This is a genomic window from Actinomyces sp. W5033 (genome assembly GCF_051303165.1).
Genome location: NZ_JBPPGD010000011.1, coordinates 3,646 through 59,371, shown reverse-complemented (window position 1 = coordinate 59,371; position 55,726 = coordinate 3,646). Strand labels below are relative to the sequence as shown.

Sequence of the window (55,726 nt, the reverse complement as noted above, 5' to 3'; positions counted from 1 at the left end):
CACCCGTCCCGACGACGAGCGCCAGTCGCGCTCCCTGCACGGGCTGTCGCGCACGCTCATCGCCAACATGGTCGTCGGCGTCACCGAGGGCTACACCAAGAACCTCGAGATCGTCGGCACCGGTTACCGCGCCGCCCAGAAGGGCACCGGCATCGAGCTGTCTCTCGGCTTCTCGCACACGGTCGTCGTCGAGGCCCCCGAGGGCATCACGCTCACCGTCAACGGCAACCTCAAGATCGCCGTCTTTGGCATCTCGAAGGAGCAGGTTGGCGAGGTCGCCGCGAACATCCGCAAGATCCGTCCGCCGGAGCCCTACAAGGGCAAGGGCGTGCGCTACGCCGGCGAGAACGTGCGCCGCAAGGTCGGAAAGGCTGGTAAGTGACCATGGCTTACGCGATCAAGAGGGGCAAGTCCAAGACCATCGCCCGCAAGATCCGCCACCAGCGTGTGCGCAAGCGCGTCAACGGCACCCCCGAGCGCCCCCGCCTCGTCGTCACCCGCTCCAACCGCCACATGGTGGCGCAGGTCATCGACGACACCATCGGCCACACCCTGTGCTCGGCCAGCACCCTCGAGGAGGCCGTCAAGGGCGTCGAGGGTCACAAGGTCGGCGCCGCCCGCAAGGTCGGCGAGCTCGTCGCCGAGCGCGCCAAGGCCCTGGGCATCGAGGCGGTCGTCTTCGACCGCGGCGGCAACAAGTACCACGGCCGTGTCGCGGCCGTTGCGGAGGGCGCCCGCGAGGGCGGCCTGAAGCTCTGACCCGGACGAAAGCTAAGGAGAATCTGATGGCTGCACCGCAGCGAGACAGGTCCGCGTCGTCCGACGGCTCGGCCCGCAACGGCGAGAACCGCGGCGAGGGCCGCGGGCGTCGTGACCGCAACAACGACCGCCGCGACCGCAACAACGGCCGCGGCAATGACGACAGGTACATCGAGCGCGTCGTCACCATCAACCGCGTGTCCAAGGTCGTCAAGGGCGGCCGCCGCTTCACCTTCACGGCGCTCGTCGTCGTCGGTGACGGCGAGGGCACGGTCGGCGTCGGCTACGGCAAGGCGAAGGAAGTTCCCGCCGCCATCGCCAAGGCCGTCGAGGTCGCGAAGAAGAACTTCTTCCACGTCCCGATGATCCGCCGCACCATCCCGCACCTGGTCCAGGGCGACGACTCCGCCGGAGTCGTCCTCCTGCGCCCCGCCTCCCCCGGTACCGGTGTTATCGCTGGAGGCCCCGTGCGCGCCGTGCTGGACTGCGCCGGCATCCACGACATCCTGTCGAAGTCCCTCGGCTCCTCGAACGCGATCAACATCGTCCACGCGACGGTGGACGCGCTCAAGAAGCTCGAGCAGCCGGAGGGCGTTGCCGCCCGCCGAGGCCTGCCCCTGGAGGCCGTGGCGCCGCAGTCCATGCTGCGCGCCCGCGCCGAGGGCGAGGCCGACAGGCGCGCCGAGGCTGAGAAGAAGGAGGCCGAGAAGGCCGCTGAAGGAGTTGAGGCGTGATGGCTGAGACCACCACCAAGCAGCTCAAGGTGACCCAGGTCCGCTCCGGCATCGGTGGCACCCACCGCCAGCGCGAGACCCTGCGCTCCCTCGGCCTGCGCAAGATCCGCCAGTCCGTCGTGCGTGAGGACAGCCCCACTGTGCGCGGCATGATCGCCACGGTGGCGCACCTCGTCACCGTTGAGGAGGCCTGAGAAGATGGCTGACACCAAGAACAGCGAGGAGAAGGTGCAGGTCGTCAAGCTGCACCACCTGCGTCCGGCTCCTGGCTCGAAGAAGGCCAAGACCCGCGTCGGCCGCGGTGAGGGCTCCAAGGGCAAGACCGCCGGCCGCGGCACCAAGGGCACCAAGGCCCGCTACCAGGTCAAGGCCGGCTTCGAGGGCGGCCAGATGCCGCTGCACATGCGCCTGCCCAAGCTCCGTGGCTTCCGCAACCCCAACCGTGTGGAGTTCCAGCCCGTGAACGTCGGCCGCATCGCCGAGCTGTTCCCGCAGGGTGGCACCGTCACGGTCGAGGACCTCGTCGCCAAGGGCGCCGTCCGCGGCGGCCAGCTCGTCAAGGTCCTGGGCACCGGCGACGTCACGGTCAGGCTCGAGCTCACCGTGGACGCCTGGTCCGCCTCCGCCAAGGAGAAGATCGAGGCTGCCGGCGGCACCCTCAGCACCCGCTGAGACACCGCCAGCGCGTATCCCCCGTAGGCCCTTGCCACCAGCCCGCCTGGTGGCAAGGGCCTACGGCCGTCAGGCACCCCACGTGACCGATCCCCACCGCCGTGGCGCCCTCGCCAGGTTCAGGGCCGTGGCCGCGCGCGGTAGGGTACGCACGGTGCCCAACCAGGCACCGGACCTCACCGCGGCCCCGTGTGTGCCGTGCCACGGGCCCTGCGACAGGCCCGTGCCCAGCAGCGACAACAGGAGTACGAGTGCTCAGTGCGTTCATGCAGGCGTTCCGCACGCCCGACCTCAGGGGAAAGCTCCTCTTCACCCTGGGCATCATGGCCCTGTTCCGGCTCGGCTCCGTGCTGCCGACCCCAGGTGTGGACATCGGCAACGTCCAGGTGTGCGTCGGCCAGAGCCAGGATGCGGGCCTGCTGGGCCTTATCAACGTCTTCTCCGGAGGGGCGCTGCTCCAGCTGAGTGTCTTCGCGCTGGGCATCATGCCCTACATCACGGCCTCCATCATCATCCAGCTCCTGCGCGTGGTCATCCCGCGCTTCGAGGAGCTGCACAAGGAGGGGCAGGCCGGCAACGCCACCCTCACGCAGTACACGCGCTACCTCACCATCGGCCTGGGAGTCCTGCAGTCCTCCACAATCGTGGCCACGGCGGCCTCAAACACCCTGTTCCCCACGTGCACGGTCTCGGTGATCCCCAACCACTCGCCCCTCGACCTCGCCCTCATGATTCTCACGATGACGGCGGGCACGGGCCTGATCATGTGGCTGGGTGAGCTCATCACCGAGCGCGGCATCGGCAACGGCATGTCCCTGCTCATCTTCACCTCCATCGTGGCCCGCATGCCGCAGAACCTCTTGTCGATCATCGGCACGAACAACGGCGTCGCCAAGTTCCTCACGGTGCTGGCCGTCATCCTCCTGGCCACCCTCGCCGTCGTCTTCATCGAGCAGGCCTCGCGCCGCATCCCCGTGCAGTACGCCAAGCGCATGGTCGGGCGCCGCCAGTACGGCGGGTCCACCACCTACATCCCGATCAAGATCAACACCGCAGGCGTCATCCCCGTCATCTTCGCCTCCTCCATCCTGGCCATGCCCCAGCTCGTCGCCCAGTTCGGCAACCAGCAGTCGCGGTGGGTGCGCTGGGTCATGGACAACTTCTCCCAGACGGACACCGTCTACCTCGTCGGCTACGGCCTGCTCATCCTCTTCTTCGCCTTCTTCTACACGGCCATCACCTTCAACCCCGAGGAGATCGCCGACAACATGAGGAAGTACGGCGGCTTCATCCCCGGCATCCGGGCGGGGGAGCCCACCGTTCGCTACCTCACCCACGTCATCAACCGGGTGACCACCGCAGGCTCCGTGTACCTGCTCGCCCTGGCCCTGCTTCCGACCGCTGCGGTCATCTGGCTCGGCCTGTCCCACAACCTGCCGTTCGGCGGCACGACGATCCTCATCATGGTGGGGGTCGGCCTCCAGACGGTCAAGGAGATCAACTCCCAGCTCCAGCAGCGCCACTACGAAGGGTTCCTCTCATGAGCGCACGTATGGTCCTCCTCGGCCCCCCCGGGGCCGGCAAGGGCACCCAGGCTGCCCGCATCGCCGAGCGCCTGGGCATTCCCGCCATCTCCACCGGTGACATCTTCCGCGCCAACGTCGCCGGCGCCACCGAGCTCGGCACCCTCGCCAAGTCCTACATGGACAAGGGCGAGTACGTCCCCGACTCAGTCACCAACGCCATGGTCAAGGACCGCATCGGCCAGGACGACGCCGCCCAGGGCTTCCTCCTGGACGGCTACCCGCGCACCGAGGCCCAGGTCCACGAGCTCGAGGACATGCTCGCCAGCGACGGCCTCGCCCTCGACGTCGTCCTCGAGATCACGGCCGACTCCGAGGTGGTCGTCGCCCGGCTGCTCAAGCGCGCCACCGAGCAGAACCGTGCCGACGACACCGAGGAGGTCATCCGCCGCCGCCTCGAGGTCTACGCCGAGCAGACCCAGCCGCTGGCCGCGATCTACGCGGACAAGGGGCTGCTCGTGAGCGTGGACGGCATCGGCGCTCTCGACGAGGTCACCGACCGCATCATGACCGCTCTCGCCAAGGCCGGCGTGAGCGCCTGAGGCACCACCTCGGCGGGCCACCCCCACCTGCGGGTGGCCCGCCGTCCGCCTCACGCCCGGCAGCGACAGCCGTACCCGCTGGAAGGACCCCACCGTGATCGGACGCGAGCAGATCCAGATCAAGACCCCGGACCAGGTGCGCCACATGCGCCGCGCCGGGCTCGTCGTCGCCGACGTCCACGCCGCCCTGCGTGAGGCCGTGCGACCCGGCGTCACCACCGCAGAGCTTGACGCCGTGTGCGCCGAGGTCATCTCCCGCGCCGGGGCTCACTCGAACTTCCTCGGCTACTACGGCTACCCGGCCACCGTGTGCACCTGCGTCAACGACGAGGTGGTCCACGCGATCCCGGGTGAGCGGGTCCTCGCTGAGGGCGACCTCATCACCTTCGACTGCGGCGCCTACGTCCTGGACGAGGACGGCACCCAGTGGCACGGCGACGCAGCCTTCACCACCGTCGTCGGCGGGCGCTACGCCACCGACAGCGACCGCGTGCTGGACACCACCACCCGCAACGCCCTGTGGGCGGCGATCGCCGCCGTCGCCCGCGCGGCAGCCGGCGTCACGACCGGCCGCGGCACCCGCCTCAACGCCATCGGTGACGCCGTCGAGGAGGTCGTGGAGGCCACCGCCCAGGAGCACGGACACCGCCTGGGCATCCTCGAGGAGTACGTCGGCCACGGCATCGGCACGGCCATGCACATGGCGCCCGACGTGCTCAACTACTCCGTCAGGCGCAAGGGGCCCAGGCTGCGAGCGGGCATGGTCCTGGCCATCGAGCCCATGCTCACCGCCGGCTCGCCGAGGGTGCGCGAGCTCGACGACGGCTGGACGGTTGTCACCGAGGACGGCTCCAGGGCGGCGCAGTGGGAGCACACGGTGGCCGTCGTCCCCGGCGGCGTGTGGGTCCTCACCGCGCCCGACGGCGGTGTCGAGGGCCTGAGCGCCTACGGCATCGAGCCCAAGCCGCTGCGCTGAGCAGCGCTGGCCCCGGCGCCGGCCACCTCCAGCGCGCCACTACGCTTCGCCCCATGGAGGACACCACCCTCGCCCCCCTCGTGCCACCCGTCAGGGTCGTGCCCGCCCCGCGCAGCCTCGAGCTGCGCCCCGCCGGCTTCACGCTGCGTCGGAGCACGCCGTTGCTGTGCCAGGAGGGCGCCGAGGAGGCCGCCGGGATGCTGGCCCTGAGGCTGCGGACCGGCCTGGGCTGGAGCGGCGGCGTCGAGCCCCTGCCACAGGCGCACGAGCCCAGCGGACCCGCCGGCGCGCTCGTGCTCCTGCTCGACGCTCAGGCGGGGCTCGGGCCGGAGGGCTACACGCTCGACTGCGCGCCCACGGGCGTCGTGCTGCGCGCCCAGACCCGAGTCGGCCTGCTCAACGCCGTGCGCACGCTCCTGCAGCTGCTGCCGCCACGCGTCATGGACCCAGGCGGGGCGGCGTGGGGCCCCGCCGACGCCGAGGAGCTCGCCCTGGTGCCCGGCGCCCGGGTCGAGGACGCCCCGTGCTGGGCGCACCGCGGCGTCATGATCGACGTCGCCCGCAGCTTCCTGGACGTGGACGAGCTGCTGCGCGTCGTCGAGACCGTCAGCCTGCTGAAGATCAACGTCCTGCACCTGCACCTCGTCGATGACCAGGGCTGGCGCCTGGAGATCACCAACGAGGGCCGGGCCGCGCACGACCCCCACGACTACACCCTGCTCACGCAGGTCTCGGGGCGCACGGCTGTCACCCAGAGCGCCTGGTCCGGCCGGGCAGGGCGCCCGGGCTGGTACACGCAGGAGGACTACCGCAGGATCGTGTCCTTCTGCCGCTCGCGGGGGGTCGAGCTCATCCCCGAGATCGACGTGCCCGGCCACGTGGGCGCCGCCCTGCACGCCCTGCCCGGCCTGTGCACCCCGGGCAGCTCCCACGAGAGCGTCCCCCAGGCGCCCACCGCCCCGGCGGACGGCAGCATCATCGTCGGCTTCTCCTACCTCGACCCCCACGCCCCGGCCACGCGCGCCTTCATCCGCCACGTCCTCACCCAGGTGATGGACCTCGACCCCGAGGGCAGGCGCGTGCACCTGGGCGGCGACGAGCCCTGGGCGATGGCCGAGCGCTACGGCATGGGGCCGGGCTCCGCCTACGCCGAGCTGCTGAGCTGGGCCTGCGAGGTCGTGCGCGAGCGCGGGCGCGTGCCCGTGGGCTGGAACGAGGCGTGGTCCGCCCAGGGCGGTGACCAGGACCCCCTGGGCGGCGCCACGCCGATGCAGCTGCAGCTGTGGGACGTGCGCGGAGAGGAGGCGGCCGCCGGCCAGCGCCGGGCAGCCGAGCAGGGGGCCCGCTTCATCATGTCGCCGTGCACGCACGCCTACCTCGACATGGCCTGGGACGAGCAGGCCCCCCTGGGGCTGGACTGGGCCGGGGTGCTGGACCTGCGTGCCGCCCGCGACTGGGACCCGGCGTCGCTCGTCGAGGGCGTGGGCCGCTCCTGCGTCGAGGGCGTCGAGGCGACGCTGTGGGCGGAGACCGCCCGGGGCGTGGAGGACGTCGAGATGCTGCTGCTGCCCCGCCTGCTCGGCACGGCCGAGGTGGGCTGGAGCCCGGGCCTGCCCGTGGGCGAGGCGGAGCACGCCCGGGCCATGGAGGACTTCCTGGGCCGCTGCGCCGCCCACGGTGCGCGTATGCGCGCCGCCGGGACCTGCTTCGTCCTCCTGCCCGAGGTGCCGTGGCGCCAGGCCGGCCCGCAGTGGGGGCAGCTCGTCGCCGAGCAGGAGGAGACGCGACGCTCCAGCGCCGGACGCGCCGGCCGGGCCTGAGCACGCCGGCCGGGTCCGGCCTGTGGCCGGAAACACCGTCACTGTGCCGGATCTCGCGTAGTGGCCCCCGTGGCCCTGCCGTATTGTTAAGGGCCGGTGCGCCCTACGGTCCTGCACACGGCACCTGCTGGGAGCAGGGGCACAGGGCGCGTCGTCCGACGGCGACGTCGTCGGAGGAACTTGAGCGAGCAAGCACCGACGGAGGAACATGGCTAAGAAGGATGGCGTCATCGAGGTCGAGGGATCGGTCGTCGAGGCCCTTCCGAACGCGATGTTCCGGGTGGAGCTGAGCAACGGGCACGTCGTGCTCGCGCACATCTCCGGCAAGATGCGGCAGCACTACATCCGCATCCTCCCCGAGGACCGCGTGGTCGTGGAGCTGAGCCCCTACGACCTCACGCGCGGTCGCATCGTCTACCGGTACAAGTGACAGTCCTCCCCGCACGGGGATGACGGAGGAACATCATGAAGGTCAAGCCGAGCGTCAAGAAGATCTGTGACAGCTGCAAGGTGATCCGTCGCCACGGCCGCGTCATGGTCATCTGCGAGAACCCGCGGCACAAGCAGCGCCAGGGCTGAGCCCAGGCGCTGACGGCCGCCGTCGGGGCGGCCACCCACAAGCACCCACCCCAGCTCGCCGACGGTGAGCAACCCCCGGTTCCTGGAGGCCGGGGCCGCCGCGACCGCGGCGGGGGAGGTGGGCGACGACCTCCGGGAGCACACAGGAGAACCACACCGTGGCACGTATTTCAGGTGTTGACCTGCCTCGCGAGAAGCGGGTTGAGGTCGCCCTTACGTACATCTTCGGGATCGGCCGCACCCGTGCGGACGAGACCCTCGCGGCGACGGGCGTCAACCCCGACACCCGCGTCAAGGACCTCACCGAGGACGAGCTCGTCCTGCTGCGCAACCACATCGACGCGAGCTACCAGGTGGAGGGCGACCTGCGCCGCGAGGTCCAGGCTGACATCCGCCGCAAGATCGAGATCGGCTGCTACCAGGGCCTGCGCCACCGCCGTCACCTGCCGGTGCACGGCCAGCGCACCAAGACCAACGCGCGCACCCGCAAGGGCCCCAAGCGCACCGTGGCCGGTAAGAAGAAGGCCAAGTAAGCAGCAGTCCATGAGCGCGGGCACGGCTGCCCGCCATGGAACGACGACCTAGATCGAAGAAGGAAACATGCCTCCCAAGAGCCGCACCGCCGTGCGCAAGACGCGTCGCAAGGACCGCAAGAACGTCACCCACGGCCACGCCTACATCAAGTCCACCTTCAACAACACCATCGTGTCCCTCACGGACCCGCACGGTGCCGTCATCGCCTGGGCCTCCTCCGGCCAGGTCGGCTTCAAGGGCTCGCGCAAGTCAACGCCCTACGCCGCCCAGCTCGCCGCCGAGGCCGCCGCGCGTCGCGCGCAGGAGCACGGCATGAAGAAGATCGACGTCTTCGTCAAGGGCCCCGGCCCGGGCCGCGAGACCGCGATCCGCTCCCTCCAGGCCGCCGGCCTTGAGGTCGGCTCCATCTCCGACGTCACGCCCCAGGCCCACAACGGCTGCCGCCCGCCCAAGCGCCGCCACGTCTGAGACGACTGAGGCCGACGGCGTCCGTGCCCCCGGGCCCGCGACGCCGTCGGCTCCTCACACCCGCCCCTGGTAGGCGGGCACGGACGGGCCGGCTCCTGGAGACCACCGTCCACATCCCGCAGGATCGGCGTCATATAGCGGGCGCCGCCACGAAAGGAAACCACGTGCTCATCGCACAGCGACCCACCCTCTCCGAGGAGGTCATCGAGGAGGACCGCCGCTCGCGGTTCGTCCTGGAGCCTCTTGAGCCCGGCTTCGGCTACACCCTCGGTAACTCCCTGCGCCGCACGCTGCTGTCGTCCATCCCGGGCGCCGCCGTGACCAGCGTGCGCATCGACGGGGTCCCCCACGAGTTCCGCACCATCGCCGGGATCAAGGAGGATGTCGCCCAGATCATCCTCAATATCAAGGAGATCGTGCTCTCGAGCGAGAACGACGAGCCGGTCGTCATGTACCTGCGCAAGTCCGGCCCGGGCGTCGTCACCGCCGGTGACGTCACCCCGCCCGCCGGCGTGGAGATCCACAACCCCGACCTCGTCATCGCCACCCTCAACGAGAAGGGCAAGCTCGAGATCGAGCTGACGGTCGAGCGCGGGCGCGGCTACGTCTCCGCGGCGCAGAACAAGGACCCGAACGCGGAGATCTCCCGCATCCCCGTGGACTCCATCTACTCGCCGGTCAAGAAGGTCTCCTACGCGGTCGAGGCCACCCGTGTCGAGCAGCGCACGGACTTCGACCGCCTCGTGGTGGACGTCGAGACCAAGGCCTCGATCACCCCTCGTGACGCGCTCGCCTCCGCCGGCAAGACGCTCGTCGAGCTCTTCGGCCTGGCCCGTGAGCTCAACGTCGAGGCCGAGGGCATCGAGGTCGGCCCCTCGCCGATGGACCAGGCCCTCCAGCAGGACCTCGCCCTCATGATCGACGAGCTCGACCTGCAGGCCCGCTCGTCCAACGCGCTCAAGCGCGAGGGCATCCTCACCGTCGGCGAGCTCGTCGCGCGCAGCGAGGCGGACCTGCTCGACATCCGCAACTTCGGTGCCAAGTCGATCTCCGAGATCAAGCTGAAGCTGGCCGAGCTGGGTCTGTCCCTCAAGGGCTCCCCGGCCGACTACATCGCGGACGACGACTACACCAACCCCACGTTCAGCGACGAGCAGGCCTGAGCCGCGCCTCCCCGCTCGCCATTCACCTAGGAGACAACAATGCCTCGCCCCACCAAGGGTCCCCGCCTGGGCGGCTCCGCCCAGCACGAGCGCCACATGCTGGCCAACCTCGCCACGCAGCTCTTCATCCACGAGTCGATCACGACGACGGAGGCCCGCGCCCGCCGCCTGCGCCCCTACGCCGAGAAGCTCATCACCAAGGGCAAGCGCGGCGACCTGCACGCCCGCCGCACGGTCCTGCGCAAGGTGACGGACAAGTTCGCCGTCTACCGTCTCTTCGAGGAGATCGCCCCCAAGCTCGAGGGCCGCGAGGGCGGTTACACCCGCATCGTCAAGGTCGCGCCTCGCAAGGGTGACAACGCGCCCATGGCCGTCATCTCCCTCGTCCTCGAGCCGGTCGCCAAGAAGGAGGTCGTGGCCGACGCCGTGGCCACCGCCAAGCGCGCCGCCGAGAAGGCTGTGGACAGCGCCGCCCAGGCCCCGGCCGAGCAGGCCGCCGTCGAGTACGCCGGCGCCGTCCGCCTTGCGGAGGGCTCCACCGAGGCCCCCGACGCCGACCACCAGGTCAAGGGCAACGAGGACTCGATGAAGTACCACGTCCCCGGCTCGCGCTGGTACGACGCCACCGTCGCCGAGGTGTGGTTCGCCTCCGCCGAGGACGCTGAGGCCGCGGGCTTCGCCCCTGCCGGCGGTGCCGCCGCCCAGAAGGTCGAGGGCTGAGCCCTCGAACAGGTCTGGCCTGCACGGCTGCGGGGACTGTCGCCACCGGGTGACGGGCCCCGCAGCCGTGTCAGTGAACCACGCTCTCAGCGCAGGACGAGGTCGAGGACCTCGCACACGGCCCGGGCCACCTGCCGGGGCGCGTCCTGGGCCATGAGGTGCCCGGAGCGAGGCACCCGGCGCACCACGAGCCGGCCGAAGGCCTGCTCGGCGGCCGCAAGGCGACGTCGTGAGGCGTAAGGGGGTGCCTGGAGCAGGACAGTGGGCACCTGCACCGCGAGGCGGTCCTGTGAGCGCACCCGCAGCAGGTCCTCCTGTTGGGCCGAGTAGGCCAGGGACTCCGCCGCGCCACCGGTGAGTGCGCGGGCGCTCCACGTGTCCGCCCAGGCGGGAGCGTCCAGGGCCTGGGGACGCGAGACCTGGCGTCGCATGCCGGCCCTTACCAGCGTGGCGACCACCCGGTGCGCCGCCGGCACAGCCAGAAGGCGGCGCACCGCCCCGAGGGCGAGGCCGGCCAGGGGTGCCCGGCCCCCGACGGCGCCGACCGCCAACGGGGGCACCAGCGCAGGCCGGAGCGCGAGGGAGGGGTCTACGAGGACGATCCCGTCAACGAGGTCGGGACGACGGCGTGCGAGCAGCTCGGCCTCGAAGGCCGCCATCGAGTGGGCCACGAGAATGGTTGGGGCGCCGTCGGCCACCCCCAGGTCCTCCAGCAGGCGAGCGAGGACGGCGGCCTGGACGTCGAGTGACGGCAGCCCGGAGCAGCGGGTCCCCAGGCGCCCCTGCCGGTCGATGAGGACGTGCCACCCGGGCAGGTGCGTGAGGACCGGCTCCCAGAAGGCCGAGCCCAGGCCTGCGCCCGCCAGGAGCACAAGGGTGGGCACGCGGCTCGCGCCAGGCCCCGGTGCGTCCGGGCCGGCCTGGGCAGAGGGCGGGTGCCCGCCGGCCAACCGGGCCCCGGGCGGGTGGGGCGCCCCGGGGGCCGGCAGGCGCCTGGCGGTGACGCCGGCGCGGCGCGCCCAGTGGCCCTGCCGCGCGGTGTACTGCTGCGCGGTGTGCTGCCGCCCGGTGTGCTGCCAGCGCCGGCCGACGGCGCCCGAGCCCTCCCCGCGCCGGCCGGCAGCGGCCTCATGCTCGAAGGCGGGCACCGGCGTCGTCACCCCTGTCAAGCCGGAGGGCGAGCACAGCCCCCACCATCGAGGACAGCAGCACCTGCCCCACCTGCGGCCACCACTGGCTGCCGGGGGACAGCGCCGCCAGCACCAGGGTGAGCACGTCCAGCAGGCCGAGCCCCACCGCCGCCACGAGCGCGCCGCCCACCTGTGGCCGCGGCGCCCCCATCTCCCGCAGCGCCAGCACCAGCAGCACGAGGGCACCGAGGAAACCGGTCCCCACCACGCCCGAGGCAAGCGTGTGCAGCGCCGCGGCGAGCCCCGTGTCCTGGCACGTGACGTCCATGCTCGGGGAGCAGGGCATGTTGCCCAGGGCGTCGGCCACCGTGCCCACCCCGGCGGCCGCCAGGGCGAGGGCCAGCAGCGTGGACCAGCGGCCGAGCAGGTCCCGCCACCCGCGCCTGCCCAGGGCGGCCACGGCCGCCAGCAGGAGGCCGGCGAGCAGGTCGCCCCCGCGGAAGACCCACTGCCAGGGCTGGTCGTCGGCCGCGAGCTCGGACAGGTACCCGGGCAGCGGGCCGCCGGCCCACAGCAGGGGGGCCAGCACCCACGTGTTGTAGGACAGCAGCACGGCAGCGGCCAGCAGGCGCCTCATCGTGAGGGCCTGACGAGCGGGAAGGCGATGGTCTCGCGGATCGACGCGCCCGTGAGCATCATGACGAGACGGTCCAGGCCGAGCCCCAGCCCGCCTGCGGGCGCCATGCCGTGCTCCAGGGCCTCGAGGAAGGCCTCGTCGAGCTCCATCGCCTCAGAGTCACCGCTGGCGGCCGCCAGCGACTGGGCCGTCAGCCTCTGCCTCTGGATCACCGGGTCCACGAGCTCGGAGTAGGCGGTGCCGACCTCCGAGCCGAAGATGATGAGGTCCCAGCGCTCGGCCAGGGCAGGGTCCTGGCGGTGAGGACGGGTCAGCGGCGAGGTCTGGGAGGGGAAGTCGCTGAAGAAGGTCGGCTGCACGGTGCTGGACTCCGCCAGGTGCTCGTAGAGCTCCTGGACCAGGGTGCCCCACCCCCAAGAGGGCTCGTGGCGCAGGCCCAGGCGCTCGGCGTGGGAGCGCAGCACGGCGACGGGGGTGGAGGTCGTCACCTGCTCACCCAGCCCGTGGGAGACGGCGTCGCACACGCTCACGGTGCGCCACGGCAGCGCCAGGTCCACCTCGTGCTCGACCCCGCCCACGGTGCCGCGCACGAGGGTGGTCCCCAGCGCCTCCGTCGCGGCCGAGACCACAAGGTCCTGGACCACCGTCTTCATCACCTCGTAGTCGGCGTAAGCCTGGTAGGCCTCCAGCATCGTGAACTCAGGGTTGTGGGTGGAGTCCGCCCCCTCGTTGCGAAAGCTCCTTCCGATCTCGAAGACGCGGTCCATGCCGCCCACGACGAGCCGCTTGAGGTAGAGCTCGGGAGCGATCCGCAGGTACAGGTCAAGGTCGTAGGCGTTGATGTGGGTGCGGAAGGGGCGCGCGTTCGCCCCGCCGTGCACCGGCTGGAGCATCGGTGTCTCCACCTCGAGGTAGCCGCGCCCGAGCAGCCGGCCGCGCACGGCCTGCACGGCCCGGGAGCGGGCCTCGACCAGCCGTCGCTGGCGCGCGGACGTGATGAGCGCCAGGTGGCGCTGGCGCACAAGCGCCTCCGGGTCGGTCAGGCCGCGGTGCTTGTCCGGCAGGGGGCGCAGGGACTTGGAGGTCATGACCCAGCCCGTGGCCAGGAGGCTGGCGGTGCCGGTGCGTGACCTGCCGGGCACACCGGTGACGGCCACCTGGTCCCCGACGCGCACGAGACGCCGGAACCGGGCCAGGGCCTGCGGGGCCTGGTCGCGCTCCAGGAGCACCTGCACCTGCCCGCCCCAGTCGCGCAGGTCCGCAAACAGCACACCGCCGTGGTCGCGCAGCCCCATGACGCGCCCGGCGACGGTCCGCTCGCCCGCGCCGTCGAGCGCCTGGGCGCAGCCGGCCGTGACGGCGGTGCTCGCCGGGTAGGGGTCCACCCCCTGGGAGAGCATCCGCTCGCGGCAGGCGGCGCGCTCGCGCATCTCGTGGGGCAGGCGCACGGCCGGGCCGGGCTCGGGAACGGCACGGGTGAGGGCCAGCATGCGGGCGCTGTCGGCGTCGCTCAGGCGCTGCTGGGGCCACTGCTCGCCGCACAGGCGGCCTGGGGGGCGTAGGAAGCCCTCGGCGACGGCGATGGCCGTCGAGACGCGGGCGAGGTCGCCGGCGTCGGCGTAGCAGATCATGCGCGGCACCCAGTCGGGCTCGTAGCGGGAGTTGGAGCGGTACAGGGACTCCAGCTGCCACCAGCGCGAGGCCGCCAGGAGCACCTTGCGGCGCGCGCGCTGGATCGGACCGGCCCCCAGCCGCTCGCCCTGGGCGAAGACGTCGCGGAAGACGGCGAAGTTGAGCGAGACCCGCGCGACGGACAGGGAGACGGCCTCGGCCATGAGGGTGCTCACCATGAGCTCGGTGACGCCGTGGTCTGCCTCGGGGTGGCGGCGCATGACGTCCAGGCTCAGCCCGTCGGCGCCCCAGGGCACGAAGGACAGCAGCGCAGCCACCCGCCCCCGCTCGTCGCCCTCGGGGAACAGGGCCTCGACGAGGACGGACTCGCCGTCGGAGGGGTCGTCGAGGCCACGGCCCAGCGCCATGGAGAAACCGCGCTCCGCCTCGCCGTTGAGCCAGGCGGTTGCCAGGGAGCTGAGGCCGGCCAGCTCCTCGGCTGGGATGGAGCGGTGGCGCCGCACCCGCGCGGTGTACCCGGCGCCGGAGGCGTGGCGCACGGCCTGACGGACCTCCGTGAGGTCGTTGAGACGGAAGCGCGAGGGGCGCAGGACGGCCTCGTCGCCCACGCGCAGGGCGTGCATCCCGGCCTGCACCCAGGCGCGCGCGCCAGCCTCGGAGGCGCCGATGACGGCGGGAGTCAGCCCGTAGGACACGCAGTGACGGCAGAAGGCGGAGACAGTGGCGGGCCAGGTGGCCGGGTCCCCCAGGGGGTCGCCGGAGACGAGGGCGACGCCGAGGCTGGGGCGGTAGGAGACGGCGCCGTGCTCGGTGAGCAGGACGGACTTGTCACGGCGGGTGGCGAAGTAGCCGAGCGAGTCCTGGGGGTGGGCCGCCAGGAGCGTGCGCACGCGCTCCTCCTCCTCGACGCTCATGCGCGCGGCCAGCCGCTGGGAGCGCAGCAGGGTGGCCACGCCCGCCAGGAAGGACAGGGCCCAGCCCAGGCCGAGGAGACTGAAGGGCCAGTCGGAGAACTGCCGGACGAGGTCGATGAGGGGGCTGAGGTCAGCCGACAGGAGCAGGGCGGTGAGGACCGAGGGGTGGATGAGTGCGACGACGAGGACGGTCAGCGCGGTGCTGGCGCCGATGCCGAGAGTGGTGACCGTCAGCGCCCGGCGCAGGTTGCCGGGCCGCATGCGCACCCGGTAGGCGTCACGGTCGCGCAGGAGCACGGCGATGAGCACGACCAGCACGAGGATGTTGAAGCCGAGCGCCGCCAGCTCCTGGCGAGAGACCTCCACCTCGGGGATGACGGCCAGCGAGACGGCGGCCAGGACGAAGGCCACGATGCTGAGCACGGCCAGGACGGTGGTGGACACCCAGGCGACCCGGGTGTGGCGCGACAGGGCCGAGCCGAGGATGAGGATGACGACGGCGGTGAACCAGTCGAGCACCGGCAGCGGGACGAACCATGTCAGGGCGAAGGCGCTCAGCGCGCTCAGGCCGGGGACCGGGTACAGGACGGTGGACACCAGCGCCACCAGCCCGACCGTCATGACGGCACGGGGCAGCAGGACAGGGCTCCGGGACGTCCCGAGGGTGCTGGTCCGGAAGGAGCGGGCACGTGTCATGAGCGCATCATGACAGCATCCTGAGCCCGGTCGGATCCCCCGCACAGAGGAGGCCGGCTCCTCCCGGGGTAGGGGAGGAGCCAGGGTGGGCTCAGGGTGCGTCTCAGGGGCGGGCCAGGTCCCAGCAGCGTGCCCCGCCCGTCATCCCGGCCTCATTGGGCACGACCACGACGTCCTCGCCCATGGCTGCGAGCTGCGAGGCGAGAATCCGCCGGGAGTTGCCTCCCCCGAGGTAGAGGCGGTCCCACAGGTACATGGGGCGCAGGGCGTCAACGACGCGCCGCACCCTGCGGGACCAGTGGGCGTCGCCCAGGCGCAGGCGCTCGTGCTCACCGATGTAGTCGTCGTAGGTCAGGCCCCAGCGGATCGGGCCCTGGGAGATCTCCACGTGGGGGGCGAGCACGCCGTTGTCGAAGACCGCGTTGCCCAGCCCGGTGCCGAGCGTGATGGTCATCTCGTGGCCGTGGCCGGTGACGACGCCGGCCGCGGCGACCTCGGCGTCGTTGAGGACGAGGACCGGGCGCCCCAGGCGCTGGGTGAGGGCCGTGCCCATGTCGAAGCGCCGCCACATCTCGACCAGCTCGGGCAGCACCCGCGAGCGGGGGCCGTCGCGGGTGATGTAGTGGGGGGTGGCGACGACGATGCCGTGGCGGATCATGCCGGGCATCCCGACCGTCACACGATCGGCCTGTGGCAGCTGGGCGGCGAGATCGGCGATGGTGTCCACCAGTGCCTGCGGCGGCAGGGGGTAGGGCGTTGGGGTCCGCACGGCCCGGGAGATCATCGCGCCCTCGGGGGACAGCACGGAGGACTTGATACCGCCCCCGCCACAGTCGACGGACAGGGTCGTGGGACTGCTCATGGCGGCAGGCTACCGGCGGGCGTGGTCGAATAGCGTCATGCTCACCGATGCGACGCCGGCTCACGCGCCCGCTGACTGTGTGCGCCTGAGGCTCGACCTCGCCTACGACGGCGCCGGCTTCAGCGGCTGGGCCGCCCAGCCCGGCCTGCGCACGGTCGAGGGCGAGCTCACCCAGGCCCTTGAGACCGTGCTGCGCGTGCCCGTGAGGCTGACCGTCGCCGGCCGCACCGACGCCGGCGTCCACGCCGCCGCCCAGTGCGTCCACCTTGACGTGCCCATGGCCGCGTGGCGGGCCGTGCCCGGTCGCTCGGGACGCCGCCCGCAGGACGCCCTGCTCACCCGCCTCGCCGGGGTCCTCGCCCGCCAGGCGCGCCTGGCCGCCGACGCCGGGATCACCGGGCCGGTCCCACGCGGAGCCAGTGACCTCGTCGTCACCGGCGCGCGCGTGGCGCCCGAGGGCTTCGACGCCCGCTTCTCCGCCCTCAGCCGCCGCTACGTCTACCGCGTCGCCGACGGCGGCCCCGGCGGCGCCCCGCGCAGCGCCACCCGCCGGGGCCAGGTGCTGTGGCTGCCCGAGGAGCTGGACGTCGAGGCCATGGACCGCAGCGCCCAAGCCCTCCTGGGTGAGCACGACTTCCTGTCCTACTGCCGCCCGCGCCAGGGGGCCACGACGGTGCGAACCCTGCACCGGCTGCAGTGGCGCCGGCCGCTTGACGGGCCCGACGCCGGGCTCGTGATGCTGAGCGTGGTGGCGGACGCCTTCTGCCACTCCATGGTGCGCTCCCTGGTCGGGGCGGGCCTCGCCGTCGGGCGTGGCAGCAGGGGTGAGGACTGGCCCGGCGCGCTGCTCAGGCGCCGCTCGCGTGACGGCGCCGCCCCGGTGGCCCCCGCCCACGGGCTCACCCTGGAGGAGGTCGTCTACCCGCAGGACGACGCCCTCGCCGAGCAGGCGCGGCGCTCGCGGGTGCTGCGCCGCCCGCCCACCGAGGACTGCGGCTGCTAGCCGCCCTCGCCGGGCGCTCGCGGGTGCGGGGCGAGGGCGGGCGCTGGGCCCGTCGTGGCGCAGGCCGGCCCCAGCGTGTCGGGTCTCACCCTCGCGGCGGCGCCAGTTCTTTTGACCCTCCTTCCGGGGCCCCGGTATGGTGGGCGAACGTCGTGCAGCACGCATGTGCGCGTCCGCGGTGCCGTCCCACTCGCCCCGGATCGCCAGTGCTCCGACCCCTCACCTGACCATGGTGGTCTCGTCGGGCCGCGAGAGCTTCAACGCGCTGCCCGGTGACCCACTCGCCAAGAGAAACGAAGGCAACGCCCGTGCGCACGTACACACCGAAGCCCGGCGACGTCGAGAAGAACTGGTACGTCATCGACGCCACCGACGTCGTCCTCGGCCGCCTCGCGGCCCAGGCCGCGACCCTGCTCCGTGGGAAGCACAAGCCCCAGTTCGCGCCCCACGCGGACTGCGGCGACTACGTCGTCATCATCAACGCCGACAAGGTCGCCCTCACCAACGGCAAGGCTGACAAGAAGTTCGCCCACCGTCACTCCGGCCACCCGGGTGGCCTCACCTCCGTCTCGTACCGCGAGCTGCTCGCGACGCGCCCGGAGCTCGCCGTCGAGAAGGCCGTCAAGGGCATGGTGCCGCACACCACCCTCGGCCGCCAGCAGCTGAAGAAGCTCAAGGTCTACCGAGGCGCCGAGCACCCGCACGCCTCGCAGAACCCCCAGGCTTTCGAGATCACCCAGGTCGCCCAGTAAGCGCTCCAGCGCCCGGCACCCCGCGACAAGCAAAGGACACATCGTGGCTGAGACCACTGTCGATATCGACGCGCTGGACGAGGACAACGCCCCCTCCAGCTACACCACCGAGACCGCTGGCGCCTCCGAGGGCCGCGGGCAGTCCATCACCGCCCCCGGTGCTGGCCTGGGCCGCCGCAAGGAGGCTGTCGCCCGCGTCCGCCTCGTCCCCGGCACCGGCCAGTGGACGCTCAACGGCCGCACGCTCGAGGACTACTTCCCCAACAAGCTGCACCAGCAGCTCGTGCGCGCCCCCTTCACCGTCCTCGACCTCGAGGGCCGCTTCGACGTCGTCGCCCGCATCCACGGCGGTGGCGTCTCCGGCCAGGCCGGCGCCCTGCGCCTGGGCATCGCCCGCGCCCTCAACGAGATCGACCGTGAGGCCAACCGCCCGACCCTGAAGAAGGCCGGCTTCCTCACCCGTGACGCCCGCATCGTCGAGCGCAAGAAGGCCGGTCTGCACAAGGCCCGCCGCGCCCCGCAGTACTCCAAGCGCTGACCCGGCGCCCGCGCCGTCCGCTGCGACGCCGTGGCAGGTCCCGGGCCTGGCCGGGGCGGCGTGGGAGGATGGCACACGTCCCACGACCCCCATTCGGAAGGACTGACTGACATGGCACGACTCTTCGGCACGGACGGTGTGCGAGGCCTCGCCAACGACCTGCTCACCCCCGCCCTCGCCGTTCAGCTCGGTGAGGCCGCCGCACAGGTCCTCACCCGCGGGGCACCCGCCTCCTCCCGCTCGCGCACCGGCCGCTTCCGTGCCATCGTCGGCCGCGACACCCGCGCCTCGGGCGAGTTCCTCGACCACGCGATCAGCGCGGGCCTGGCCTCCTCGGGCATCGACGTCACCCGGGTGGGCGTCCTGCCCACCCCGGCCATCGCGCACCTGACCGCCACGCAGGACATCGAGCTCGGCGTCATGATCTCCGCCTCCCACAACCCGTTCCAGGACAACGGGATCAAGTTCTTCGCCCGCGGCGGCTACAAGCTCGAGGACGCCGTCGAGGACCAGATCGAGGCTCTGCTCGGCCGCACCGACGCCCCGCCGGTGGGCGCCGGCGTCGGCCGTGTCATCAAGGGTGAGACGGTGGCGGACCAGACCTACATCAACCACCTCGTGGACTCCGCCGCCACGGACCTGTCGGGCCTGAGGATCGTCGTCGACGCCTCCAACGGAGCCGCCTCGGCTGTCGGCCCCGCCGCCCTTCGCGCCGCCGGGGCCGAGGTCATCGTCATCAACGCCTCCCCGGACGGGCTCAACATCAACGCGGCCTGCGGCTCCACCCACCCCGAGCAGCTGCAGAACTACGTCACCAGCGTCGGGGCTGACATGGGCTTCGCCTACGACGGCGACGCCGACCGCTGCCTCGCCGTCGACTCCGAGGGCCGGCTCGTGGACGGCGACCAGATCATGGGCCTGCTCGCGGTGGGCATGAAGGCCGACGGCGTCCTGGCCTCGGACACGCTCGTCGTCACCGTCATGAGCAACCTCGGGCTGCTGCTGGCCATGCGCAAGCACGGCATCCGCACGGTGCAGACCGGCGTCGGCGACCGTTACGTGCTGGAGAGGATGCTCCAGGGCGGCTACACCCTCGGCGGTGAGCAGTCCGGCCACGTCATCGACACGCTGCACGCGACCACCGGTGACGGGGTGCTCACCTCCCTGCGCGTGGCAGCGCGTGTCAAGCGCTCGGGCAAGAGCCTGGCCGAGCTGGCGAGCGTTGTGGAGCGCCTGCCGCAGACCCTCATCAACGTCAAGGGGGTGGACAAGGCGGCCGCGCACACGAACAACGCCGTGCACAAGGCCGTCGCCGAGGCGGAGGAGCGCCTGGGGACGACAGGCCGTGTGCTGCTGCGCCCCTCCGGCACCGAGCCGCTGGTGCGTGTCATGGTCGAGGCCGCGACCCAGGCCGAGGCGGACGCCGTCGCCTCCGGGCTCGCCGAGGTCGTCAAGGACAACCTCTCGCTCGCCTGAGCCGCCCCGCCGTCGCCCGGCCCCGCCGTCGCCCTCGAACTCCTCGGTTTGCGCTCGAAAGTACGGCGAATCACCGTACGCTCGCGCGCAAACCGAGGAGGTGGGCGGGTGGCGGGGCTCAGTGGTGTCCACGCAGCGGACATCACAGCCCGCGCAGTGGTCGTGCCTTGCGGTGACCCCTGGAATCCTGCGGTTCTCTTCCGGAGCCAGTGGCTGACTGGTGGCTGATGTCCGTGCTGTGGACACCGGTGCGTGCTGCGCTGTCCCCGACCACGGCCTGCGGGCCTCAAGCACTGACCTCGGACCGGGTTCGGGCCCGGCTGCGAGGTGTCCCGGCTGCGAGCCGCGCCCGCTCAGGCCTTGCGCAGGAGCACCCGCTGCACGTGGTGGTCCGGCCCCTTGTGGAGCACGAGCGTGGCCCGCGGGCGCGTCGGCGCAATGTTCTCGCGCAGGTTCGCGAGGTTGACCGACTCCCACACCTCGTTGGCCGCCGCCACCGCCACGTCGTCGGGGACGGACGCGAAGGGGCGGAAGTACGACGTCGGGTCGTGGAAGGCCGTGCGCTTGAGCGTGAGGAAACGGTCGAGGTACCAGCGGCGGATGTCCTCGGGGTCGGCGTCGACGTAGATCGAGAAGTCGATGAAGTCGCTCACCGCCAGGGCCGACCCTCCGGGGACAGGGGTGTCACGGCCCCGCGTGTGGACGCGGCGCGCCGGCTGCAGGACGTTGAGGCCCTCAAGCACGAGGACGTCGGGGCGCTCCACCACCGTCCTCTCCCCGGGCACGACGTCGTAGACCTGGTGGGAGTAGACCGGGGCCTCCACCCGCGGCGCCCCGGACTTGACCGCCATGATGAAATCCAGCAGCGCCCGGCGGTCGTAGGACTCGGGGAAGCCCTTGCGCGCCGTCAGTCCCCGCTGCTCAAGCACCGCGTTGGGCAGCAGGAAGCCGTCCGTGGTCACGAGCGAGACCCGCGGCGTCTGCGGGAAACGGGCCAGCAGGTGCGCGATGAGGCGGGCGGTCGTGGACTTGCCGACGGCGACCGACCCAGCCACCGCCACGACGAAGGGAGTCGGGCTCTCGTCCACACCCAGGAAGTCCGCGGTGAGGCGGCCGCGCTCGCGGGTCGAGGCGATGTAGGTCTCCAGCAGGGCGGTCAGTGGCCTGTAGACGACGTCGACCTCGGGCAGGTCGATGGGGTCACCCAGGCCGCGCAGCTTCTCGACGTCGGCCTGCGTCAGCGGCAGGGGAGCCGAGGCCGCCAGGGCCCGCCACTGCTCACGGTCGAGCTCGATATAGGGAGAGGCACTGCTCACGGGCACAGTCTGACGCATTGTCAGCACCGTGATGGGCCGGACGGTGCGTCCGGGGACCGCGGCCGCACAAGGTCACACGGCCACATTCTGACCACCCCCTAGCCGCAGCGGGCCGGACAGTGCTTCGCTGGGTGTCCATGTGCGGAATCGTTGGCCACACCGGCCCCCTGACAGCCTCCGACCGTAGCCTCACCGTCCTCATGGACGGCCTGAGCCGCCTGGAGTACCGGGGCTATGACTCCGCCGGCGTGGCACTGGTCACCGGTGAGGGCCTGGCCGTCGTCAAGGCGGCCGGCAAGCTCGAGAACCTGCGCGAGGCGCTCGACGCCGCCGACCCCGCCCCCGCCACCGCCGGCATCGGCCACACCCGCTGGGCCACCCACGGCGGCCCGACGACGGCCAACGCGCACCCGCACCGGGCTGGCCGCCTCGCCGTGGTCCACAACGGCATCATCGAGAACTTCCGTGCGCTGCGTGCCGAGGTCGAGGCCGCCGGCCGCACCCTGCTGTCCTCCACCGACACCGAGGTCGCCGCCCACGTCCTGGACCTTGACTACGCCCGGCGCCTCGACGAGGCCGGGCCCGACGCCGACCCCGCCGACGTGCTCGTCGAGTCGGTGCGGGCCGTCACCGCCCGCCTGGAGGGGGCCTTCGCCCTCCTCGCCGTCACCGAGCTCGCGCCCGGCACCATCGTCGCCGCCCGCCGTTCCAGCCCGCTGGTCATCGGCCTGGGGGAGGGGGAGGCCTTCCTGGGCTCCGACGTCGCCGCCTTCGTCTCCTTCACCCGCCGTGCCGCCGAGGTGGACGACGACCAGGTCGTCCTCCTCAGGGGCGGGCAGGTCACCGTGTGGGACGCGGACGGGACCCGGGTCGAGCCGCGCACCTGGGAGGTCACCTGGGACGCCTCCGCGGCGGTCAAGGGCGGCTACGAGACCTTCATGGACAAGGAGATCCACGAGCAGCCGGCCGCCGTCGCCGACACCCTGCGCGGCCGGGTTGACGAGCGCGGCGAGATCCAGCTCGACGAGATGCGCATCGACCCGGCGGTGCTGCGCAGTGTGGACAAGATCATCGTCGTGGCCTGCGGGACCGCCTCCTACGCCGGCCACGTGGCCAAGTACGCCATCGAGCACTGGTGCCGGGTGCCGGTTGAGATCGAGCTCGCCCACGAGTTCCGCTACCGCGACCCCGTGGTCAGCGAGAAGACCCTCACGGTGGCCATCTCCCAGTCCGGCGAGACCATGGACACGATCCAGGCGGTGCGCCACGCCCGTGAGCAGGGCTCGAAGGTGCTGGCCATTGTCAACACCTACGGCTCGACCATCGCCCGTGAGGCCGACGCCGTCCTGTACACCCACGCGGGCCCTGAGGTGGCGGTGGCCTCCACCAAGGCCTTCCTCGCCCAGATCACCGCCTGCTACCTGCTGGGCCTGTACCTGGCGCAGCTGCGCGGCAACAAGTGGCCCGACGAGGTCGCCGACTACCTCGCCAACCTTGCCCTCATGCCCGGCAAGATCCAGGACCTGCTCGACGGCCAGGAGGAGCGCCTGCGGGCTCTGGGCGCCGAGCTGGCGGACCGGACCTCCTTCCTGTTCCTGGGGCGGCACGTCGGCTACCCGGTGGCCCTGGAGGGTGCGCTCAAGCTCAAGGAGCTGGCCTACGTGCACGCCGAGGGCTTCGCCGCCGGCGAGCTCAAGCACGGGCCCATCGCCCTGGTCGAGGAGGGACTGCCTGTCTTCGTCATCGTCCCGACCCCCCGCAGGCCCGTCCTGCATGACAAGGTGATCAGCAACATCCAGGAGGTCCGGGCCCGCGGCGCCCGCACGATCGTCATCGCCGAGGAGGGGGACCGGGCCGTCGAGTCCTTCGCCGACGACGTCATCCGCGTGCCCCAGACCCCGACGCTCATGTGGCCGCTGCTGACGGTCGTGCCCCTGCAGGTCTTCGCGGCCGCGCTGGCACGCGCCAAGGGCCTGGACATCGACCAGCCTCGCAACCTCGCCAAGTCCGTCACCGTGGAGTGAGGGCGGGCCGGTGCCCTCAGGCGCCCTCAGCGACGACGAAGGCGAGGGCCAGTCCGGCGTCGTGACTGAGCGACAGGTGCCAGCGGGTGATCCCCAACGTGCGGGCCGTGCGCGCCGCGACCTGCGACAGCGCGAGACGCGGTGGCGTGCTGGGGGCTGAGACAACCTCGACGTCGGTCATCCTCCACCCGCCCGGGACCTCGCGGCCCGCCGCTCCCAGGGCCGAGCCAAGGGCCTTGAGCGCCGCCTCCTTCGCCGCGACGCGGGCCGCCAGCGACTCGACGCGCCCGGCGCACAGGGTGCGTTCGCGCGCGGTCAGCAGGCGCTCGGCCAGGGCGGGAGAGCGCCGCAGGCGGTCCTCGAGCCGGGCGACGTCCACGAGGTCCGTGCCCACGGCGATGATCATGGCACCAGTGTGCCGCAGGGGCAGGCGCCCCGGTCACGAGCGCGCGTGTGCCCGCATCACCGGTGCGTGAGGATAGGGCCATGATGTCCCTCGACACGACCTACGCCTACCCGGCCGCCGCCATCGCCGCCGCCGAGGCGCCGCTGACCCGTGCCACCGAGGCCTACATGCACGCCGCCGCCCAGGCTCTGGCCCAGGCCGCCGTCGAGGAGCTGCGTGCGGGCCGCGGCAGGGTGGTGGGCGCGCCTGTCCTCGTGCTCGCCGGGGGCGGGCACAATGGCGGCGACGCCCTGCTCGCCGCCGCGCTCCTGGCGCACCAGGGCTGCGAGGTCACCGCCCTGCTTGCCACGGACCACCCGCACGGCGCCGCACTCGCCGAGGCCCGGCGAGCCGGTGTCCGCGTGGGCCCGCAGGACGCCGCCGATCCGGAGCTCGTCGTTGACGGCCTCACCGGCCTGGGAGCGAGCGGACCGTTGCGCCCGCGCGCCGCCGGGCTCGTGGCCCCACTCATCGCCGCCGGGGCACCGGGCAAGCGCCCTGTCCGGGTTCTCGCCGTCGATGTGCCCAGTGGCGTCGGCGTCGACGACGGATCCGTCGAGGGGCCGGTGCTCGCCGCCGACCGCACGGTGACCTTCACCTGCCTGCGCGGCGCGCACGTGCGGGCGCCGGCGGCCGCTCTGTGCGGGCGCGTCGATGTTATCGACCTCGGCCTGCCGGTCCCCGAGGCCGAGCCCCTGGCACCCTGCCCCGCCGACGGTGCTCGTGTCCCAGCTGGTCCCGGAGGCCCCGGCGGCCCTGCTGGCCCCGGATGCCCAGCTGGCCCCGGACGCCCTGGCGGCCCCGGTGGCCCGGCGCCCGCCGGAGCGTCCAGCCCCGGCCTGCACGACGACGTGCTGTGCCCGGCCGACGCCGTGCTCGCCAGGCGCCTGCGCGTGCCCGGCGAGCGGGACCACAAGTACACGCGCGGCGTCGTCGAGCTCTGGGCCGGCAGCGAGACCTACCCGGGTGCCGCCGTCCTGACCAGCTCGGGCGCGTGGAGGGCCGGGGCGGGGATGGTGCGCCTGGCCGCCCCACGCCGCGTCGAGGACCTCGTCCTCGCCCACCGCCCCGAGACGGTCCCCGTCCCCGGCCGCCACCAGGCCATCGTCATCGGCCCCGGCACCGACCCCGAGGACGAGCCCCGCGCAACGCAGCTGCGCCGCGCCCTGGGCTCCGTCATGCGTCGCGCCGGCGGCTCCGCCGACACCCCGCCCGTGCCCGCCGTCATCGACGCCGGTGCCCTGCCCCTGCTGCCAGACCTGCTCGCACAGGCACGCACCCTCACCCCCAGCGCGGTGATCACCCCGCACGCCGGGGAGGCGGCCGCACTCCTGTCCGCCCTGGGACGGCCCACCGCTCGCCCGGAGGCCGAGGACCCCGCCACGGCGCCACGGATCGCCCGCGAGCTCGTCCACCGCACCGGCGCCTGCGTGCTGCTCAAGGGCACCCCGACCCTCGTCGCGACTGCCGACGGCGCCTGCTTCCACCTCGACTCCGGCCCGGGCTGGCTCGCCACCGCCGGCAGCGGCGACGTCCTCGCCGGTGTGCTCGGCTGCCTGCTCGCCGCCGATCAGGCCCGCGCCGAGGCCTCAGCCGCCGGTGCCGGCCGTCACCCGGCTGGGCGGACAGCGGCCCGCACCGGCCAGGGGCTGCTCACCGGGGCGGACACCGCCGCCTGCGCCGCGCTGGCCGTGCGCGTGCACGCTCTCGCCGGCGCCCTCGCCAGCGGCGGTGGGGCCGTCGGCCGCACGAGTGGCGCCGGTGGGCAGGCCAGCGCGCCCCCGGGGACCGGCGCCCACCGCTCGGGCCACCCCGTCACCGCCCTTGACGTCGCCGAGGCCGTGCCCGCCGCCGTCGAGCACCTGCTGTCACTGGTGGAAGAATCCTCACCGTGAGACCGCCCGCCACCACCTCCCGCGCCGTCATCGACCTCGACGCCCTCGCCCGCAACGCGCGCGTCCTGGCCGAGGCCGCCGGGACGCCCTGGATGGCGGTGGTCAAGGCAGACGCCTACGGGCACGGCATCGGGCCGGTGAGCCTGACCTGCCTGGCCGCCGGCGCCACCTGGCTCGGCGTCGCCCAGCTTGCCGAGGCCCTGCACCTGCGCGGCCTGCTCGACCAGGCGGGCGTCGCCCGCCCCGAGCCCGGACCCGACGCCGTCCCCACACCCCGGGCGCCCCGCCTCATGTGCTGGCTCGCACCCGTCCTGACCCCGCAGGAGGCCGCCGCACCCGGCTCCCCGCTGCGCCAGGCCCTCGAGGCCGACCTCGACCTGTCGGTGTCCACCACCGCCCAGCTCGAGGCCCTCGCCGCCGCCTGCGCGGCCCACGTGCGCGCTGGTGGCGCGCCCGGCCGCGTCCACCTCAAGGCCGACACCGGCATGTCGCGCGCCGGGGCCGTCCCCGAGGACCTGCCCGCGCTCGCGGCTGCCGCCCGCGGCGCCGAGGACAGCGGGGTGCTCGACGTCGTCGGGCTGTGGTCCCACCTGTCGCGGGCCGACGAGCCCACCTGCGGCTCGACCGAGGAGCACCTGGAGCGCTTTGCCCGCGCTGAGGCCGTGGTGGCCCGGGCCGGGCTGCGCCCCCGGGTGCGCCACCTCGCCGCCACCGGCGGCCTCCTGTGGCACCCGGCTGCCCGTCTCGACCTCGTGCGCGTGGGCATCGGGCTGTACGGGCTGTCTCCGGAGCCCGCCGTCGCCACCTCCGCCGAGCTCGGCCTGACCCCCGTCATGCGTCTGGAGGCGCCCGTGACCATGACCAAGCGCGTGCCCGCGGGCACGCCGGTCTCCTACGGGGGCACCTGGCGCGCCCCCACGGACAGGTGGCTGGGCCTCGTCCCCCTCGGCTACTCCGACGGCGTGCCCCGCCACGCCGCCAGCGCCGGGCCGGTCGCCGTCGGCACACTGCGCACCACCGTCGTCGGGAAGGTCTGTATGGACCAGCTCATCATCGACCTGGGCCCCGCCGTGGACGACGACGGCCAGGACCTGCCCTGTCCCGCCCGCGCGGGGGACACCGCCGTGCTGTGGGGGGCCCCGGAGGCTACCGGGAGCGTGCCCACCGCCGACGAGTGGGCCGCCGTGTGCGGCACCATCAGCTACGAGATCGTCACGCGCCTGGGCCCCCACGTGCCCCGCGTCACCGTCAGCCAGGAGGAGCACCGATGAGCCAGGACCACGCCGGCGGGCGCACAGTCGTCGTCGAGACGACGGACGCCGACGCCACCCGCGCACTGGGCGCCCGCCTGGCCGCGCTCCTGCGCGCCGGGGACCTCGTCATGCTCTCCGGCCCCCTGGGCGCGGGCAAGACGACCCTCGCCCAGGGCATCGGCTCCGCCCTGGGCGTGCGCGGGCGCGTGTCCTCACCGACCTTCATCATCGCCCGCGTCCACCCCGCCCTGGGACAGGGGCCGGACCTCGTCCACGTTGACGCCTACCGGCTGGCCAGCCTGGACGAGGTGGACGCGCTCGACCTGGACACCTCCCTGGAGGAGTCGGTGACCCTCGTCGAGTGGGGCGAGGACAAGGTCGAGGCGCTGAGCGACAGCCGTCTCGAGATCCGGGTCAGCCGCCCTCAGGGGGCCCTCTCGGGCCGCGGCGAGCAGGGCCCCGCGGACCTGCACGACGTCGATGACGGGCGCCGCAGCATCACCGTCACCGCCGTGGGACAGCGCTGGCAGGGTGTGGACCTCACCGTTGAGGGCGGCGCAGCGTCCTGAGCCGGGCCGTCACGGCTGTGACCTAGGCTGTCCCCGTGCGCATCCTGTCCATCGACTCCTCCCTCGGCACCGAGCTCCTCGTCTGCGACGCCTGCCCCGGCGACGACGGCCGGGTGGCGCTGGAGGTCCTGGCCCATGCCTCGCAACCGGACTCACGCCGCCACGCCGAGTCCCTGGGCCCCATGCTCACCGCCGCCCTCGAGACGCCGCAGGTCGCCGACCGCCCCCTGGACGCCGTCGTCGTGGCGACGGGACCGGCCCCCTTCACCGGGCTGCGCGCCGGCCTGGTCACTGCCCGCACGGTCGCCCGCGTGCGCGGCGTGCCCGTCCACGGCGTGCCCAGCCTCGACGCCGTCGCCCGCCGCGCCCTCGACGAGCTGGGACAGGGGGCCACGGTGCGCGTGCTCACCGACGCGCGCCGCCAGGAGGTCTACACCGCCGTCTACCGCGCCCTGGGCAGTGACGACGTCGAGCGCCTGGGCAGCATCGAGGTCATGGCCCCCGCGGACCTTCCCACCGACGACGCCGACGCCCTCGCCGGCTCCGGGGCCGTCCTGTACCCCCGGGTCGTGGCCGCCAGGCCCGTCCTCGCCACCGTCTCCGGCGACGCCGCCGCCCAGGTGCGTGTCGCGCTCGCGAGGCTGGCCGCCGGGCTGGCTCCGCTGGGCACCGAGCCGCTGTACCTGCGTCACGCCGACGCCCAGGTTCCCTCCGCCCGCAAGCGCGCCCTGTGAACGGGGCCGGCGCAGGGCCCGGGGGCGGTGCGCTGCGTCTGCGCCCCATGACCGAGGCGGACCTGCCGCACGTCGCCCGCCTGGAGGCCGGGCTCTTCGGCGCGGAGGCCTGGAGCGCCGCGCTGCTCGCCAACGAGCTCGCGGCGGCCGGTGGCCCGGGGGCGGACCGCGCCTACGCCGTCGTCGAGGAGCTGGAGCAGCCGGGTACGTCGGTGGCAGCCGGACGCGGCGCCCTGCTGGGCTACGCGGGCCTGTGGTACGGCGACGGCCGTGGCGACGCCGACCTGCTCACCATCGCCACCGCCCCGCAGGCCCGCAGGCGAGGGGTGGCCACCCGCCTGCTCGACCACCTGCTCTCCCAGGCCCGCAGGCAGGGCTGTGAGCACGTGCTGCTGGAGGTGCGTGCCTCCAACACCGGCGCCCAGGCCCTCTATACGCGCCACGGCTTCGAGGTGCTGGGCGTCAGGAGGCGCTACTACACGTGCCCCGAGGAGGACGCCCTCGTCATGCGCCTGCGCCTGGGCCCGCCGCGGGGCCCGGGGCCCGTGGGCGCTGAGGCGCTCGGGCGGCACTGAGCCGGGCGGGGCCGCGGGGCAGTGCGCGCCCGGCAAGCCCGCTCACCGGGCGGGGCCGCGGGGCAGTGCGCGTCCGGCAAGCCCGCTCACCGGGCGGGGCCGCGGGGCAGTGCGCGTCCGGCAAGCCCGCTCACCGGGCGGGCGCCGGAACGGCAGCGGCACAGGCTCCTCCTGCCGCACCTGGAGGCCTCGGTTATTTGTCTGACGAATGTGTCACCAAATGTCGCCGTCAGTGGCGCCGGGGGCCGCACGTGCCGGGGACGCAAGCTGCCGGCAGGACCGGGCTCTTTCCGCACGATGACGCCGCGCAGGCAGGCACCTGCCCGCTGGCGTGCACCTGCGTGCACGTACCTGGGACCACGCGGCCCGGCCCGTGGCTACCCTGGTGCCGTGGCCCCAAAGACTGTTTCCCCCAAGAGGCGCACTGCCTTCTCGACCACCGTCTTCATGAAGCGACTCATGGCGTGGTCCGGCATCGTCTTCCTCCTGTTCGTCATCTTCCACATGTACGGCAACACCCACTACTTCGAGGGTGAGATCGCCTACGACCACTACGCCATCTGGCTGCGTCAGCTGCTCCAGCCGCTGCTGCCCTACGGCGGGTTCCTGTGGATCATGCGCCTCGTCCTGCTGGCGCTTCTGCTGGCCCACGCCTGCTCCGCCTTCTACCTGTGGCGCCGCAACAAGAAGGCCCGCGGCAACGACAAGTACGCCGTGAAGAAGTCCAACGCCGAGTACTACGCCTCCCGCTACGCCATGCGCACCATGCGCTGGGGCGGCGTCATCCTCCTGTTCTTCATCATCTGGCACATCCTGCAGTTCACGACGCTGTCGCTGACCCCCGGCGGCGAGTACGTCCACGGCCGGGCCTTCCAGAACATGTACTACGGCTTCCAGCTGTGGTGGGTGTACCTCATCTACCTGCTCGCCATCGCCGCCCTGGCCCTGCACGCCTGGCACGGCGTGTGGTCGGCGCTGCAGACCCTCGGCCTGACCCGCACGAGGATCGTCCCCTTCATCCGCATCATCGCGACGCTGGTGGCCCTCGTGCTCCTCGTCGGCTTCATGAGCGTGCCCACCGCCATCCTGTTCGGCTGGACCGACGCGCCGATGACCGACGCCGAGTACTACCCGCAGTTCTGCCAGGCCATCGGCTCCGCCGCCTCCGAGTTCGCCGAGCACTGTGGCGTCGCTGCCCACTGACACGAGAGTTGAGTGACTACACCCATGACTGCTGAGCTCATCGAGGGCCTCTACCGCCAGGGCGAGGCGATCGCCGACACCAAGGCCCCTCACGACGTCCCCATCGCGCAGCGCTGGGAGCAGCGCAAGTTCAACGCGAAGCTCGTCAACCCCGCCAACCGCCGCAAGCTCGACGTCATCGTCGTCGGCTCCGGCCTGGCCGGTGGTGCCGCTGCCGCCTCGCTCGGCGAGCAGGGCTACAACGTCAAGTGCTTCTTCTACCAGGACTCCGCCCGCCGTGCGCACTCTATCGCGGCCCAGGGCGGTATCAACGCGGCGAAGAACTACCGCAACGACGGCGACTCCGTCTACCGCCTGTTCTACGACACCGTCAAGGGCGGCGACTACCGCGCCCGCGAGGACAACGTCTACCGCCTGGCCGAGGTCAGCGCGAACATTATCGACCAGTGCGTGGCCCAGGGCGTGCCCTTCGCCCGCGACTACGGCGGCATGCTCGACAACCGCTCCTTCGGCGGCGTGCAGGTCTCGCGCACCTTCTACGCCCGTGGACAGACCGGCCAGCAGCTTCTCATCGGCGCCTACCAGGCGCTTGAGCGCCAGGTCGCGGCCGGGACCGTCAAGGAGTACCGCCGCCACGAGATGGTTGAGCTCATCCTCGTCAACGGCAAGGCCAAGGGCATCATCGCCCGCGACATGGTCACCGGCGAGATTGAGACCCACCTGGCTGACGCTGTCGTCCTGTGCACCGGCGGCTACGGCAACGTCTTCTTCCTGTCGACCAACGCGATGGGCTGCAACGCGACCGCCGTCTGGCGCGCCTACCGCAAGGGTGCCTACTTCGCCAACCCCTGCTACACGCAGATCCACCCGACCTGCATCCCCCAGTCGGGAGACTTCCAGTCCAAGCTCACGCTTATGAGTGAGTCCCTGCGCAACGACGGTCGCATCTGGGTTCCCAAGAAGGCCGAGGACTGCGACAAGGACCCGCGCACGATCGCTGAGGAGGACCGCGACTACTACCTCGAGCGCATCTACCCGGCCTTCGGCAACCTCGTCCCCCGTGACATCGCCTCCCGCCAGGCCAAGAACATGTGCGACGAGGGACGTGGGGTCGGCCCGGCCATCAAGGAGACCGCTCCGGACGGCACCCAGCGCATGATGCGCCGCGGGGTCTACCTCGACTTCTCCGAGGCCATCGGCCGCCTGGGCAAGGACGCCGTCTCCGCCCGCTACGGCAACCTCTTCGAGATGTACCAGCGCATCACCGGCGACGACCCCTACGAGGTCCCGATGCGCATCTACCCCGCGGTCCACTACACGATGGGTGGCCTGTGGGTGGACTACGACCTCGAGTCCAACGTCCCGGGCCTGTACGTGGCCGGCGAGGCGAACTTCTCCGACCACGGCGCGAACCGCCTGGGCGCCTCGGCCCTCATGCAGGGCCTGGCCGACGGCTACTTCGTCCTGCCGAACACGCTCAACGACTACCTCGCCGACATGCTGCGCGAGGGCAAGGTTGACCCCAACGCCCCCGAGATCGCCCAGGCGCAGGCCGCGGTCAAGGACCGCATCGAGCGGCTCATGGCGCTCAAGGGCACCCGCTCCGTGGACGACTTCCACATGGCGCTGGGACGCATCATGTGGGAGTACTGCGGCATGGAGCGCCGTGACGCGGGCCTGCGTGAGGCGATCAGGCAGATCCGCGAGCTCAAGGCCGAGTTCTGGCGCGACGCCCGTGTCACGGGCGAGGCGATGGAGCTCAACCAGGCGCTGGAGAAGGCGGGCCGTCTGCTTGACTTCTTCGAGCTTGCCGAGCTCATGTGCATCGACGCCCTGCACCGTCGCGAGTCCTGCGGCGGACACTTCCGGGCCGAGTCCCAGACCCCCGAGGGCGAGGCCCTGCGCCACGATGACGAGTTCCTCTACGTCGCGGCCTGGGAGTTCGGCGGCGAGGACCAGCCGCCGGTGCTCCACAAGGAGCCCCTCATCTACAACGACATCGAGCTCAAGCAGCGGAGTTACAAGTGAACATCAAGCTCAAGATCTGGCGCCAGAAGAACCAGACCACCGCGGGCCGCTTCGAGGAGTACTCGATGTCAGGCATCGAGGAGCACATGTCGTTCCTCGAGGTCCTGGACCTGCTCAACGAGCAGCTCTTCCAGGCCGGTGAGGAACCGGTCGCCTTCGACTCGGACTGCCGTGAGGGTATCTGCGGCCAGTGCGGCGTCGTCATCAACGGGCAGGCCCACGGCCCGATCCGCTCGACGACCTGCCAGCTGCACATGCGCCACCTCGCTGAGGACCCCTCCTTCAAGGACGGCGACACCATCACCATCGAGCCCTGGCGCTCGACCGGCTTCCCGGTCCTCAAGGACCTCATCGTGGACCGTTCCGCCCTGGACCGCATCGTCCAGGCCGGCGGCTACATCTCGGTCAACACCGGGGCGGCCCCGGACGCGCACGCCGTGCCGGTCAAGAAGGAGAAGGCCGACGCCTCCTTCGAGGCCGCGGCCTGCATCGGCTGCGGAGCCTGCGTCGCGGCCTGCCCGAACGCCTCCGCCATGCTCTTCACCGGCGCGAAGATCTCGCACCTGGGCCTGCTGCCGCAGGGCCAGCCGGAGCGTCTTCCCCGTGTCGTGAGCATGCTCAACCAGCACGACGCCGAGGGCTTCGGTGCCTGCACCAACATTGGTGAGTGCGCCGCTGTGTGCCCGAAGTCCGTCCCGCTGGAGGTCATCACGCGACTCAACCGCGACCTCGGCCACGCCCTGTGGGCTGACGCCCGCGCCCACTGAGCCGCAGCCGCTGACCGTCACGCCCCCACGGGCGTGGGGGCGTGGGGGCGTCGTGGCGCGGGACGCGACGGGTGTGGTGAGGGCCCGGGTGGTCCAGGGCCCTGGCGGTCCAGGCCCGGTGCCCGGGCCGCTAGGCTGGTGGCCGTGAGTGAAGCACTGGTCCTGGGAATCGAGTCCACCTGCGACGAGACGGGCGTGGCCCTCGTGCGTGGGCGCGAGCTGCTTGGCGACGTCGTCGCCACCTCTATGGACGAGTACGCCCGCTTTGGCGGCATCATCCCGGAGATCGCCTCGCGCGCCCACCTGGAGTCCTTCCTGCCCACGCTGGACGCTGCGCTTGACCGCGCCGGTGTGGACCTGTCAGAGGTGGACGCCATCGCCGTGTGTGCTGGGCCCGGCCTCATCGGATCACTCACGGTTGGCATCAGTGCCGCCAAGGCACTGGCGGCCGCCACCGGCAAGCCCCTGTACGGCGTCAACCACGTCATCGGGCACCTTGCCGTCGATGAGCTCGTTGACGGGCCCCTGCCCGAGCGCTTCGTCGGCCTCATCGTCTCCGGAGGCCACTCCAACCTCCTTGCCGTGCGCGACATCGCCACCGACGTCGTCGAGCTGGGCGGGACCCTTGACGACGCCGCGGGTGAGGCCTTTGACAAGGTCGGCCGGCTGCTCGGCCTGCCCTACCCCGGCGGGCCGCACGTGGACCGCCTGTCCCAGGAGGGTGACCGCACGGCGATCCGTTTCCCGCGCGGCCTGGCCGCAGGCAAGGACAAGGAGCGCCACCGCTACGACTTCTCCTTCTCCGGCCTCAAGACGGCTGTGGCCCGCTACGTCGAGTCCCTTGAGGACCAGGGCCTCGAGGTGCCGCGGGCGGACGTGTGCGCCGGCTTCTCCGAGGCCGTCAACGACTCCCTCACCGCCAAGGCTGTCCAGGCGTGTGTGGACCAGGAGGTGGACACCCTCGTCATCGGGGGCGGGTTCTCCGCCAACTCGCGGGTGCGCTCGCTGGCTGCCGAGCGTTGCCGGGCTGCGGGGATCACCCTGCGGGTGCCGCCGCTGCGCTACTGCACGGACAACGGCGCCCAGATCGCCGCCCTCGGCAGCGCCGCCGTGCGCGCGGGCGTGGCGCCCAGTCCCATGGACTTCGCCCCTGACTCGGGCATGCCCCTGGACGTCATCATCGCCCACTGACAGGGCAGCGGGGCCGCCCCTTGCCGGCCCGGGGGCTGTCCTGCGGGCTCAGCGTCCAGGGGAGACCGGCTCGACGACGAGCACGGCGCCCCGGGACGGGCTCGCGCCGCCCGCGGCGCCGCGGGCCCGGGCACGTTGGCCGATGCGAGTGAGCACCCAGGTCTCACCGGCGGCACCGGTCGGACGCAGCGAGGCCCTCAGCGCGTCGGGGGACACGTCCACCCCGCGCTTGTGGATCTCCAGGCGGCCGATGCCCCGCTCACGCACCCGCGCCCTGAGGTGGCGCAGGTGCAGCGGAAGCACCTCACGCACCCGCCAGCAGGTGAGGAAGGGGGCGAGGGCGGGCTCGGGCGGCGTGTCTCCGGTGAGGTAGGCGATGCGGGCTCCCACCGGGCGTGAGCCTGTGCGGCGGGCGACCTCGGCGACGAGGCCCGCCCGGATGACCGCGCCGTCGGGCTCCATGAGGTACTCGCCCAGGTGGTCGGCTCCGTCCACCGGCTCGAGCTGCTCGGGCTCCTCGGAGGGGTCCGAGCAGGCCGGGTCCACCAGCCGGTGGGGTCGCAGCTCGCCGTCGGGCGTGGGGGACAGGAGAAGGGCGGATCGCCCGGGTCCCTCGGGGGCCAGCGGGCCGCACCAGATGGCTGCCTCGACGACCTCGCCGGCGACCGACGCCCACTGGACGTGGCTGGACGCGGGCAGAAGCGCGTGGTCGATGCCGGGTGCGACCTTGACGCCCACGGCCTCGACGTGCTCACGCAGGGCCAGCACCTGGCTCAGCCGTGGTGACCACTGCTCGGGGTCACTCAGGCGCCGGCCGTTGGCGCGCCGGGCCGGGTCAGCGAACACCGCGTCCACGCCCTCGGCCTCCAGGTCAATGGTGAGGGCGTCCGCGCACCGGACCTGGGCGCGCTCGAAGGGCATGAGGTTGACGGTGGCCAGGGCCGCCGTCGGCTCGTCGCGCTCGACGGCGAGCACGTCCAGGCCCAGGCCCGCCAGGGCGAGGGCGTCCCCGCCGATCCCGCAGCCCAGGTCCGCCACCCGGCTCACCCCGGCCCGGGCGTAGCGGGCTGCGTGGTGGGCGCAGACCGCCAGACGCGTGGCCTGCTCCAGGCCGTCGTGGGTGAAGAGCATCTGCTGGGCGAAGTCGCCGAACTTGGAGGCCGCGCGTGAGCGCAGACGCTGCTGGGTCAGGGCCGCCGCCACGAGCGCGGGGTCGTGACCTTCGGCACGCAGCACCTCCCCGAGCCGCAGGGCCTCAGACTCCTCGTAGGGGGGCAGGCTGTTGAGCAGGGCCCAGCCCTCGGGGGTGAGCAGCGGGGCGAGGGCGGCTGCCTGCGACGTGTCCTTCACCCCGTGATCCTCCCACGGCCGGGCACGGCGCAGCGCCCCGAGGGCCTGGGCGTGAGCGAGGTGGCGATAGGTTGGGGCGGCCGCCACCTGCGCGGCAGGAGGGGGACGGTGCGGTGACAGGAGGCGCAGGCACCTGTGGTGCGAGGCGTGGGCGCCGGTGCGAGGCGGCGCTGGCGGGGCGGGCTGCGGCCGTCCTCCTGGCGGCGTGCGTGCTCCTGACGGCGGGCGCCAACGCATGGGTCTGGGCCGCCAGCGCAGGGCACCTTCAGGACGCCGGCAGCCGGGCCGACGAGGCCACCGCGCCGGTCGCCATCGTGCTGGGCGCCCGGGTGCACGAGTCGGGCAGGCCCTCGCCGTGGCTGTCCTACCGGCTCGACGTCGCCGCCGAGCTCTACCGCACGGGCCGTGTGGACGCCCTGCTCGTCTCCGGTGCCGGGGGCGGTCACTCCCATGACGAGCCCGGGGCGATGCGCGGCTACCTCGTCGCCGCAGGGGTGCCGTCCGAGGCCGTCGTCCTCGACCCCCACGGCTACGACACCCACGACACCTGTGTGCGTGCGCACGAGGTCTTTGGGGTGGAGCGGGCGCTGCTCGTCACCCAGGACTTCCACACGCCCCGGGCCGTGGCCCTGTGCCGCGCGGCTGGGATCGACGCCGAGGGCGTGGCGGACACGCGCGCGCGGGCGGACCGGGCGGCCTGGGCGCGCTCGTGGCTGCGTGAGCGTGCCGCAGCGCTCAAGGCCGGCTGGGACGTGCTCAGCGGGCGTGAGCCGGTGCCCGGCGGGACACGCGGCGGCGTGGAGGAGGCTGTTGCCTGGACGCGGCAGCACCGTGCCGGGGGCGCTGGAGCCGTGACGCCGTTGGCGAACCCAGGACCGGGACCTGGCACTCACGTTGACTGAGTGCTAACGCCGCGCGTAGATTCGACGCCAGACGCGGCGCCGGGGACCCGGTGCCGCGGCCCGCGCCCCCGGCGCTGACGGGCCGGCCCCCGCGACGGCGGCCCGCCTCACTGAGGGCGTGCACACCACATACACGACGCGCGCTGCGCGAAGGACGCTGAAGAAGCGAGAAGGGGAGGACGCCATGGCGATCTCCATCAAGCCGCTCGAGGACCGCATCGTCGTCCAGACGGTCGAGGCCGAGCAGACCACCGCCTCCGGCCTGGTCATCCCGGACACCGCCAAGGAGAAGCCGCAGGAGGGCAAGGTCGTGGCCGTGGGCCCGGGCCGCGTTGACGACTCCGGCAAGCGCATCCCGGTCGATGTCGCCGAGGGCGACCTCGTCATCTACTCCAAGTACGGAGGCACTGAGGTCAAGTACGCCGGCGAGGACTACCTCATCCTCTCCGCCCGCGACGTCCTCGCCGTCGTCACCAAGTGAGACAGCCGTTCCGCCCAGTCCCCACCGGCTGGGCGGAACGCGGCAGGGGGTGGTGGGGGGGCGCAGGTGCCCCCACCACCCCCTGCGTCTGTCTGCCTCGCGCACTCCCTGCCGTGGTGTGTCGCGGGGTGCCGCGAGGCGCTGGAGGCGACGGGCCGCAGGGCAGGTCCGGGTGCTCAGGAGCGAGGACCGCGGCTGAGCGCTGCCCGTCGCTCCTCCTCCGTCATCCCGCCCCACACCCCGTAGGGCTCGTGCGCCGCCAGCGCGTGCTCACGGCAGCGGATGATGACCGGGCAGGTGGCGCACACGGCCTTCGCGCCGTCGTCGCGACGGCGGCGCGAGCTGCCTCGCTCGCCCTCGGGGTGGAAGAAGACGGAGGAGTCCATGCCCGTGCACGCGCCCTCGTAACGCCACTCCCACCCCGTGCCCGCGGCCCCGGGACGGAGCGACTGCTCTGGCATGCCGTGACTCCTCCCCGCTCTTATGACGTGACGCGGAGGTCGGGCGGCCATGCCCGCATCGCGGCCCACCACGCATTATGCCCGGAGTGTGCCGGAAGTCCAAAGAAAAACGTTGAAATGGAGCCATTTCCCCGCTTGGGGGACCAGCATGGCCCCATGCGCCCGTGTGGCAACGACTGACACATAGCGGTTCGCGCTGCCCGCCCAGACGCGTCCGCCGTCCCGGTGCCTGCCCGGCGCAGGACCTGCTGGCATCAGGACGCGTGAGGATGATGACGCAGCCGCGGGGTGCATCCGCCGACGGCGCCGACCTACCATGCGGAGGGTGAGCGACTCGATCACCAACTCTGACCTCTTCGCACCCACCGGCCTGACTTACGACGACGTCCTCCTCCTGCCGAGGCTCACCGACGTCATCCCCTCCGAGGTTGACACGACCTCCCGCCTGACCAAGAAGATCAGCCTGTCCACGCCGCTGCTGTCCGCGGCCATGGACACCGTCACCGAGTCCGGTATGGCCATCGCCATGGCCCGGCAGGGCGGCATCGGCATCCTGCACCGCAACCTGTCCATCGAGGACCAGGCGCAGCAGGTGCGCCGGGTCAAGCGCTCAGAGTCCGGCATGGTCTCCGACCCCGTGACCATCACCCCGGAGGCCACCATCGCCCAGCTCGACGAGCTGTGCGGCCACTACAAGGTCTCCGGCCTGCCGGTGGTCGATGAGGCGGGCAACCTCCTGGGCATCATCACCAACCGCGACCTGCGCTTCGTGCCCCCCTCGGCCTGGACCGAGCTGCGTGTGCGCGACTGCATGACCCCGCGCGAGCGCCTCATCACGGGACCCACCGGCATCTCCCGCGAGGACGCCAAGGCCCTGCTCGCCGAGCACCGCATCGAGAAGCTGCCCCTCGTCGATGCCGAGGGCCGTCTCACCGGCCTCATCACGGTCAAGGACTTCGTCAAGACCGAGCAGTACCCCAACGCCACCAAGGACGCCGAGGGCCGCCTCGTCGTCGGCGCCGCCGTCGGCTACTGGGGCGACACGTGGGAGCGAGCCGGCGCCCTGGCCGAGGCTGGGGTCGATGTGCTCGTCGTTGACACCGCCAACGGCGGCGCCCGCCTCGCCCTGGACATGATCTCCCGGATCAAGAACGACTCCGGCTTCGCCGGCATCGAGGTCATCGGCGGCAACGTTGCCACCCGTGAGGGCGCCCAGGCGCTTATCGACGCCGGCGTGGACGCCGTCAAGGTCGGGGTCGGCCCGGGCTCGATCTGCACCACCCGCGTCGTCGCCGGCGTCGGCGTTCCCCAGGTCACGGCCGTCTACGAGGCCGCTCGCGCCTGCACCCCCGCCGGGGTGCCCCTCATCGCCGACGGCGGCCTGCAGTACTCCGGTGACATCGCCAAGGCCATGGTCGCCGGTGCGGACACCGTCATGCTCGGCTCACTGCTCGCTGGCTGCACCGAGTCCCCGGGGGACCTCGTCTTCGTCAACGGCAAGCAGTGGAAGCGCTACCGCGGCATGGGCTCCCTGGGCGCCATGAGCTCGCGCGGACGCCGCTCCTACTCCAAGGACCGCTACTTCCAGGCCGACGTGTCCAGCGACTCCAAGATCGTTCCCGAGGGCATCGAGGGACAGGTCCCCTTCTCCGGTTCCCTGGCCGACGTCGTCTACCAGCTCGTCGGTGGCCTGCACCAGTCGATGTTCTACGTCGGCGCCCGCACGATCAGCGATCTCAAGGCCAACGGGCGCTTCGTGCGCATCACCGCGGCCGGGCTCAAGGAGTCCCACCCGCACGACGTGCAGATGACGGTCGAGGCCCCCAACTACTCCGGGCGCGGATGACCGGCCCGGCGACGGGTGGCCAGGGCGCCGCTCGTGCGACCGGGCCGCAGACCCCTGTGCTCAAGGACCGCCCTCTTCCCTCCGGCTACCGGCGTGCCGATGCCCGCACCGCGGCGCTGCTGGCGGCGCTCGGCGGTTTCATGGCCTGGCTGTCCTCCGCCGGCGGGGTCTCCCAGTTCCAGCAGGACGCGGCCTGGCAGGTGCTCGGCAGCGCGCTGCTCGCGCTGCCCTTGGCCTGGCGACGCCGGCACCCGCTCGTCGTCGGGGTGACACAGTCGGTCGCCTACGCGGTTCTCGGCACCCTCACGGGGTTCGACCTCACCACCTCCCAGGTGCTGCTGTTCCTCTCCTTCTTCTCCATCGGCGCCTGGTCCTCCCAGCGTCGGCGCGCCACGCAGGTGCGTGCCCTCATCTGCCTGGGTATGGGGGCGTGGCTCGTGGCCGTCGTCCTCCACCGCTACCTCGGGCTCCTCGGGACGGCTCAGGCCGTGCCCGTGCGTCAGCTCCTGGCGCTGCTCGTCTTCCAGCTCTTCATCAACACCGCCTTCTTTGCCGCGGCCTGGGTCTTCGGTGACCGCGAGTGGGCGCGGGCCGTGGCCAGAGCCGAGCTGGAGCGGGCCTACACCGACATCCGCGAGCTGCGTGCCGAGCTCGTGGACGCCGCCGTCGGGCAGGAGCGGCTGCGCATCTCCCGCGAGCTGCACGACGTCGTCGCCCACCATGTCACCACCATGTCCGTCCAGGCCGCGGCCGCCCGGCGCCTGCTGGAGCGCGACCCTCAGCGGCACGGCTCCCTGGAGGCCGCCGTCCCGCTCCGGCAGATCGAGTCCGCAGCCCGCCAGGCCGTGGCCGAGCTTCGCACCCTGGTGCTCACCCTGCGCAGCGACGGCCAGGAGGAGGCGCCGCCCACCGTCGACGACATCCCCCAGCTGGTGGAGCAGGCCCGCCTGAGCGGTACCCGGACCACCTTCGAGCACATCGGTGGGGCGGTGCGGGTCAGCCCCGTCATCGGGCTGGTCCTCTACCGGGTGGCGCAGGAGGGCCTGACCAACGCGGCCAAGCACGCGGGAGCCGGCGCGAGCGTGGCGGTGCGCCTGCGGGTGCGCCCCGAGCTGGTCGAGCTCGAGGTCTCCGACGACGGCTACGGTGGTCACAGCCCCGTGCCCGGGACCGGTACGGGGCTGGTCGGCATGCGCGAGCGGGTTGCCGCCGTCGGCGGAACCCTGGAGGTGGGCACCAAGCCCCGCGGCGGCTTCCGCGTGCGCGCCCGGATACCGGTGGCGGACGCCCTGGCCCCGCAGGAGGTACCGGCATGACCCGGGTGCTGCTCGTGGACGACCAGCAGCTCATCCGGGCCGGCTTCCGCACCATCCTGGACAGCGAGCCGGGCCTGGAGGTGGTGGGGGAGGCGGTCAACGGCGCCGAGGCCCTGGCCCAGGCCACCCGGCTGGACCCCGACGTCATCTGCATGGACGTGCAGATGCCCGTCATGGACGGCATCGCCGCCACCCGCGAGCTCGTCGCCCGCGGGTGCCGTGCCGCCGTGCTCATCCTCACCACCTTCGACCGTGACGACTTCCTCTTCGAGACCCTGGACGCCGGAGCCAGCGGATTCCTGCTCAAGACCGCCGAGGCGGAGAAGCTCATCGAGGCCGTCCAGGTGCTCGGACGCGGCGACGCGCTGCTCATGCCCGAGGTCACCCGCCGGGTCCTCACCCGCTACGCCGGCACCCCCCGGTCCGGCTCCGCGGCCGGCACCCCGGCGGGTGACCTGCTCACGGAGCGCGAGCTGGACACCCTGCGGTGCCTGGCACGTGGGCTGACGAACGCGGAGATCGCCGCCGAGCTGTACGTGAGCACCGAGACCGTCAAGACGCACGTGTCCAACATCCTGGCCAAGCTCGGCCTGCGCGACCGGGTGGCCGCCGTCATCTGGGCCTTCAGGCACGGCGTGACCGGCTGATCCCCCGTGCGGGGGAGAGCGAGGCTCGCCCTGCCGCGGGAGGCGGAGGACTGGGGCGCCCGCCTAGCCTGGAGGCATGATCAGCGTCCGCAACGTCCACCGGTTCTTCGGTGACAAGCACGTCCTTAAGGACGTCTCCTTCGACATCCACCCCGGCATGATGACCGGTTTCGTCGGCGGCAACGGTGCCGGCAAGACCACCGCCATGCGCATCATCCTCGGGGTGCTGGCGGCGCAGGACGGGCAGGTGCTCGTCGACGGCGAGCCCATCACCGCAGACCAGCGCGCCGCCATCGGCTACATGCCCGAGGAGCGGGGCCTGTACCCCAAGATGAAGGTCATCGACCAGCTCGTCTACCTCGCTCGGCTGCACGGGATGGAGGCCGCGGACGCCCACAGCCACGCCCTGGAGCTGCTCGAGCGCCTCCAGCTCAAGGGAGAGCCGACCGACACCCTGGAGTCCCTGTCCCTGGGCAACCAGCAGCGCGTGCAGATTGCGGCCGCCCTCGTCCACCGTCCCGCGGCCCTCATCCTCGACGAGCCCTTCTCCGGGCTCGACCCCGAGTCCGTGGACGCCACCGTCCAGGTGCTGCGCGAGTACGCCGCCCAGGGAGCCCCCGTGCTGTTCTCCTCCCACCAGCTCGACGTCGTCGAGCGCCTGTGCGACCGGCTCGTCATCATCCGCGAGGGCGAGATCCGGGCCGCGGGCACCCGCACCGAGCTGCTGGAGGCGTCCACCACGAACGAGTGGGAGATGGAGACCGGATCGGACACCGGGTGGGTGGGGGACACCGGCACCGAGGTGCTCGAGTACGACGGCGGCTACGTGCGCTTTAGGGCCCACGACGCCGGCGCCGCCAACCGGGTCCTGGCGGAGGCGCTCCAGCGCGGCACCGTCACGGTCTTCCGGCGCGTGACCCGCTCCCTGCACGAGACCTACAAGGAGATGACCAAGTGAGCACCCGACCCAGCTTCCAGACCACGGTCGCCGTCGTCGCGCGCCGTGAGATCAAGGCCCGTTTCCTGTCGAAGGCCTTCATCATCTCGACCGTCATCACGGTGCTGCTCATGCTTCTCGTCGTGGTTCTGGGCCCCAGGCTCGGTGACATCGTCGGGGGCGGACCGGACACCGTGGCCGCGGCGCCCAGCGAGGCCGTCGCCCTCGGGGCCGTGCCCGACATCGAGGTCACGCAGGTTGCCGACGCCGAGGCCGCCCGGCAGGCGGTCGTGGACGGAAGCGCCGACGCCGCCGTCGTGCCCGACGAGGACAGCCCCGTGGGCTTGAAGGTCCTCGCGCTCAGCGACCTGCCGGAGGCACTGGTCCAGGGGCTGTCGGTCTCCCCAGCCGTGGAGCTGCTCGACCCCAACGCCCCCAACCCGGCGATCCGCTACCTGCTGCCCCTGGGCTTCGCCATGGTGTGGATGACCGCCACCATCGGCTTCGGCATGTCCATCGCCCAGTCGGTGGTCGAGGAGAAGGAGACGCGCATCGTCGAGATCCTCCTGGCCTCCATCAGCTCCACGGCCCTGCTCACCGGCAAGATCCTGGGCAACTCGCTGGCGGCGCTGGTCCAGATCGTGCTGACCGCCGGGGCGGTGCTGCTGGGCCTGGCCATCAACGACGAGGTCCTGCCCGCCGGGGACCTGGTGGGACCGGTGCTGTGGTTCATCCCGCTGTTCATCATCGGCTTCGTCATGATGGCCTCCATGTTCGCCGCCGGGGCGGCCCTGGTCTCGCGCAACGAGGACCTCCAGACCGTCCTGCAGCCCATGACCTGGCTGGTCATGCTGCCGTACCTCGGGGTCGCCTTCGGCGGCTCGAACGAGACCTTCATGACGGTCCTCAGCTACATCCCCTTCAGCTCGCCCATCGCGCTGCCGGTGCGCATCTTCCTGGGCGGTGTCGCCTGGTGGGAGCCGGTGCTCTCGGTAGCGCTGCTGGTGGCCACGACGGTCGTCGTCATCCTCCTCGGTGCCCGCGTCTACGACCGGGGCCTGCTGCACATGGGCAAGCCGATGGCCTGGAGACAGGCCCTGGCCAAGGCCTCATGAGGCGGCACAGGAGCGGTCAGCACAGGCCGGTGCGCGTGGCGCGCTCTACCGTGGAGGCCGTGACGGCCTTGTCCCACCAGCCTGCGATCCGGTCGAGAGAGGACGGGGTGGGGGCCGAGGCTCCCACGGCTCGCAGGGCCAGTTCACCGAGCCCCAGCAACCACAACTCGGCCCTGAGCCCCCGCCCGAGACAGGAGTATTGAGGAACATCATCTCTCTGCGAGTCGGTTGGGCCGAGGTTCCTGAGGTTGTGGCGAAGGCGGAAGGCCTCGATGGTGGAGCACTCGATGAGCGTGATACGGGTGAGAAGATAGGCGATCGAGAGCCCCAGCAGGACCGCAGCGACCCAGAACAAGGGCTCGTGCACGCAGTCCGGGAGGCGGAACGAGATCGATATGGCGTACATCGCTGAGACCGCGCTGGCGGTGAAGGCGAGCGTCCGGCCGAGTGACTGAGTTGCCGTGATAAGCGCATGCTCGCGTGGGATGGCCAGGTTGAGCGTCAGCGCAGGCAGGATGATCCCGATGAGCAGGGTGACATGGTCGTTCGGGCGGCAAGGGTGGCGTGTCGTCGCGTGGATACCGATGATGAGCGCGAGTGTGAGCAGGAGATTGACCAAGGCGGGGGCGAGAAAGTACCTCCTCCTCGGGTTCAGGCTGACTAAGACCTGCCACTCTGTCCAGACGTCGCCTCGTTGGTCCTCAGGGCGTTCCTCGGGTGCGTGGGTGCGACGGTGGTGGCGCAGGACCTCGGCCTGGTGCGCGTTGGTGATGAGCTCCACGACGGGCTCGTGAGGAGCGTTCGAGAGGGTGGGTGAGGGGGGAGGCGGCTGGGGAGATGACTGGGAGGACGGCTGTGGCCAGTGGTGCAGGAGCAGCCTGTCCTCCTCGCGCTCCTTGTGCAGCAGACCCCCGCGCGCAACGGAGATCCTCCCGAGGGTCATGTCCTCGGGGGCGAGGACCCTCAGATGGGTGGCGACGGTGGTGGAGCCGTCGTTGAACAGCGGGACCGGGACCGCGTAGCTCTTCGGTAATGGCCAGAAGTCAATGAGCCAGGGTTTGCGTTGCCGTCGCTTGTGCGAGTCTATCGCGGGGCGGGGCGGTGCGTACTTGTCAAGCCACACGACCTTGATGACGTCGTCGAGGACGTTGTCCTGGGAGTCCTTGCCGGGCACGTAGACCAGGTGCAGCGTGTAACGGTTCTTCTGCGCCTCGATCTCGTTGAGGAAGGAGTAGGTGGAGGTGCTGACCTCACCCCCGCCCTGGTCCAAGATGCCGAACAGCAGCATGTCGAGGACCGGTTGCGGAGCCTCACACAGTGCTGCGTCAGCGTCCTGGCGCACGAGGCCAAGGAGCTGGCGTCGGTACTGAGCCGACGGGGTACGCGAGCCTGCCGGAGACCGGTCATCGTCCGAGGTCTGTGATCGATCGCTCTCCCCGGCCGGCTGGGAGCTGTGCTCGTCGTACTCGTGGAACGCCAGCGCGGCCCGTTCGCCGATGAGCCGTGCCACCAGCTGCTCACGCGTCTGCGGCCGGTAGGTGAGGAAGTGGTGGACGGACAGAGCCAAGGCCTCGATCCATGGCTGGTCGTCCCGGACTCGCTGCTGGTCATCAAGACTCGTCCAGATGGCGCCGACGACCTGGAGCGTCGTGGCCTCGATGTTCTCGTGACGTCGCGCGACGTTGAGACTCTGCCGGGCGCAGGAGGAGGCGTCGATGTCGAGAATAGGTCCAGGAACCATGCCGGTGAGCACCGGAATGAAGATCGAGTCCTGGCCAAAGGTGTACCTGTCCAGCAGGCTCGTGAGGGCGCGGCCTCGAAGGTCGATGCTCATCGAACGCTTCATCGTGCTGTCGTCGATGAAGCTCACCGTCTGCACCAGGCGTCTTAGCCACAGTGGCCGGGCGGAGTAGACAGCGCTCTGGAACTCCGCGCGCTGCACCAGCTCAGGGACCGAGCATGTGAGTGTCCAGGTGGGCTCTTGGGCGCCCTCAGGCGTGTGAGGGCGAAACAGCCGCCCGCCGACGTCTGCGCCGGGGGAGGAGGACGAGTCAGGACCGGGCTGGCTGTCTCGGCCCGACGAGGAGCGCCGGACTGGCCATATCGTCCGGATGAGACGATGAGGTTTCATGGGCGGGCGGGACGTGTCGAGGTCAGGCGGTGGGCGGCTTCCTGCCAGGAGCCTGCGCCTTGCGGGGGGCTCGCATCCTCAGAACGTTCTCGTAGGACCGCTGGTACAAGGCATCCAGCCCAGCAGGTCGCGACGTTTGCACGGAGGTGACGACCCGGTAGGGCATCTCTTTCCTGGGGAGCTCTTGAGGGTCCGTCGATACGATTGGGGCTGTTGCGCTCATCTGCCCTATGACCTGCTTTTGGATGGCTCGGTACGGTGTGTGCGGAAGGACGTGATGGAGGGCAACCATACTGGCAGACTGTCCTGACGTAAATGTTCGACGCGCACTTGTGTGATGTGTGACTCGTCTCTGTCGCGCTCGCGGCCTGCTCCCCGTCACCCCTGGGCGGCCAGCGGCCAGCCGGGGTCTGCGTCCGGGGTGCGGCCCTGGCGGGCGAGCCACCGGTTGAGGGACTCGGCCCAGGCCCGGTGCGCATCCACCTGGAGGACCTGCAGGGCGGCCAGGTCCGTGTGCCCGATGGTCGGGTGGACGCGGGCGATGGCCTCCAGGACGTCGAGGGTGGCCGCGACGTCCACCTCGGCCGTGTGCAGGGCCTCATCGACCCGCACGCCGTAGACGGAGCACATGTCGGACAGGCGCCGCTTGCCCTTGCGCCAGCGGTCCGCTGCCCGGTCGAGCACGAGGGGGTCGAGGACGGGCGCGGGGACACGGCCCAGACGCTCCGACAGGGGCGCCAGGCCGTGGCGGGAGAGCTCGGACTCCATGAGGGTGAGGTCGAAGGAGGCGTTGAAGACGACCACCGGGGTGCCCTGGGCCATCGCCGCGGCCAGGGCAGCGGCGACCTCCTCCAACACCTCGGCCGCAGGCCGCCCCTCGGCCCGCGCCCGCTCGGTGGTGATTCCGTGCACGGCCGCCGCCGCCGGGGGGATCTCGACGCCCGGATCCGCCAGCCAGGTGCGCACCTGCTGGCCGCGGGAACCGTCCGCGCCACGCGGCCCGCGCGAGACGAGGGCCGCGGTGACGAGGCGGTCGGAGAACGGGTCCACCCCGGTGGTCTCGGTGTCGAAGCCGAGCAGGGGGCCGGCGGCCCAGCCGGCAGCGGCGGGACGGGAGTCGCGTGTGGTCATGGGCCGAGTATGGCAGCGGGCTCCGACACCCATTCCGGTGCCCGCCAGCGGTGTCCGACGGCGGGGCCCGCCAGCGTCGCGCCTTCGACGCGGGGAGCCCCGCGCCCCGGGGGCCGGGACTGCCGTCCGGGTCCGCCAAAGCCGCCTGGCCTACCATCGACCCATGAGCGGTGAGATCGAGATCGGGCGCTCCAAGCGCGCTCGCCGGGCCTACTCCTTCGACGACATCGCGCTCGTGCCCGCCAGGCGCACCCGCGACACCCAGGACGTGCGCGTGGGCTGGCAGCTCGACGCCTACCACCTCGACCTGCCGGTCATGGCCGCCCCCATGGACTCGGTCACCAGCCCCGAGACCGCCGTCCTCGTCGGCAGGCTCGGCGGCGTCGGCGTGCTCGACCTCGAGGGCCTGTGGACCCGCTACGAGGACCCCTCCGAGGCCTACGACCGCATCCGCCGGGCGGGACCCGGTGAGGCGACCCGGGTGATGCAGGAGGTCTACCGCGCCCCCATCCGCCCCGAGCTCATCACCGCCCGCCTCACCGAGGTCCGCCAGGCCGGCGTCGTCGTCGCCGGGCGCCTGAGCCCCGCCCAGACCCAGCGGCACTGGCGCACCGTCGTCGAGGCGGGCGTTGACCTCTTCGTCATCCGCGGGGCAGCCGTCTCCGCCGAGCACGTCTCCGGCACGGTCGAGCCGCTCAACCTCAAGCGCTTCATCTACGAGCTCGACGTGCCCGTCATCGTCGGGGGCGTGACCACCTACACCGCGGCCCTGCACCTCATGCGCACCGGCGCCGCCGCCGTCCTCGTCGGCCAGGGTGGAGGGGCCACCTCCTCGGTGCGTCAGGTCCTGGGGCTTCACATGCCCATGGCCACCGCCGTGGCGGACGTCGCCGCCGCGCGCCGCGACTTCCTGGACGAGTCCGCGGGGCGCTACGTCCACGTCATTGCCGACGGCTCGGTGGGCAACTCCGGCGACGTCGTCAAGGCCATCGCCTGCGGTGCCGACGCCGTCATGCTCGGCGCTGCCCTCGCCCGCGCTGCGGAGGCGCCCGGCGGGGGCTACCACTGGGGCGACGAGGCCCACCACGAGCGCCTGCCCCGAGGCTACCGCTCCTGGGTGGGCACGGTCGGCTCCCTCGAGGAGATCCTCAACGGCCCCTCGGACCGCGCCGACGGCACCCTCAACATCGTCGGCGCCCTGCGCCGCACGCTCGCCACGACGGGCTACTCCGACGTCAAGGAGCTCCAGCGGGTCGAGGTGGTCCTGGCGCCCTACTCCGCCACGCCGACCCGTTGACGCACACCGCGCTTCCTGGCTCCCGCACAGGTGCAACCGTCCGGTAGGGTGACCACGTTCGGACCCGCCGCCCGCACCCGCCAGGGGCACGGGACCGGGTGCCGCGACCGTGGCACCAACTCTGACTCTCAAGGAGCTCTTATGGCACAGGTCACCGCCACCATCGCCTCCCGCGTCGGTCTGCACGCCCGCCCCGCCGCCACCTTCGTCAAGGCCGTCGCCGAGCAGGGCGTCCCGGTCACGATCGCCAAGGAGGGCGGGGCTCCCGTTGACGCCTCCTCCATCCTCGGCGTCATGACGCTGGGCGCTGGCTTCGGCGACGTCGTCACCCTCGCCTCCGACGCCGAGGGCGCCGAGGGTGCCCTGGACGCCCTCAAGGCCCTGCTCGAGACCGACCTCGACGCCTGAGACACCGCGGGCACGCTGCCCGCTTGAGCGACGTGGGGTGCGCACCGCTGGGTGCGCGCCCCACAGCCGTTGGTGGGACACAATGACGTCATGGACCTCACCCTGCTCGTCAAGGCCCTGGGGGCGTTCTTCGCCATCATGAACCCCTTCGTCAACCTGCCGATATTCCTGTCCCTGACGGCCGGGCAGGAGCCCTCCCAGCAGCGGCGGACCGCCTGGCGCACAACCCTGTCCAGCGCCCTCATGTGCGCGGTGGTCGCGGTCAGCGGCTCGGCCCTGCTGCGCTTCTTCGGGATCAGCATCGACGACTTCCGGGTCGCCGGGGGGCTGGTCCTGCTCACCATCGCGCTGGGCATGCTCAGCGGGCACGGCTCAAGCGCGCACGAGGGCAGCAAGACGGAGAAGACCCACGCCGTCGAGCACGCCGCGGCTAATGACGTCGCCTTCTACCCCATGGCCTTCCCCATGATCGTCGGCCCCGGGACCATCACCACCATCATTGTCCTGTTCTCCCAGGCCGACGGCGTGGAGGGGTTCGCCGCCGTCGTGCTCGCTCTCGTCCTGGTCCTGGGGGCACTGGGCATCGTGCTGCACTTCTCGGCCACCATCGGTCGGCACATGTCGCTCACGCTGCGCACGATCATGACCCGGCTCATGGGGATGATCCTCGCGGCGATCGCGGTGGGCATGCTGGCGGCCGGCCTGACCCGGCTCCTGCCCGGGCTCGCCGGCTGAGGCCCGGGTCGAGGGCGTACGGGCCGCCGGTAGGCTCCCACCCATGACGATCATCGCTGCGGTGGACGGCTCCGCCCTGGGAAACCCCGGCCCCGCGGGCTGGGCCTGGTACGTGGACGAGTCCTGCTGGGCCGCCGGCGGCTGGCCGGAGTCCACCAACAACCGGGGCGAGCTCACCGCCGTCCTTGAGCTGCTGCGCGCCACCGCGCACACGGGCCAGGACCTGCTCATCCAGGCCGACTCCCAGTACGTCATCAACTCCCTCACCAAGTGGATGCCGGGGTGGAAGCGGCGCGGCTGGCGCAAGGCCGACGGCAAGCCGGTCCTCAACGACGACCTCATGAAGGCCCTCGACGCCGCGTTGGCCGGCCGCCAGGTGCGTTTCGAGTGGGTCAAGGGCCACGCCGGGCACCCGGCCAACGAGCGGGCCGACGACTGCGCCCGCGCCGCCGCCACCGCCTACCAGCGCGGCACAGCGGTGCCCACGGGACCGGGGTGGACGCACGGGGGGCCGGCCCCGGCCCAGCCGGACGGCCTGCTCGAGCCGGCCGACAGCGCAGCCACCCTGGCCACGTACGAGCGGGCCGCCGTACCCGCCCCGCAGGGCGAGGTCGTGCCCGGGGCCACCGCTGAGCGCCGCGCCCGCCTGCGTGCCCAGCAGGAGGCCGACGGCACACTCTTCTGAGCCCACGTGAACGTGGGTGATTGCTGTGGGGTAGGCCTCGTGGGTGCGGCCCGGTATGCGCTGACGCACAGCCTGGTCCCGATGACGCGGGTCAGGTGGACATGGATGGTCATGTGACACCCGCGGACGACCCGGGGTCCGTCACGGGGCCGACGGGCCCATGTTCCGCCTTGCGTGCTTCGATACACCTGTGGCAACCAGTGCCACAAGCGGCATAATCCCCGCCGCTACAGATCCTTCGTCAGTGACGTCTTCTCCTGTAGAAGATGGACCCTAAACAAAAGTGTCAATATTTCCGGGCAGATCCTGTCGGCCGTTTACAATAGATGCTGACATGTTGTTCAGCCTCTTCATGATGCGCTCAAGATCGAATGAGTCTGCGGGGGACAGTGGGGATTGTGAAGTGGGAGTCCGATCTTTCCTGTTCGGCAACAGATCGACGGTGATGAAATAACCTGAACGGGGTAGGTCCCTGGGGACGTTACCGTAGCACCAGTGGCGTGTCGACTCGGGGGCGGAAGCGTCGCGAAGCACTGCGCTCCGGTAGGCCGACCCAGAATCCAAGATTGCGTGGGGATTAACAGGCCCATCGTCCAGGCTACGGAGCGCCCACCCCATTCCCACCTGCTTGAAATGCAAGCGTCCACTGAAGAACAGAAGAGGACGGTGATAGTGGTCGGCGACGAAGACCGGGACGGGCTCATAGCCGTACTTCTTGAGGAACTGAGCGAATCTGGATATGAATTCTCGGCTGGTTTCCCAGTCCTCCTTCAGCTTCCGCTCGTGTCTCGCTCGAACTGCGCGCTCGTGTGCAGCGCGAGCTACCGCCTGGTCCTCTGAGAACTCCATTCCTCAATACTAGGGCCACGCTTAGAGGCTGCGCCGTGAGGTGGGTGCCTGGTCCGGCGGTCGTCACCCACCCGTCTGGCTCCACCTGCCTTGAGCGCCTGGCAGGATCGTGCTCGATGAGCTCGTCCAGGTCCTCACGCCGAGTGTTGCCCACCTCAAGGTCGTGGCACTCACTTGCTTAGCCACCACCCTGCGCAGACGCCGCGAAGAGCCGATCGGTGGCGGGGTCCTCGTCACCACGGGGCAGGCGCGCCTTCAGGTCTAAGACAAGATGAGCGTCCTGGATCTGAACAACCTCTTCGTCAGCGGGGACGCTGTCAAGGCCTCCTGCTCCAGGTAGGTCACCACCAGGCGGACGGGGCCTCACTCGGTGACCAGCGCCAAGCACCGGCCACGACAGTCGCGTTCAGCCCGGCCAATTACGTCATCATCATCCGTCAGCTCAGCCAACGCGTATGGACCACGCGACCATGTGAAGGGTGGATCCGATGTCCTGCCGGACCGGTGACAGCACGAGCGGCGCCGCCCGCCCCACCGGGGACGGACGGCGCCGCTCGTGCAGCCGGCCCAGGCCGGCGGGCTCAGATGAGGCTCAGCGCCTGGCGCGCGATGGCCAGCTCCTCGTTCGTCGGCAGCACCGTGACGACGACGGAGGACTCCGGCGTCGAGATCGTCACCGGCTCGTCCGAGCGGCGCTCGTTGGCCTCGGCGTCGATCCTGATGCCCAGGTAGGCCAGGCGCTCGCACAGAGCGGCGCGCAGACGGGCGTCGTTCTCGCCGATGCCGGCGGTGAAGGTGAGGGCGTCCAGACCGCCCATGACCGCCGTGTAGGCGCCCACGTACTTGGTCAGGCGGTGCAGGTAGATGTTCATCGCGTCGATGGCGTCCTGGTTGCCCTCGTCCATCATGCGGGTGACCTCACGCATGTCGGACTCTCCGGTCAGGCCCTTCATGCCGGACTCGCGGTTGAACAGGTGGTCGATCTCGTCGATGGACATGCCCGCCACACGCACGAGGTGGAAGACGGCCGCGGGGTCGATGTCCCCGGTTCGTCCGCCCATGACCAGGCCCTCCAGGGGCGTCAGGCCCATCGAGGTCTCCACCGCGTGGGCACCGACGACGGCGGACACGGAGGCGCCGTTGCCCAGGTGCAGGACGATCTGCTTGAGGTCGTCACGGCCCAGGCGCTTGGAGATCTCCCCCGAGACGTACTGGTGGCTGGTGCCGTGGGCGCCGTAGCGGCGGATGGAGTAGCGGTCAGCGACCTCGCGGTTGAGGCCGTAGCGGGCAGCCTCCTCCGGCAGGTCCTGGAAGAAGGCGGTGTCGAAGACCGCGACCTGGGGGATGTCGCTCATGAGCTGGCGGGCCACCTCGATGCCCTTGAGGTGCGCCGGGTTGTGCAGCGGGCCCAGCGGCACGAGCTCCTCGATGGTGGCGACGACCTCGTCGGTGAGCAGGGCCGGGCCGTTGAAGAACTTGCCGCCCTGGACCACGCGGTGCCCCACCGCCACGATGTTGGCCTCGGCCAGGCGGGGGCCGTGCTCGTCGAAGAGCCGCAGGACCTCGGACAGGCCGAAGCCATGGTCCGGCACCGGCTCCTCGACGACGTGCTTGGCGCCGTCCACCTTGTGGATGATCGCGCCCTGGACGTCGCCGATGCGCTCGACGAGGCCGGAGGCCAGCGCCGCACCGGAGTCGGGATCGACCAGCTGGTACTTGATGGAGGAGGAGCCTGAGTTGATGACGAGGACGGTGCGCGAGGTCATGAGGGTCTTTCTACGAGAGCGTCGGTCGGGGGAGGGGGACGGGGCAGGGGCGGCGGGACAGGCGACGGGGCGCCGTCGGGCACGGCCGACGGCGCCCCGCGCGCCTCAGCCCTGGGCCTGGACGGCCGTGATGGCGACGGTGTTGACGATGTCCTCGACCAGTGCGCCGCGCGACAGGTCGTTGACGGGCTTGTTGAGGCCCTGCAGGACCGGGCCGATGGCAACGGCGCCCGAGGAGCGCTGCACGGCCTTGTAACCGATGTTGCCGCTGGACAGGTCCGGGAAGATGAAGACGTTCGCGCGACCGGCCACGGCCGAGCCCGGAGCCTTCTTCGCGGCCACGGTCGGGTCGATGGCGGCGTCGTACTGGATGGGGCCCTCGACGGCGAGCTCGGGGGCCTTGGCGCGCACGAGCTCGGTGGCCTGACGGACCTTGTCCACGTCCGCGCCCTTGCCGGAGTCGCCGGTGGAGAAGGACAGCATGGCCACGCGCGGCTCGACGCCGAACTGGCGGGCCGTCTGCGCCGAGGAGATCGCGATGTCCGCCAGCTCCTCGGCGGTGGGCTCGGGGTTGACGGCGCAGTCGCCGTAGACGAGCACGCGGTCCTGCAGGAGCATGAGGAACACGGAGGAGACGATGGAGGTACCCGGGCGGGTCTTGATGATCTGGAAGGAGGGCACGATCGTGTGAGCGGTCGTGTGGGCCGCGCCGGAGACCATGCCGTCGGCGTCACCCATGTGGACCATCATCGTGCCGAAGTAGGACACGTCCTGGACCTTCTCGCGAGCCTGCTCGAGGGTCACGCCCTTCTTGGCGCGCAGGCGGGCGAACTCGGCGGCGTACTTGTCCAACAGCGCGGGGTCGTCAGTGGCGACCACGCGCGCGGCGGACACGTCCAGGCCCAGCTCGGCGGCGCGCGAGCGCACGATGGCCTCTTCGCCCAGGAGGACGATGTCGGCGATGCCGCGGCGCAGGATGGCGTCGGTGGCGTGCAGGATGCGGTCGTCATCGGGCTCGGGCAGGACGATGGTGCGCCGCTGCGACCGGGCGCGCTCGACGAGCTCCGCCTGGAACATCACGGGGGTGACCACCTCGCTGGGCTCCACCTCGAGGGCGGCCAGCAGGGCCTCGACGTTGGTCTCCTGCTCGAAGGTGGTGACGGCGACGTCGATCTTGCGCTGCGAGGCCCTGCCCAGGTTCCCGGCAACCGCACCCGCCGCCTGGGCGGCCTCGTAGGTGTCCAGACAGGTCGTGATGACCGGAAGAGCCTGGTCCAGGCCCTTCATGAGCGACAGGGTGTAGGGGGCGGGGGTGAAGCCGCCGTTGAGGATAAGGGCGGCCAGGGCGGGGAAGCCCGCCGAGGCGTGGGCGGCCGCCAGTGAGACGACGACGGCGGAGCGGTCCGCCGGGACGATGACGGCCTGGCCCTCGGCGAGGCGGTCCATGATGTGCGAGACGTCCATGGCGGCGATGAGCACGCCCTCCGCCTCGCGGTCCATCAGCGCCTCGTCACCGAGGATGAGCGTGCCGCCCAGGGCCTCGGAGATCTCCCGCACGGTGGGGGCCGACAGCAGCGCCACCTCGGGCATCGTCGTCGAGATGACCCCGGGGACCCCGGCGAGGGCCTCCGCGACGGCGCTGCGCGTGGCCGGCTCGCAGCGGTTGGCGACGACGGCGACCGTACGGGCGTGGTTCTCGGCGATCTCGGCGATGGCCACCTCCACGGAGGATCGCACGTCCTCGGGGCTCTGGGCGCCGGAGACGACGAGCATGACGGGCACGCCCATGTTGGCGGCGACACGGGCGGTCAGCGACAGCCTGGGGGCGCCGGCCGGGTCCTCGCCGTCGGAGCCGTCGATGACGACGACGTCGTGCTCGCGGGCGACGGCCCGGTAGGCGTCAACGATGCGCGACAGGGCCTCCTCCGGGTCGGCGTGGAACTCGTCCCAGGTCACGCCCGTGGCCTGCGCGGGCGGCGTCGTGGAGCCGGAGCGGGCCAGCAGCAGGTCGAGGGTGGGGTCGTCATCGCGCGAGATGACGAAGGGACGGAAGACGCCGACCTTTGCGACGACCTTCGTCAGCGACGAGATGAGCCCGAGAGTGATCGTGGACTTGCCGGTCCCGGCAGTGGGTGAGGCGATGTAGATGCTGCGCGCCACGTTGAGCTTTCCTTTGCAGTTCCTCGTTGTTGAGCAGGGCGGCCTGGTCGGGTCGTCGCTCCACAGTGATTCTGCCTCCAAACACGGGCCGTGTGCGACCAAAGACCCGCCCGATGTCCGACGTCGGGTGTGGGGACGCGCACAGCGGTACGCCGTGCCTTCCCCCACCTCCTCGGTTTGCGCGCGAACTCCCTGGGAGAACCCCGTAGGTTCGAGCGCAAACCGAGGAGGTGGGCGGGTGTGGGAACGCGCACAGCCACTGCGGCCGGCTGGGATACCGTGCCACCGGGCGACCGTCCGTGGCCCGGTGGCCGACGCGAGGGGGCAATGATGGGACACATGGTGACGCAGGCGGACGTGGCACGCGCGGCCGGCGTCTCGCGGGGCCTGGTGTCCCTGGCGCTCAACGGGTCACCGAGTGTGGCCGCCTCCACCCGCGAGCGGATCCTCGCGGCGGCACAGGAGCTGGGCTACCGCCTCAACGCGACCGCGGCCTCCCTGGCGTCGGGGCGCTCGGGGCTCATCGGGCTCCTCCTGCCGGACCTGCGCAACCCTTTCTTCGACTTCGTCGCCCACGCGCTGCAGGAGGCCGTGGCGCAGCGGGGCATGACGCTGCTGGTGACCGTCGGCGCCGGGGCCCGGGCCGCGCGCGGGCCGGTGGACGCCCTGCTGGCCCTCAGGGTCGAGGGCCTCGTACTGGTCTCGCCCGCGCTGGCGGACGAGGAGCTGCGCGAGCTGGGCGAGGTGTGCCCGGTCTGCCTCATCGGACGGGCCGGCCCGGGTGGGCGCGTGGACACCATCCGCCTGGACGAGAGGGCTGCTGCGCACGACGTCATCTCGCACCTGGTGCAGGCCGGTGCCGAGCGCCTGGTGTACGTGTGCCCCGACCCCGGGCAGGACCCCAACGCCACCGAGCGCGGCCAGGCGCTCGCGGCCGCCGCCCGGCAGCTGGGCTTGCGGCTGGACACGGTGGTGGACGGCGCCTCGGGCGTGCCCGGCCTGCGCGACCAGCTCGTGCGCGCCGGCGCGCCGGGGGTTGTGGCGCACAACGACGTCGTCGCCCTGGACGCGCTCAGCGTCATCCGCGCCAGCCAGCGGGGGCCGGACCCGTCGGGCGGTGCGCCTCTGGTGTCCTACGACGACACCTACCTGGCCAGCCGGGAGGAGTTCTCACTCACGAGCGTCGAGCAGCCGGTGGAGGCCATGGCCCGTGACGCGGTGCGCTTCGTGTGCGAGCGCTCGGGCCGCGAGGGGGACGGCGAGGTCGGCGGAGCCCGCAACGTCACGGTGCCCCCGGTGCTGGCGGTGCGGCGCTCCTC

53 protein-coding genes (1 of these 53 cut by a window edge) are annotated in these 55,726 nt (G+C 71.8%); 41 read left to right on the top strand and 12 right to left on the bottom strand.

Annotation, left to right across the window (positions count from 1 at the left end; all coding sequences use genetic code 11):
- The 15 genes from rplF to rplQ form a co-directional block, all read left to right on the top strand.
- Positions 1–382, top strand: the 3' portion of a protein-coding gene (gene rplF, locus ACSJJR_RS08625; protein ID WP_435942288.1) for a 50S ribosomal protein L6. The gene continues 158 nt to the left of window position 1, outside the view; only the last 382 of its 540 coding nucleotides appear in the window; the start codon falls outside the window, past its left edge; it ends in the stop codon at positions 380–382.
- Between the two features lie 2 nt (positions 383–384).
- On the top strand, positions 385–759 hold the full coding sequence (gene rplR, locus ACSJJR_RS08620; protein WP_435942289.1) for a 50S ribosomal protein L18: 375 nt from the start codon (positions 385–387) through the stop codon (positions 757–759).
- A gap of 26 nt (positions 760–785) precedes the next feature.
- Positions 786–1,493: a 30S ribosomal protein S5 gene (rpsE, locus tag ACSJJR_RS08615; RefSeq protein WP_435942290.1), complete on the top strand. Its 708-nt coding sequence runs from the start codon at positions 786–788 to the stop codon at positions 1,491–1,493.
- Positions 1,493–1,687 carry a 50S ribosomal protein L30 gene (gene rpmD, locus ACSJJR_RS08610; RefSeq protein WP_435942291.1) on the top strand — a complete coding sequence of 65 codons (195 nt, stop codon included), beginning with the start codon at positions 1,493–1,495 and terminating at the stop codon, positions 1,685–1,687. Before rpsE ends, rpmD begins: the two co-directional genes overlap by 1 nt.
- Before the next feature lie 4 nt (positions 1,688–1,691).
- Positions 1,692–2,165, top strand: a complete 474-nt coding sequence (gene rplO / locus ACSJJR_RS08605) for a 50S ribosomal protein L15 (protein ID WP_435942292.1) — start codon at positions 1,692–1,694, stop codon at positions 2,163–2,165.
- Between the two features lie 251 nt (positions 2,166–2,416).
- On the top strand, positions 2,417–3,709 hold the full coding sequence (secY, locus tag ACSJJR_RS08600; RefSeq protein ID WP_435942293.1) for a preprotein translocase subunit SecY: 1,293 nt from the start codon (positions 2,417–2,419) through the stop codon (positions 3,707–3,709).
- Positions 3,706–4,290: an adenylate kinase gene (locus tag ACSJJR_RS08595; protein WP_435942294.1), complete on the top strand. Its 585-nt coding sequence runs from the start codon at positions 3,706–3,708 to the stop codon at positions 4,288–4,290. The genes secY and ACSJJR_RS08595 overlap by 4 nt, the downstream gene beginning before the upstream one ends.
- 94 nt (positions 4,291–4,384) lie before the next feature.
- The gene (gene map, locus ACSJJR_RS08590) at positions 4,385–5,266 is read left to right on the top strand and encodes a type I methionyl aminopeptidase (protein ID WP_435942295.1); all 882 of its coding nucleotides are present in this window, start codon (positions 4,385–4,387) and stop codon (positions 5,264–5,266) included.
- Positions 5,267–5,319: 53 nt separating this feature from the next.
- A complete protein-coding gene (locus tag ACSJJR_RS08585) occupies positions 5,320–7,086 on the top strand; it encodes a family 20 glycosylhydrolase (RefSeq protein WP_435942296.1) in 1,767 nt (588 codons plus the stop codon).
- Between the two features lie 208 nt (positions 7,087–7,294).
- Positions 7,295–7,516: a translation initiation factor IF-1 gene (infA, locus tag ACSJJR_RS08580; protein ID WP_111835832.1), complete on the top strand. Its 222-nt coding sequence runs from the start codon at positions 7,295–7,297 to the stop codon at positions 7,514–7,516.
- 35 nt (positions 7,517–7,551) lie between these two features.
- Entirely contained in the window at positions 7,552–7,665 is a 114-nt protein-coding gene (gene rpmJ / locus ACSJJR_RS08575) for a 50S ribosomal protein L36 (RefSeq protein ID WP_003781903.1), read from the top strand.
- 158 nt (positions 7,666–7,823) lie between these two features.
- The gene (gene rpsM / locus ACSJJR_RS08570; RefSeq protein WP_435942297.1) at positions 7,824–8,198 is read left to right on the top strand and encodes a 30S ribosomal protein S13; all 375 of its coding nucleotides are present in this window, start codon (positions 7,824–7,826) and stop codon (positions 8,196–8,198) included.
- A gap of 67 nt (positions 8,199–8,265) precedes the next feature.
- Positions 8,266–8,667 carry a 30S ribosomal protein S11 gene (gene rpsK, locus ACSJJR_RS08565; RefSeq protein WP_166856038.1) on the top strand — a complete coding sequence of 134 codons (402 nt, stop codon included), beginning with the start codon at positions 8,266–8,268 and terminating at the stop codon, positions 8,665–8,667.
- A 164-nt stretch (positions 8,668–8,831) separates the two neighbouring features.
- Positions 8,832–9,830, top strand: a complete 999-nt coding sequence (locus tag ACSJJR_RS08560; RefSeq protein ID WP_435942298.1) for a DNA-directed RNA polymerase subunit alpha — start codon at positions 8,832–8,834, stop codon at positions 9,828–9,830.
- Positions 9,831–9,869: 39 nt separating this feature from the next.
- Positions 9,870–10,550 (top strand): 50S ribosomal protein L17, sunset domain variant, encoded by a 681-nt coding sequence (gene rplQ, locus ACSJJR_RS08555; protein WP_435942299.1) that lies wholly within the window; start codon positions 9,870–9,872, stop codon positions 10,548–10,550.
- Between the two features lie 86 nt (positions 10,551–10,636).
- On the opposite strand, the gene ACSJJR_RS08550 is transcribed toward rplQ, so the two are convergent.
- From ACSJJR_RS08550 to ACSJJR_RS08535, 4 genes are all read right to left on the bottom strand, one after another.
- Positions 10,637–11,698: an alpha/beta fold hydrolase gene (locus ACSJJR_RS08550; RefSeq protein WP_435942300.1), complete on the bottom strand. Its 1,062-nt coding sequence runs from the start codon at positions 11,696–11,698 to the stop codon at positions 10,637–10,639.
- Positions 11,679–12,317: a DUF998 domain-containing protein gene (locus ACSJJR_RS08545; RefSeq protein WP_435942301.1), complete on the bottom strand. Its 639-nt coding sequence runs from the start codon at positions 12,315–12,317 to the stop codon at positions 11,679–11,681. Before ACSJJR_RS08545 ends, ACSJJR_RS08550 begins: the two co-directional genes overlap by 20 nt.
- Entirely contained in the window at positions 12,314–15,559 is a 3,246-nt protein-coding gene (gene lysX / locus ACSJJR_RS08540) for a bifunctional lysylphosphatidylglycerol synthetase/lysine--tRNA ligase LysX (RefSeq protein WP_435942302.1), read from the bottom strand. Before lysX ends, ACSJJR_RS08545 begins: the two co-directional genes overlap by 4 nt.
- A gap of 103 nt (positions 15,560–15,662) precedes the next feature.
- Entirely contained in the window at positions 15,663–16,421 is a 759-nt protein-coding gene (locus tag ACSJJR_RS08535; RefSeq protein WP_435942303.1) for an ROK family protein, read from the bottom strand.
- Between the two features lie 37 nt (positions 16,422–16,458).
- Here ACSJJR_RS08535 and ACSJJR_RS08530 point away from each other — a divergent pair, with 37 nt between their 5' ends.
- The 4 genes from ACSJJR_RS08530 (at position 16,459) to glmM (ending at position 20,190) form a co-directional block, all read left to right on the top strand.
- Complete coding sequence (locus ACSJJR_RS08530) at positions 16,459–17,424, top strand: tRNA pseudouridine synthase A (RefSeq protein WP_435942304.1); 966 nt, start codon at positions 16,459–16,461, stop codon at positions 17,422–17,424.
- Positions 17,425–17,732: 308 nt separating this feature from the next.
- Positions 17,733–18,176 carry a 50S ribosomal protein L13 gene (rplM, locus tag ACSJJR_RS08525; RefSeq protein ID WP_249367374.1) on the top strand — a complete coding sequence of 148 codons (444 nt, stop codon included), beginning with the start codon at positions 17,733–17,735 and terminating at the stop codon, positions 18,174–18,176.
- A 43-nt stretch (positions 18,177–18,219) separates the two neighbouring features.
- Entirely contained in the window at positions 18,220–18,714 is a 495-nt protein-coding gene (rpsI, locus tag ACSJJR_RS08520) for a 30S ribosomal protein S9 (protein ID WP_435942305.1), read from the top strand.
- 111 nt (positions 18,715–18,825) lie between these two features.
- Positions 18,826–20,190, top strand: coding sequence for a phosphoglucosamine mutase (gene glmM / locus ACSJJR_RS08515; RefSeq protein ID WP_435942306.1), 1,365 nt, complete (start codon positions 18,826–18,828; stop codon positions 20,188–20,190).
- 353 nt (positions 20,191–20,543) lie between these two features.
- Here glmM and coaA read toward each other — a convergent pair whose 3' ends face one another.
- Entirely contained in the window at positions 20,544–21,524 is a 981-nt protein-coding gene (gene coaA, locus ACSJJR_RS08510) for a type I pantothenate kinase (protein WP_435942307.1), read from the bottom strand.
- A gap of 119 nt (positions 21,525–21,643) precedes the next feature.
- On the opposite strand from coaA, the gene glmS reads away from it, so the two are divergent.
- Positions 21,644–23,530, top strand: a complete 1,887-nt coding sequence (gene glmS, locus ACSJJR_RS08505; protein ID WP_435942308.1) for a glutamine--fructose-6-phosphate transaminase (isomerizing) — start codon at positions 21,644–21,646, stop codon at positions 23,528–23,530.
- Positions 23,531–23,546: 16 nt separating this feature from the next.
- Here the strand turns inward: glmS and ACSJJR_RS08500 are convergent, their stop codons facing one another.
- Positions 23,547–23,936, bottom strand: a complete 390-nt coding sequence (locus ACSJJR_RS08500; protein WP_435942309.1) for a holo-ACP synthase — start codon at positions 23,934–23,936, stop codon at positions 23,547–23,549.
- Between the two features lie 80 nt (positions 23,937–24,016).
- On the opposite strand from ACSJJR_RS08500, the gene ACSJJR_RS08495 reads away from it, so the two are divergent.
- The 9 genes from ACSJJR_RS08495 (at position 24,017) to tsaD (ending at position 34,190) form a co-directional block, all read left to right on the top strand.
- Entirely contained in the window at positions 24,017–25,870 is a 1,854-nt protein-coding gene (locus ACSJJR_RS08495; protein ID WP_435942310.1) for a bifunctional ADP-dependent NAD(P)H-hydrate dehydratase/NAD(P)H-hydrate epimerase, read from the top strand.
- On the top strand, positions 25,867–27,141 hold the full coding sequence (gene alr, locus ACSJJR_RS08490; protein ID WP_435942311.1) for an alanine racemase: 1,275 nt from the start codon (positions 25,867–25,869) through the stop codon (positions 27,139–27,141). The genes ACSJJR_RS08495 and alr overlap by 4 nt, the downstream gene beginning before the upstream one ends.
- Positions 27,138–27,692: a tRNA (adenosine(37)-N6)-threonylcarbamoyltransferase complex ATPase subunit type 1 TsaE gene (gene tsaE, locus ACSJJR_RS08485; protein ID WP_435942312.1), complete on the top strand. Its 555-nt coding sequence runs from the start codon at positions 27,138–27,140 to the stop codon at positions 27,690–27,692. Before alr ends, tsaE begins: the two co-directional genes overlap by 4 nt.
- Positions 27,693–27,727: 35 nt before the next feature.
- On the top strand, positions 27,728–28,426 hold the full coding sequence (gene tsaB, locus ACSJJR_RS08480) for a tRNA (adenosine(37)-N6)-threonylcarbamoyltransferase complex dimerization subunit type 1 TsaB (protein ID WP_435942313.1): 699 nt from the start codon (positions 27,728–27,730) through the stop codon (positions 28,424–28,426).
- Positions 28,423–29,001, top strand: coding sequence for a ribosomal protein S18-alanine N-acetyltransferase (rimI, locus tag ACSJJR_RS08475; RefSeq protein ID WP_435942314.1), 579 nt, complete (start codon positions 28,423–28,425; stop codon positions 28,999–29,001). Before tsaB ends, rimI begins: the two co-directional genes overlap by 4 nt.
- Positions 29,002–29,448: 447 nt before the next feature.
- Positions 29,449–30,204, top strand: coding sequence for a succinate dehydrogenase cytochrome b subunit (locus tag ACSJJR_RS08470; RefSeq protein ID WP_435942446.1), 756 nt, complete (start codon positions 29,449–29,451; stop codon positions 30,202–30,204).
- 24 nt (positions 30,205–30,228) lie between these two features.
- Positions 30,229–32,232 carry a fumarate reductase/succinate dehydrogenase flavoprotein subunit gene (locus tag ACSJJR_RS08465; RefSeq protein ID WP_435942315.1) on the top strand — a complete coding sequence of 668 codons (2,004 nt, stop codon included), beginning with the start codon at positions 30,229–30,231 and terminating at the stop codon, positions 32,230–32,232.
- A complete protein-coding gene (locus tag ACSJJR_RS08460) occupies positions 32,229–32,999 on the top strand; it encodes a succinate dehydrogenase/fumarate reductase iron-sulfur subunit (protein WP_435942316.1) in 771 nt (256 codons plus the stop codon). Before ACSJJR_RS08465 ends, ACSJJR_RS08460 begins: the two co-directional genes overlap by 4 nt.
- A 144-nt stretch (positions 33,000–33,143) precedes the next feature.
- Complete coding sequence (tsaD, locus tag ACSJJR_RS08455; RefSeq protein WP_435942317.1) at positions 33,144–34,190, top strand: tRNA (adenosine(37)-N6)-threonylcarbamoyltransferase complex transferase subunit TsaD; 1,047 nt, start codon at positions 33,144–33,146, stop codon at positions 34,188–34,190.
- A gap of 48 nt (positions 34,191–34,238) precedes the next feature.
- On the opposite strand, the gene ACSJJR_RS08450 is transcribed toward tsaD, so the two are convergent.
- Complete coding sequence (locus ACSJJR_RS08450) at positions 34,239–35,540, bottom strand: class I SAM-dependent methyltransferase (RefSeq protein WP_435942318.1); 1,302 nt, start codon at positions 35,538–35,540, stop codon at positions 34,239–34,241.
- 209 nt (positions 35,541–35,749) lie between these two features.
- On the opposite strand from ACSJJR_RS08450, the gene ACSJJR_RS08445 reads away from it, so the two are divergent.
- Together ACSJJR_RS08445 and groES are read left to right on the top strand one after the other, a co-directional pair.
- The gene (locus ACSJJR_RS08445; protein ID WP_435942319.1) at positions 35,750–36,442 is read left to right on the top strand and encodes a SanA/YdcF family protein; all 693 of its coding nucleotides are present in this window, start codon (positions 35,750–35,752) and stop codon (positions 36,440–36,442) included.
- 184 nt (positions 36,443–36,626) lie between these two features.
- Positions 36,627–36,923: a co-chaperone GroES gene (gene groES, locus ACSJJR_RS08440; RefSeq protein ID WP_166855989.1), complete on the top strand. Its 297-nt coding sequence runs from the start codon at positions 36,627–36,629 to the stop codon at positions 36,921–36,923.
- Between the two features lie 176 nt (positions 36,924–37,099).
- Here groES and ACSJJR_RS08435 read toward each other — a convergent pair whose 3' ends face one another.
- Entirely contained in the window at positions 37,100–37,384 is a 285-nt protein-coding gene (locus ACSJJR_RS08435; RefSeq protein ID WP_435942320.1) for a WhiB family transcriptional regulator, read from the bottom strand.
- 316 nt (positions 37,385–37,700) lie between these two features.
- Here ACSJJR_RS08435 and guaB point away from each other — a divergent pair, with 316 nt between their 5' ends.
- The 5 genes from guaB (at position 37,701) to ACSJJR_RS08410 (ending at position 43,245) form a co-directional block, all read left to right on the top strand.
- The gene (guaB, locus tag ACSJJR_RS08430) at positions 37,701–39,230 is read left to right on the top strand and encodes an IMP dehydrogenase (protein ID WP_435942321.1); all 1,530 of its coding nucleotides are present in this window, start codon (positions 37,701–37,703) and stop codon (positions 39,228–39,230) included.
- Positions 39,227–40,546, top strand: coding sequence for a sensor histidine kinase (locus ACSJJR_RS08425; protein WP_435942322.1), 1,320 nt, complete (start codon positions 39,227–39,229; stop codon positions 40,544–40,546). The genes guaB and ACSJJR_RS08425 overlap by 4 nt, the downstream gene beginning before the upstream one ends.
- The gene (locus tag ACSJJR_RS08420; protein ID WP_435942323.1) at positions 40,543–41,193 is read left to right on the top strand and encodes a response regulator; all 651 of its coding nucleotides are present in this window, start codon (positions 40,543–40,545) and stop codon (positions 41,191–41,193) included. The genes ACSJJR_RS08425 and ACSJJR_RS08420 overlap by 4 nt, the downstream gene beginning before the upstream one ends.
- 76 nt (positions 41,194–41,269) lie before the next feature.
- On the top strand, positions 41,270–42,151 hold the full coding sequence (locus tag ACSJJR_RS08415; RefSeq protein ID WP_435942324.1) for an ABC transporter ATP-binding protein: 882 nt from the start codon (positions 41,270–41,272) through the stop codon (positions 42,149–42,151).
- A complete protein-coding gene (locus tag ACSJJR_RS08410; protein ID WP_435942325.1) occupies positions 42,148–43,245 on the top strand; it encodes an ABC transporter permease in 1,098 nt (365 codons plus the stop codon). The genes ACSJJR_RS08415 and ACSJJR_RS08410 overlap by 4 nt, the downstream gene beginning before the upstream one ends.
- A 16-nt stretch (positions 43,246–43,261) precedes the next feature.
- On the opposite strand, the gene ACSJJR_RS08405 is transcribed toward ACSJJR_RS08410, so the two are convergent.
- Together ACSJJR_RS08405 and ACSJJR_RS08400 are read right to left on the bottom strand one after the other, a co-directional pair.
- Positions 43,262–45,187 (bottom strand): hypothetical protein, encoded by a 1,926-nt coding sequence (locus ACSJJR_RS08405; RefSeq protein ID WP_435942326.1) that lies wholly within the window; start codon positions 45,185–45,187, stop codon positions 43,262–43,264.
- Between the two features lie 567 nt (positions 45,188–45,754).
- Positions 45,755–46,507, bottom strand: a complete 753-nt coding sequence (locus ACSJJR_RS08400) for an exonuclease domain-containing protein (protein ID WP_435942327.1) — start codon at positions 46,505–46,507, stop codon at positions 45,755–45,757.
- Positions 46,508–46,670: 163 nt separating this feature from the next.
- Between ACSJJR_RS08400 and ACSJJR_RS08395 the strand changes: the two genes are divergently transcribed.
- From ACSJJR_RS08395 to ACSJJR_RS08380, 4 genes are all read left to right on the top strand, one after another.
- A complete protein-coding gene (locus tag ACSJJR_RS08395) occupies positions 46,671–47,804 on the top strand; it encodes a GuaB3 family IMP dehydrogenase-related protein (RefSeq protein ID WP_435942328.1) in 1,134 nt (377 codons plus the stop codon).
- A 141-nt stretch (positions 47,805–47,945) separates the two neighbouring features.
- Positions 47,946–48,212: an HPr family phosphocarrier protein gene (locus tag ACSJJR_RS08390; RefSeq protein ID WP_435942329.1), complete on the top strand. Its 267-nt coding sequence runs from the start codon at positions 47,946–47,948 to the stop codon at positions 48,210–48,212.
- A 90-nt stretch (positions 48,213–48,302) separates the two neighbouring features.
- Positions 48,303–48,947, top strand: coding sequence for a MarC family protein (locus ACSJJR_RS08385; RefSeq protein WP_435942330.1), 645 nt, complete (start codon positions 48,303–48,305; stop codon positions 48,945–48,947).
- Positions 48,948–48,990: 43 nt separating this feature from the next.
- The gene (locus tag ACSJJR_RS08380) at positions 48,991–49,632 is read left to right on the top strand and encodes a ribonuclease H family protein (RefSeq protein ID WP_435942331.1); all 642 of its coding nucleotides are present in this window, start codon (positions 48,991–48,993) and stop codon (positions 49,630–49,632) included.
- A gap of 1,430 nt (positions 49,633–51,062) precedes the next feature.
- Here the strand turns inward: ACSJJR_RS08380 and ACSJJR_RS08375 are convergent.
- Both ACSJJR_RS08375 and pta read right to left on the bottom strand, forming a co-directional pair.
- On the bottom strand, positions 51,063–52,247 hold the full coding sequence (locus ACSJJR_RS08375) for an acetate/propionate family kinase (protein ID WP_435942332.1): 1,185 nt from the start codon (positions 52,245–52,247) through the stop codon (positions 51,063–51,065).
- 105 nt (positions 52,248–52,352) lie between these two features.
- Positions 52,353–54,407 carry a phosphate acetyltransferase gene (gene pta / locus ACSJJR_RS08370; protein WP_435942333.1) on the bottom strand — a complete coding sequence of 685 codons (2,055 nt, stop codon included), beginning with the start codon at positions 54,405–54,407 and terminating at the stop codon, positions 52,353–52,355.
- Positions 54,408–54,746: 339 nt separating this feature from the next.
- On the opposite strand from pta, the gene ACSJJR_RS08365 reads away from it, so the two are divergent.
- Positions 54,747–55,726 (top strand): LacI family DNA-binding transcriptional regulator (locus ACSJJR_RS08365; protein WP_435943043.1); only part of this gene is annotated, 980 nt, incomplete at its 3' end.

Bases quoted from the DNA above. Each gene is read 5' to 3' on its own strand.
- rplR (WP_435942289.1), top strand. From the start codon at position 385: ATGGCTTACGCGATCAAGAGGGGCAAGTCCAAGACCATCGCCCGCAAG.
- rpsE (WP_435942290.1), top strand. From the start codon at position 786: ATGGCTGCACCGCAGCGAGACAGGTCCGCGTCGTCCGACGGCTCGGCC.
- rpmD (WP_435942291.1), top strand. From the start codon at position 1,493: ATGGCTGAGACCACCACCAAGCAGCTCAAGGTGACCCAGGTCCGCTCC.
- rplO (WP_435942292.1), top strand. From the start codon at position 1,692: ATGGCTGACACCAAGAACAGCGAGGAGAAGGTGCAGGTCGTCAAGCTG.
- ACSJJR_RS08595 (WP_435942294.1), top strand. From the start codon at position 3,706: ATGAGCGCACGTATGGTCCTCCTCGGCCCCCCCGGGGCCGGCAAGGGC.
- ACSJJR_RS08585 (WP_435942296.1), top strand. From the start codon at position 5,320: ATGGAGGACACCACCCTCGCCCCCCTCGTGCCACCCGTCAGGGTCGTG.
- infA (WP_111835832.1), top strand. From the start codon at position 7,295: ATGGCTAAGAAGGATGGCGTCATCGAGGTCGAGGGATCGGTCGTCGAG.
- rpmJ (WP_003781903.1), top strand. From the start codon at position 7,552: ATGAAGGTCAAGCCGAGCGTCAAGAAGATCTGTGACAGCTGCAAGGTG.
- rpsK (WP_166856038.1), top strand. From the start codon at position 8,266: ATGCCTCCCAAGAGCCGCACCGCCGTGCGCAAGACGCGTCGCAAGGAC.
- rplQ (WP_435942299.1), top strand. From the start codon at position 9,870: ATGCCTCGCCCCACCAAGGGTCCCCGCCTGGGCGGCTCCGCCCAGCAC.
- ACSJJR_RS08545 (WP_435942301.1), bottom strand. From the start codon at position 12,317: ATGAGGCGCCTGCTGGCCGCTGCCGTGCTGCTGTCCTACAACACGTGG.
- lysX (WP_435942302.1), bottom strand. From the start codon at position 15,559: ATGACACGTGCCCGCTCCTTCCGGACCAGCACCCTCGGGACGTCCCGG.
- ACSJJR_RS08535 (WP_435942303.1), bottom strand. From the start codon at position 16,421: ATGAGCAGTCCCACGACCCTGTCCGTCGACTGTGGCGGGGGCGGTATC.
- ACSJJR_RS08530 (WP_435942304.1), top strand. From the start codon at position 16,459: ATGCTCACCGATGCGACGCCGGCTCACGCGCCCGCTGACTGTGTGCGC.
- glmM (WP_435942306.1), top strand. From the start codon at position 18,826: ATGGCACGACTCTTCGGCACGGACGGTGTGCGAGGCCTCGCCAACGAC.
- coaA (WP_435942307.1), bottom strand. From the start codon at position 21,524: ATGCGTCAGACTGTGCCCGTGAGCAGTGCCTCTCCCTATATCGAGCTC.
- glmS (WP_435942308.1), top strand. From the start codon at position 21,644: ATGTGCGGAATCGTTGGCCACACCGGCCCCCTGACAGCCTCCGACCGT.
- ACSJJR_RS08500 (WP_435942309.1), bottom strand. From the start codon at position 23,936: ATGATCATCGCCGTGGGCACGGACCTCGTGGACGTCGCCCGGCTCGAG.
- ACSJJR_RS08495 (WP_435942310.1), top strand. From the start codon at position 24,017: ATGATGTCCCTCGACACGACCTACGCCTACCCGGCCGCCGCCATCGCC.
- tsaE (WP_435942312.1), top strand. From the start codon at position 27,138: ATGAGCCAGGACCACGCCGGCGGGCGCACAGTCGTCGTCGAGACGACG.
- ACSJJR_RS08470 (WP_435942446.1), top strand. From the start codon at position 29,449: ATGAAGCGACTCATGGCGTGGTCCGGCATCGTCTTCCTCCTGTTCGTC.
- ACSJJR_RS08465 (WP_435942315.1), top strand. From the start codon at position 30,229: ATGACTGCTGAGCTCATCGAGGGCCTCTACCGCCAGGGCGAGGCGATC.
- groES (WP_166855989.1), top strand. From the start codon at position 36,627: ATGGCGATCTCCATCAAGCCGCTCGAGGACCGCATCGTCGTCCAGACG.
- ACSJJR_RS08435 (WP_435942320.1), bottom strand. From the start codon at position 37,384: ATGCCAGAGCAGTCGCTCCGTCCCGGGGCCGCGGGCACGGGGTGGGAG.
- guaB (WP_435942321.1), top strand. From the start codon at position 37,701: ATGCGGAGGGTGAGCGACTCGATCACCAACTCTGACCTCTTCGCACCC.
- ACSJJR_RS08425 (WP_435942322.1), top strand. From the start codon at position 39,227: ATGACCGGCCCGGCGACGGGTGGCCAGGGCGCCGCTCGTGCGACCGGG.
- ACSJJR_RS08420 (WP_435942323.1), top strand. From the start codon at position 40,543: ATGACCCGGGTGCTGCTCGTGGACGACCAGCAGCTCATCCGGGCCGGC.
- ACSJJR_RS08415 (WP_435942324.1), top strand. From the start codon at position 41,270: ATGATCAGCGTCCGCAACGTCCACCGGTTCTTCGGTGACAAGCACGTC.
- ACSJJR_RS08400 (WP_435942327.1), bottom strand. From the start codon at position 46,507: ATGACCACACGCGACTCCCGTCCCGCCGCTGCCGGCTGGGCCGCCGGC.
- ACSJJR_RS08395 (WP_435942328.1), top strand. From the start codon at position 46,671: ATGAGCGGTGAGATCGAGATCGGGCGCTCCAAGCGCGCTCGCCGGGCC.
- ACSJJR_RS08390 (WP_435942329.1), top strand. From the start codon at position 47,946: ATGGCACAGGTCACCGCCACCATCGCCTCCCGCGTCGGTCTGCACGCC.
- ACSJJR_RS08385 (WP_435942330.1), top strand. From the start codon at position 48,303: ATGGACCTCACCCTGCTCGTCAAGGCCCTGGGGGCGTTCTTCGCCATC.
- ACSJJR_RS08380 (WP_435942331.1), top strand. From the start codon at position 48,991: ATGACGATCATCGCTGCGGTGGACGGCTCCGCCCTGGGAAACCCCGGC.
- ACSJJR_RS08375 (WP_435942332.1), bottom strand. From the start codon at position 52,247: ATGACCTCGCGCACCGTCCTCGTCATCAACTCAGGCTCCTCCTCCATC.